This window comes from Nocardia jiangxiensis NBRC 101359, assembly GCF_000308615.1.
Lineage (GTDB): Bacteria > Actinomycetota > Actinomycetes > Mycobacteriales > Mycobacteriaceae > Nocardia > Nocardia jiangxiensis.
Genome location: NZ_BAGB01000054.1, coordinates 227,032 through 283,922 on the forward strand (window position 1 = coordinate 227,032; position 56,891 = coordinate 283,922).

55 protein-coding genes, 1 tRNA gene and 1 pseudogene (2 of these 57 only partly in view) are annotated in these 56,891 nt (G+C 67.2%); 26 read left to right on the forward strand and 31 right to left on the reverse strand.

All coding sequences use genetic code 11. The features are described 5' to 3' along the window. On the reverse strand, positions 1–300 hold the 5' portion of the coding sequence (locus ON40_RS25010; RefSeq protein ID WP_051193509.1) for a YbaB/EbfC family nucleoid-associated protein. 165 nt of this gene lie to the left of the window's left edge; 300 of the gene's 465 nt are visible here — the first part of the coding sequence; its start codon is at positions 298–300; its stop codon lies beyond the left edge, outside the window. A 106-nt stretch (positions 301–406) separates the two neighbouring features. Next, on the reverse strand, positions 407–4,354 hold the full coding sequence (locus tag ON40_RS54780) for a WXG100-like domain-containing protein (RefSeq protein WP_040826560.1): 3,948 nt from the start codon (positions 4,352–4,354) through the stop codon (positions 407–409). Between the two features lie 196 nt (positions 4,355–4,550). On the opposite strand from ON40_RS54780, the gene ON40_RS25020 reads away from it, so the two are divergent. Beyond that, on the forward strand, positions 4,551–5,960 hold the full coding sequence (locus ON40_RS25020) for a sensor histidine kinase (RefSeq protein WP_040826818.1): 1,410 nt from the start codon (positions 4,551–4,553) through the stop codon (positions 5,958–5,960). On the opposite strand, the gene ON40_RS25025 is transcribed toward ON40_RS25020, so the two are convergent. The 3 genes from ON40_RS25025 to ON40_RS25035 form a co-directional block, all read right to left on the reverse strand. Next, positions 5,874–6,596: a response regulator transcription factor gene (locus tag ON40_RS25025; protein ID WP_051193510.1), complete on the reverse strand. Its 723-nt coding sequence runs from the start codon at positions 6,594–6,596 to the stop codon at positions 5,874–5,876. The genes ON40_RS25020 and ON40_RS25025 overlap by 87 nt on opposite strands. 93 nt (positions 6,597–6,689) lie before the next feature. After that, the gene (locus ON40_RS25030; RefSeq protein WP_040826562.1) at positions 6,690–6,890 is read right to left on the reverse strand and encodes a hypothetical protein; all 201 of its coding nucleotides are present in this window, start codon (positions 6,888–6,890) and stop codon (positions 6,690–6,692) included. A 155-nt stretch (positions 6,891–7,045) separates the two neighbouring features. Then, the gene (locus tag ON40_RS25035) at positions 7,046–7,423 is read right to left on the reverse strand and encodes a winged helix-turn-helix transcriptional regulator (protein ID WP_040826564.1); all 378 of its coding nucleotides are present in this window, start codon (positions 7,421–7,423) and stop codon (positions 7,046–7,048) included. A gap of 95 nt (positions 7,424–7,518) precedes the next feature. On the opposite strand from ON40_RS25035, the gene ON40_RS25040 reads away from it, so the two are divergent. Then, positions 7,519–8,376, forward strand: coding sequence for an alpha/beta fold hydrolase (locus ON40_RS25040; protein WP_040826566.1), 858 nt, complete (start codon positions 7,519–7,521; stop codon positions 8,374–8,376). 83 nt (positions 8,377–8,459) lie between these two features. Here ON40_RS25040 and ON40_RS48325 read toward each other — a convergent pair whose 3' ends face one another. The 6 genes from ON40_RS48325 to ON40_RS25070 all read right to left on the reverse strand — a co-directional run bounded on the left by ON40_RS48325 (position 8,460) and on the right by ON40_RS25070 (position 16,112). After that, positions 8,460–11,786 (reverse strand): tetratricopeptide repeat protein, encoded by a 3,327-nt coding sequence (locus ON40_RS48325; protein ID WP_051193511.1) that lies wholly within the window; start codon positions 11,784–11,786, stop codon positions 8,460–8,462. A gap of 184 nt (positions 11,787–11,970) precedes the next feature. After that, positions 11,971–12,969: an LLM class flavin-dependent oxidoreductase gene (locus ON40_RS25050; protein WP_040826568.1), complete on the reverse strand. Its 999-nt coding sequence runs from the start codon at positions 12,967–12,969 to the stop codon at positions 11,971–11,973. Positions 12,970–13,086: 117 nt separating this feature from the next. Beyond that, positions 13,087–13,965: an SGNH/GDSL hydrolase family protein gene (locus ON40_RS25055; protein WP_040826570.1), complete on the reverse strand. Its 879-nt coding sequence runs from the start codon at positions 13,963–13,965 to the stop codon at positions 13,087–13,089. A gap of 91 nt (positions 13,966–14,056) precedes the next feature. Continuing rightward, on the reverse strand, positions 14,057–15,340 hold the full coding sequence (locus ON40_RS25060; RefSeq protein ID WP_245567973.1) for a glycosyltransferase 87 family protein: 1,284 nt from the start codon (positions 15,338–15,340) through the stop codon (positions 14,057–14,059). A gap of 71 nt (positions 15,341–15,411) precedes the next feature. Further along, positions 15,412–15,699: a hypothetical protein gene (locus ON40_RS25065; protein ID WP_157186408.1), complete on the reverse strand. Its 288-nt coding sequence runs from the start codon at positions 15,697–15,699 to the stop codon at positions 15,412–15,414. Positions 15,700–15,734: 35 nt separating this feature from the next. Further along, complete coding sequence (locus tag ON40_RS25070; RefSeq protein ID WP_040826574.1) at positions 15,735–16,112, reverse strand: DUF5313 family protein; 378 nt, start codon at positions 16,110–16,112, stop codon at positions 15,735–15,737. Between the two features lie 188 nt (positions 16,113–16,300). On the opposite strand from ON40_RS25070, the gene ON40_RS25075 reads away from it, so the two are divergent. Further along, a complete protein-coding gene (locus ON40_RS25075) occupies positions 16,301–16,756 on the forward strand; it encodes a MarR family winged helix-turn-helix transcriptional regulator (RefSeq protein WP_040826576.1) in 456 nt (151 codons plus the stop codon). Between the two features lie 154 nt (positions 16,757–16,910). After that, positions 16,911–17,297 (forward strand): 50S ribosomal protein L7/L12, encoded by a 387-nt coding sequence (gene rplL / locus ON40_RS25080; RefSeq protein ID WP_040826578.1) that lies wholly within the window; start codon positions 16,911–16,913, stop codon positions 17,295–17,297. Between the two features lie 110 nt (positions 17,298–17,407). Here rplL and ON40_RS25085 read toward each other — a convergent pair whose 3' ends face one another. Then, positions 17,408–17,731 (reverse strand): hypothetical protein, encoded by a 324-nt coding sequence (locus ON40_RS25085; RefSeq protein ID WP_157186409.1) that lies wholly within the window; start codon positions 17,729–17,731, stop codon positions 17,408–17,410. Positions 17,732–17,969: 238 nt separating this feature from the next. Beyond that, positions 17,970–18,710 carry a TetR/AcrR family transcriptional regulator gene (locus tag ON40_RS25090; RefSeq protein ID WP_040826583.1) on the reverse strand — a complete coding sequence of 247 codons (741 nt, stop codon included), beginning with the start codon at positions 18,708–18,710 and terminating at the stop codon, positions 17,970–17,972. A gap of 85 nt (positions 18,711–18,795) precedes the next feature. Here ON40_RS25090 and ON40_RS25095 point away from each other — a divergent pair, with 85 nt between their 5' ends. Continuing rightward, positions 18,796–19,689 carry an NmrA family NAD(P)-binding protein gene (locus ON40_RS25095; RefSeq protein WP_040826825.1) on the forward strand — a complete coding sequence of 298 codons (894 nt, stop codon included), beginning with the start codon at positions 18,796–18,798 and terminating at the stop codon, positions 19,687–19,689. 86 nt (positions 19,690–19,775) lie between these two features. Here ON40_RS25095 and ON40_RS25100 read toward each other — a convergent pair whose 3' ends face one another. Then, positions 19,776–20,270: a peptidylprolyl isomerase gene (locus ON40_RS25100; RefSeq protein WP_040826585.1), complete on the reverse strand. Its 495-nt coding sequence runs from the start codon at positions 20,268–20,270 to the stop codon at positions 19,776–19,778. 93 nt (positions 20,271–20,363) lie between these two features. Here ON40_RS25100 and dinB point away from each other — a divergent pair, with 93 nt between their 5' ends. After that, a complete protein-coding gene (dinB, locus tag ON40_RS25105; RefSeq protein WP_083895895.1) occupies positions 20,364–21,608 on the forward strand; it encodes a DNA polymerase IV in 1,245 nt (414 codons plus the stop codon). A 167-nt stretch (positions 21,609–21,775) separates the two neighbouring features. Here the strand turns inward: dinB and ON40_RS25110 are convergent, their stop codons facing one another. Together ON40_RS25110 and ON40_RS48330 are read right to left on the reverse strand one after the other, a co-directional pair. Next, a complete protein-coding gene (locus ON40_RS25110; RefSeq protein ID WP_040826586.1) occupies positions 21,776–22,837 on the reverse strand; it encodes an NAD(P)H-dependent amine dehydrogenase family protein in 1,062 nt (353 codons plus the stop codon). 65 nt (positions 22,838–22,902) lie between these two features. Further along, complete coding sequence (locus ON40_RS48330) at positions 22,903–23,949, reverse strand: LLM class flavin-dependent oxidoreductase (RefSeq protein WP_051193512.1); 1,047 nt, start codon at positions 23,947–23,949, stop codon at positions 22,903–22,905. Positions 23,950–24,153: 204 nt separating this feature from the next. Here ON40_RS48330 and ON40_RS25120 point away from each other — a divergent pair, with 204 nt between their 5' ends. From ON40_RS25120 to ON40_RS25130, 3 genes are all read left to right on the forward strand, one after another. Continuing rightward, complete coding sequence (locus ON40_RS25120) at positions 24,154–25,827, forward strand: CocE/NonD family hydrolase (RefSeq protein WP_040826588.1); 1,674 nt, start codon at positions 24,154–24,156, stop codon at positions 25,825–25,827. Then, entirely contained in the window at positions 25,824–26,282 is a 459-nt protein-coding gene (locus ON40_RS25125; protein ID WP_040826831.1) for a DUF3237 domain-containing protein, read from the forward strand. The genes ON40_RS25120 and ON40_RS25125 overlap by 4 nt, the downstream gene beginning before the upstream one ends. A 395-nt stretch (positions 26,283–26,677) precedes the next feature. Then, entirely contained in the window at positions 26,678–27,574 is an 897-nt protein-coding gene (locus ON40_RS25130) for a YdcF family protein (RefSeq protein WP_051193513.1), read from the forward strand. Between the two features lie 24 nt (positions 27,575–27,598). Here the strand turns inward: ON40_RS25130 and ON40_RS25135 are convergent, their stop codons facing one another. Together ON40_RS25135 and ON40_RS25140 are read right to left on the reverse strand one after the other, a co-directional pair. Then, positions 27,599–28,165 (reverse strand): sigma-70 family RNA polymerase sigma factor, encoded by a 567-nt coding sequence (locus ON40_RS25135; RefSeq protein WP_040826834.1) that lies wholly within the window; start codon positions 28,163–28,165, stop codon positions 27,599–27,601. Positions 28,166–28,703: 538 nt separating this feature from the next. After that, a complete protein-coding gene (locus ON40_RS25140) occupies positions 28,704–29,978 on the reverse strand; it encodes a cytochrome P450 family protein (protein WP_245567974.1) in 1,275 nt (424 codons plus the stop codon). 335 nt (positions 29,979–30,313) lie between these two features. Here ON40_RS25140 and ON40_RS25145 point away from each other — a divergent pair, with 335 nt between their 5' ends. From ON40_RS25145 to ON40_RS53290, 3 genes are all read left to right on the forward strand, one after another. Beyond that, positions 30,314–31,246 carry a hydroxyquinol 1,2-dioxygenase gene (locus tag ON40_RS25145; RefSeq protein WP_051193540.1) on the forward strand — a complete coding sequence of 311 codons (933 nt, stop codon included), beginning with the start codon at positions 30,314–30,316 and terminating at the stop codon, positions 31,244–31,246. A 360-nt stretch (positions 31,247–31,606) separates the two neighbouring features. After that, the gene (locus ON40_RS52080; protein ID WP_157186410.1) at positions 31,607–31,954 is read left to right on the forward strand and encodes a hypothetical protein; all 348 of its coding nucleotides are present in this window, start codon (positions 31,607–31,609) and stop codon (positions 31,952–31,954) included. Beyond that, entirely contained in the window at positions 31,954–32,169 is a 216-nt protein-coding gene (locus ON40_RS53290) for an O-methyltransferase (RefSeq protein ID WP_169541898.1), read from the forward strand. Before ON40_RS52080 ends, ON40_RS53290 begins: the two co-directional genes overlap by 1 nt. Here the strand turns inward: ON40_RS53290 and ON40_RS54785 are convergent. Beyond that, positions 32,076–32,441 carry a hypothetical protein gene (locus ON40_RS54785; RefSeq protein WP_063713078.1) on the reverse strand — a complete coding sequence of 122 codons (366 nt, stop codon included), beginning with the start codon at positions 32,439–32,441 and terminating at the stop codon, positions 32,076–32,078. The two genes, ON40_RS53290 and ON40_RS54785, sit on opposite strands and share 94 nt — an antisense overlap. Continuing rightward, a complete protein-coding gene (locus tag ON40_RS54790) occupies positions 32,438–32,668 on the reverse strand; it encodes a TetR family transcriptional regulator (RefSeq protein ID WP_245567975.1) in 231 nt (76 codons plus the stop codon). The genes ON40_RS54785 and ON40_RS54790 overlap by 4 nt, the downstream gene beginning before the upstream one ends. 254 nt (positions 32,669–32,922) lie before the next feature. Here ON40_RS54790 and ON40_RS25165 point away from each other — a divergent pair, with 254 nt between their 5' ends. From ON40_RS25165 to ON40_RS25180, 5 genes are all read left to right on the forward strand, one after another. Then, entirely contained in the window at positions 32,923–33,654 is a 732-nt protein-coding gene (locus ON40_RS25165; protein WP_040826591.1) for a dienelactone hydrolase family protein, read from the forward strand. A 233-nt stretch (positions 33,655–33,887) separates the two neighbouring features. Continuing rightward, on the forward strand, positions 33,888–34,193 hold the full coding sequence (locus tag ON40_RS25170; RefSeq protein ID WP_040826593.1) for a putative quinol monooxygenase: 306 nt from the start codon (positions 33,888–33,890) through the stop codon (positions 34,191–34,193). A gap of 261 nt (positions 34,194–34,454) precedes the next feature. After that, positions 34,455–35,273 (forward strand): mycofactocin-coupled SDR family oxidoreductase, encoded by an 819-nt coding sequence (locus ON40_RS25175; protein WP_040826595.1) that lies wholly within the window; start codon positions 34,455–34,457, stop codon positions 35,271–35,273. A 120-nt stretch (positions 35,274–35,393) separates the two neighbouring features. After that, the gene (locus tag ON40_RS52085) at positions 35,394–35,552 is read left to right on the forward strand and encodes a hypothetical protein (protein WP_157186411.1); all 159 of its coding nucleotides are present in this window, start codon (positions 35,394–35,396) and stop codon (positions 35,550–35,552) included. Positions 35,553–35,576: 24 nt separating this feature from the next. Further along, positions 35,577–36,572, forward strand: coding sequence for a hypothetical protein (locus ON40_RS25180; RefSeq protein WP_040826597.1), 996 nt, complete (start codon positions 35,577–35,579; stop codon positions 36,570–36,572). A 20-nt stretch (positions 36,573–36,592) separates the two neighbouring features. Here the strand turns inward: ON40_RS25180 and ON40_RS25185 are convergent, their stop codons facing one another. Both ON40_RS25185 and ON40_RS25190 read right to left on the reverse strand, forming a co-directional pair. After that, positions 36,593–37,741: an alpha/beta hydrolase family protein gene (locus ON40_RS25185; protein WP_040826599.1), complete on the reverse strand. Its 1,149-nt coding sequence runs from the start codon at positions 37,739–37,741 to the stop codon at positions 36,593–36,595. Between the two features lie 118 nt (positions 37,742–37,859). Continuing rightward, positions 37,860–38,654, reverse strand: a complete 795-nt coding sequence (locus ON40_RS25190) for an IclR family transcriptional regulator (protein WP_083895898.1) — start codon at positions 38,652–38,654, stop codon at positions 37,860–37,862. Between the two features lie 278 nt (positions 38,655–38,932). Between ON40_RS25190 and ON40_RS25195 the strand changes: the two genes are divergently transcribed. Next, positions 38,933–39,586 carry a TetR/AcrR family transcriptional regulator gene (locus ON40_RS25195; RefSeq protein WP_051193515.1) on the forward strand — a complete coding sequence of 218 codons (654 nt, stop codon included), beginning with the start codon at positions 38,933–38,935 and terminating at the stop codon, positions 39,584–39,586. 6 nt (positions 39,587–39,592) lie between these two features. On the opposite strand, the gene casG is transcribed toward ON40_RS25195, so the two are convergent. Next, on the reverse strand, positions 39,593–41,254 hold the full coding sequence (casG, locus tag ON40_RS25200) for a steroid-24-oyl-CoA synthetase (protein ID WP_040826601.1): 1,662 nt from the start codon (positions 41,252–41,254) through the stop codon (positions 39,593–39,595). Between the two features lie 222 nt (positions 41,255–41,476). Beyond that, complete coding sequence (locus tag ON40_RS25205; protein WP_040826604.1) at positions 41,477–42,478, reverse strand: sigma-70 family RNA polymerase sigma factor; 1,002 nt, start codon at positions 42,476–42,478, stop codon at positions 41,477–41,479. A 145-nt stretch (positions 42,479–42,623) separates the two neighbouring features. On the opposite strand from ON40_RS25205, the pseudogene ON40_RS54795 reads away from it, so the two are divergent. Continuing rightward, positions 42,624–43,169 (forward strand): annotated as a pseudogene (locus ON40_RS54795) (dihydrofolate reductase family protein); the annotation flags it as partial. Positions 43,170–43,276: 107 nt separating this feature from the next. Here ON40_RS54795 and ON40_RS54800 read toward each other — a convergent pair. After that, the gene (locus ON40_RS54800) at positions 43,277–43,738 is read right to left on the reverse strand and encodes an aldehyde dehydrogenase family protein (protein WP_245567976.1); all 462 of its coding nucleotides are present in this window, start codon (positions 43,736–43,738) and stop codon (positions 43,277–43,279) included. Between the two features lie 22 nt (positions 43,739–43,760). Between ON40_RS54800 and ON40_RS25220 the strand changes: the two genes are divergently transcribed. Continuing rightward, a complete protein-coding gene (locus tag ON40_RS25220; RefSeq protein ID WP_218008858.1) occupies positions 43,761–44,447 on the forward strand; it encodes an MmyB family transcriptional regulator in 687 nt (228 codons plus the stop codon). A gap of 394 nt (positions 44,448–44,841) precedes the next feature. Here ON40_RS25220 and ON40_RS25225 read toward each other — a convergent pair whose 3' ends face one another. Both ON40_RS25225 and ON40_RS25230 read right to left on the reverse strand, forming a co-directional pair. After that, the gene (locus tag ON40_RS25225; RefSeq protein ID WP_083895899.1) at positions 44,842–45,738 is read right to left on the reverse strand and encodes an aromatic prenyltransferase; all 897 of its coding nucleotides are present in this window, start codon (positions 45,736–45,738) and stop codon (positions 44,842–44,844) included. Positions 45,739–45,926: 188 nt separating this feature from the next. Then, entirely contained in the window at positions 45,927–46,742 is an 816-nt protein-coding gene (locus ON40_RS25230; RefSeq protein ID WP_040826610.1) for an SDR family oxidoreductase, read from the reverse strand. 74 nt (positions 46,743–46,816) lie between these two features. Between ON40_RS25230 and ON40_RS25235 the strand changes: the two genes are divergently transcribed. The 3 genes from ON40_RS25235 to ON40_RS25250 all read left to right on the forward strand — a co-directional run bounded on the left by ON40_RS25235 (position 46,817) and on the right by ON40_RS25250 (position 51,875). Continuing rightward, positions 46,817–47,413 (forward strand): TetR/AcrR family transcriptional regulator, encoded by a 597-nt coding sequence (locus ON40_RS25235; protein WP_040826612.1) that lies wholly within the window; start codon positions 46,817–46,819, stop codon positions 47,411–47,413. Positions 47,414–48,571: 1,158 nt separating this feature from the next. After that, a complete protein-coding gene (locus ON40_RS25245; RefSeq protein WP_245567977.1) occupies positions 48,572–49,876 on the forward strand; it encodes a cytochrome P450 family protein in 1,305 nt (434 codons plus the stop codon). A 283-nt stretch (positions 49,877–50,159) separates the two neighbouring features. Beyond that, a complete protein-coding gene (locus tag ON40_RS25250; RefSeq protein ID WP_040826618.1) occupies positions 50,160–51,875 on the forward strand; it encodes an acyl-CoA dehydrogenase family protein in 1,716 nt (571 codons plus the stop codon). A 159-nt stretch (positions 51,876–52,034) separates the two neighbouring features. On the opposite strand, the gene ON40_RS25255 is transcribed toward ON40_RS25250, so the two are convergent. Continuing rightward, positions 52,035–52,565, reverse strand: coding sequence for a hypothetical protein (locus tag ON40_RS25255; RefSeq protein WP_245567978.1), 531 nt, complete (start codon positions 52,563–52,565; stop codon positions 52,035–52,037). Between the two features lie 272 nt (positions 52,566–52,837). Here ON40_RS25255 and ON40_RS25265 point away from each other — a divergent pair, with 272 nt between their 5' ends. After that, on the forward strand, positions 52,838–53,629 hold the full coding sequence (locus ON40_RS25265; protein ID WP_040826622.1) for an SAM-dependent methyltransferase: 792 nt from the start codon (positions 52,838–52,840) through the stop codon (positions 53,627–53,629). 428 nt (positions 53,630–54,057) lie between these two features. Continuing rightward, positions 54,058–54,759 carry a DsbA family protein gene (locus ON40_RS25275; protein WP_051193516.1) on the forward strand — a complete coding sequence of 234 codons (702 nt, stop codon included), beginning with the start codon at positions 54,058–54,060 and terminating at the stop codon, positions 54,757–54,759. An 81-nt stretch (positions 54,760–54,840) separates the two neighbouring features. Here the strand turns inward: ON40_RS25275 and ON40_RS25280 are convergent, their stop codons facing one another. Then, positions 54,841–55,122 (reverse strand): hypothetical protein, encoded by a 282-nt coding sequence (locus tag ON40_RS25280; RefSeq protein WP_040826628.1) that lies wholly within the window; start codon positions 55,120–55,122, stop codon positions 54,841–54,843. A 13-nt stretch (positions 55,123–55,135) separates the two neighbouring features. After that, positions 55,136–56,542 carry a DUF222 domain-containing protein gene (locus ON40_RS25285; RefSeq protein WP_083895901.1) on the reverse strand — a complete coding sequence of 469 codons (1,407 nt, stop codon included), beginning with the start codon at positions 56,540–56,542 and terminating at the stop codon, positions 55,136–55,138. 124 nt (positions 56,543–56,666) lie between these two features. On the opposite strand from ON40_RS25285, the gene ON40_RS25290 reads away from it, so the two are divergent. Then, positions 56,667–56,742 (forward strand) — tRNA-Ala (locus ON40_RS25290). A 61-nt stretch (positions 56,743–56,803) separates the two neighbouring features. Here the strand turns inward: ON40_RS25290 and ON40_RS25295 are convergent. Further along, positions 56,804–56,891, reverse strand: the end of a protein-coding gene (locus tag ON40_RS25295) for a tyrosine-type recombinase/integrase (protein WP_040826632.1). 1,166 nt of this gene lie beyond the right edge of the window; only the last 88 of its 1,254 coding nucleotides appear in the window; its start codon lies beyond the right edge, outside the window; its stop codon occupies positions 56,804–56,806.

Here is a 56,891-nt window from a genome sequence, read left to right on the forward strand (position 1 = left end):
CTCGATCAGCGGTTGCATGAGTTCGCGGCTGCGGTTCTGCACACCCTGCATCGCCGCCTGGGCGGCCGCGGTCACGTACTCGGCGAGCTCCTCGTAGCTCAGATCCGAGACCTCGCTGCCGAACTTGGTTTCCACCACCATGCCGTCGGCATTGACCGTCACCTGAACGCGGTCCTCCCCGATCGACGCCGTAGCCGTCAACTCGGAACGTCGCTGCTGCAGGTCGGCGATATCGCGCATCTGGCCCTGCAGTCCCTCGAGCATCGTGGCCACGTTGGCCGCCAACCGCTCGTTGACCATGTCACCTCCACCGTAGGATCTGCCAACCAAGCTCATCGCACGACGGTGAATACGACATGTCCCACAAGGAAATCCGATACGACGCCAACACGATCTTCGATCGTCACTAGAGGGTGAAGGCCTTGTCCACATTCGACGGGCCGGACGATCCACTCCCGCCGGGGTCCGTTCCGAAGGGATTGTCCCCGAACGGATTGTCACCGAAGGGATTGTCGCCGAACGGATTGTCACCGAACGGATTGTCGCCGGAGCCGGACGCACCGGATCCCGTCGCGCCCGAACCGGTAGCGCCCGAACCTGTCGCCCCGGCACCGGTTGCACCCGAACCCGTCGCACCTGGGCCCGACGCGCCGGGACCGGTAGCGCCTCCCGGGCCCGTCGCACCGGAGGGACCACTCGCCCCGTCCAGCCAGTCGTCGGCGCTCGGCGCGGTCGGAGCCTCGTAGGGCCCCGGCAGCTCCCGCCATTCGGGCTCCCGCTTCGGACGAGTCTTGGCCTTCATATCCGTCGACTTGCCCAGGAAGGAGTCGTCCCGGGGCGGCGCGGCCGGAGGGGGCGGAGCCAGACGCGCCGGATTCCGCGGCGGAACCGGCGGCGGGGGCGGCGGAGCCAGACGCGCCGGGTTGCGCGGAGGGACCGGGGGTGCCGGACGATTCGGATTCCGCGGCGGAACCACCGGAGCCGTATCGTCCCCACCTCTCCTCGGCGGCGGGTAGAGCGATTCGTCACCGCCGCCGAAGCGACCGCGCATACTTCCCGAGGAGAAGAGCAAATCCTCCTCGCCCCTGCCGGTCCGAAAATTCGGCCCCCGGAAGAACCCGCCCTCATGGCCATCACGCCCGAAGCCGCCGGTCCGGAAGAGGGAACCACCGCCATCCTCATAGGACCCGAAGCGACCCGGCCGGTAGCCGAGGTCGCTGCCGTCGTCGTCGAACCCGAATCGACCCGGGTGGTAGCCGAGATCGTCCTCGTTTCCACCGAACCGGAAATTGCCACCCGGACGGGGGTACACCAGGCTGTCGTCGTCACTACTTCCGAAGCTCGGCATCCTGAGCGGCCCGGGACGCGACGGCCTCGGCGGAAGCGCACTGGTCATGTAGTTCCCGGACTCGTCATCCGAACCACCACCCCGGAACGACCGCGGTACGCCCTGCTCGTTGCCGCCGCCCAGTCGGCCGGGAGACGACCGGATGCTCAGGTTGTCGCCACCGCCACCGCGCACCACACCGCCGGTGCCGAAGGGGTGCGGGTTGTCCTCGACGTCGGAGCCGCCTGAGCGCGCCGGCGGCGGGCCGTAATACATCCGACCGTCGTCCCCGCGGTACAGCGCGAAATCCTCGTAGCCCCGGCCGTTGGGCCGGATCAACACCTCGTAGTCGGAGATCTGGTCGAGGTCGCCGCGCCTGCCCGTGTACCCCGAGAACTCGTCGCCACCACCACGGGAGCCCCGGTAATCCGACAGGTAGTCGTAGAAGTCCGACTCGTCGTCCGAACCGCGGCGCGACACCGGGCCGCCGCGCAGGTTCGAACCACCTTGCTGGGGACCGCTGCGCAACGGCGACGCGGGCTTGAATCCGCCGTCCACCGAGGACTCCCACGAGGTCGGCGGCTTCTTCGGCATCTGCTCCGACTCGTTGCTCGGGCCCGTCCGCGGCGGCACCGGAGTCTGCTGCTCGTTCGGCCGGAATATCTGATCGTCGCCGCCACGCAGCGACCCGGGCGCGGACCCGCCGAGGAACCCTCGGCGGAACCCGGTGTCGACCGGGCCGATCACCTCGTTGTCGCGGCCACCGCCCAACGAGGCGGGCGCGGATCCGCCGCCGGGGAACAGCGTCTCGTCGAAGTTCGGCCGGAAACCGTAACTCTCGTTGTCCGACCCGATCGACTCGTCGTCACGATTACCGCGGACCGACGGCGTGACCTCATGGCTTCCGCCGGTGCCGGGCTGAATCTGCGAATCGTCACCGGTGCGGAACAGGTCGCCTTCCGGACCCATCCGGAACATGCCGCCCTCTTCGCTGTCCGAGTTGATCGACTCGGAGCGGGGAGGACGCATCAGATCGTCGTCCGGCACCATGCGCAGGAACTCGTTGAGCGAGGACTGATTGGACCGGGTGTTGCCCGAGCCGTGCTCGCTCTCCTCGAGCGGCCGGATGGTGGGATTGGTCTGGCGGAGCTGCGGAGGTGCGGACAGCGACCGGCCGCCGTTGCCCCCGGTTCCGGTCGACCTGCCGCGCATGCCGGTGTTGTTCGCGGACCCGTCCCCGAGCAGGCCCGCGCGCCCGGTCGTCCGGCCGCCGAGCGGATTGGACGACTCGCCGAGTCCGAGCCCGGACCTCCCGCCACCGAGTTGCGAGTTCGGACCGGTCTTCCCGCCGACCGGACCGGGGGTCGACTCGGACTTGCCGGTACCCAGGCCGGAAGTCTGGTTCGACCTGCCGCCCATCAGCGACGACTCGCCCACCTGCGTCGACGCGGTCGGGCGGATCATGCCCGAGGTGTAGCGCCCGTCGCCGAGCGGCCCCTGACCACGGCCGTAGACCACGTTGCTGCGCTGCAGACCGGTGTTCCCGTGCCGGCCCGAGCTCCCGCCCAGTTGTGAACTGTTCGCGTTCGGCCGGATCATCGTCGACGTACCGTCCCGCGGTCCCCCGGTCCCCTGTGTCCCCGATGACGAAGCGAGTTGTGAATTGCCGGTGCGGCCCGACCTGACGGGCTGCATCTGAATGTCCTCCGGACCGCTGCCGGTTCTCGAATTACTCTGCGGTACGGGGCGATTGGTCGTTCTAGTGGCGACGATCTGGTTGGTGTTGCCGGTCGTCGTGCTGGTCTGCGGTCCGGTGTTCCGGGTGGTGTTGGTGTTGCCGGGCGTATTGGTGTTGCCGGTCGTGCGAGTGTTGCCGTTCGTGGTCGTATTGCCGGTGGTGTTGGTATCGTTCGTCGTCTCCGTCGGACGATCGAACCGCTTGACCTTGTTCGTCGCCTGGTTCTTCGCCCACACCGAGTACCGCAGATCGTCCGTGGTCGGTACGGTCCGCTTGACGAACGTGCCACGAGCCGCGCCGACGATCGCGCCGCGCGAGATGCCACCGACCCAGCCCATCGGCGAACCGAACGCGCCCGGTCCGTAGGCGGCGGCCGCGACCATATTTCCGAACAGCGTGCTGGTCGCACCCGAGACCGCGCCGATGCTCGCACCGCGCAACACCGACCCCGCCGGGTAGGCGATACCTTTGCCGAGCGGGATGTTCATCTTGGCCAGCGAACTGCCCAGATACTTGTCCATCCCGAAACCCAGGTAGCGCGCGGCTTCACGACCCGGGATCGAACCCGCGGCCGAGGCCGCCATCGAGACCCCGAATTCCTTCCAGTCGAAGCTGTGCCGCTTACCCGCGGCCAGCTGACCTGCCTGCACCGCGCCGTCCATCAGCGCCGAGGTCGCCGCGCCCTCGAGGATCTTGACCGAATACACGCCGAATCCCTTGGCGCTCGGCATGATCAGCTTGCCGCCGCTGAGCAGTTCCTTGAAGAAGTACCGCTCCTTGTACGCCGAGGCGCCCAGCCGCTGAGCCAGCCGCTCGATGAAGTTCTGGATGTAGTCCTCGACGATCTTCAGAATCGAACGAGTGGTCGCGATGGCGCCGGCCTCCACGGCCGGGGCGGTCGGCGGGAACATCCACGCCCAGGTGATCTCGGCCGCCAGCCAGGCCAGCGACAGGATGATGGTCAGCTTGGTCGCCTGCAACTGGGTGCCCATGTCGAAGGTTGAATCGGACACTTCCTGCAACATCTCGGCGAGCGTCTTGACCGAATGGTCGCCGTTGATCAGGTCGTCGAACTTCGCGCCCATGCTGTCCGCGCCCTCACCGGCGGGATAGGCCCTCTCGGTATCGGATTTGGCCGTTTCCACGTCCGGTTCCAGCGCGGACAGTGCCTGCGAGGCGGCCTTCCACGCGTCCGAGAGGGCCCACATGGCGTCCTCGTCGCCGTCGGGCCAGGCGGTACCGGCGATCCAGCCGAGCCAACGCAATTCGGGCGGCATCTCGAGCGTCATTGAGTCACCTCCCCCACGCTCCCCCTCCGCCGCCGAGTCCTACCTATCAGGACATCGGACCGCGGTGAATCCCCGGTGGCGCACAAGGAAACTCGACAAGTCGAACGGTCCTCGCCCGAACCACCCACGCGACTCGTCCGCAAACCGCCGGTGAACCGTGCTCGCCGGAACCACCGCGATATCGCATGATGGGCAGGTGAATCGGATTCTGCTCTGGCTGCGCCCCTCGCGATGGGGTGTGCGGATCCGTTCGGCCGTGACGGCCGCACTGGTGGTCGGCGTGGTGCTGCTGATCGCGGCCGGGGCGATGCTCGGACTGCTGCGCCGATCGCTGACCCACCAGCTGGATACCGCCGCCGACACCCGGACCACGCAGATCGCCGACGAACTGCGGCACAGCGACGGTCACCGAATCCCGGAGGGGCTGCTCGCCGTAGAGGGCCAGGTGGTGGCGGTCCAGGTGATCGCCCCGGATGGGCAGATCGCCTGGCGGTCGGCCGGGAAACTCAGTGCACCCCTGACCGACCCGCGTTCGGTCGGCACCCAGGCCGTCGGCCTGCCCCCGACCGGCGGTTACGACGACGACCTGCGCGTCGCGGCACGCACCGCGAACACCTCGCGCGGGGACTACACGATCCTGGTGGCGGCGAACACCGAATCGGTCGAACATGCGATGACCGAGGTCGCCGTACTCCTGGCGATGGGCGGACCACTGGTCGTCCTCGCCGCGGCGGCGGCGACATATCTACTGGTCGGACGCTCACTGCGCTCGGTCGAGGCGATCCGGTCACAGGTCGCGCGGATCGGGGCCACGGCCCTGTCGCAGCGGGTGCCGGTGCCGGTGGCCCGCGACGAGATCGCCCGCCTGGCCGACACGATGAACGAGATGCTCGCCCGGGTCGAGGCCGGGCATCGAGCCCAGCAACGCTTCGTCGGCGACGCCTCGCACGAGTTGCGCAGCCCGCTGGCGACCATCACCGCGGCCCTGGAACTGGCCCGGGATCGCCCACAGGCACTGGACCGCGACCTGATCGAGGGCGCACTGCTGCCGGAGACCGAGCGGATGCGGCAGCTGGTGGAGAATCTGCTGACCCTGGCCGCCGCCGACGAGCACGGCCTGGAACTACGCACCGGCGAGGTGGATCTGGACGATCTGGCCGCCGCCGAGGCGGCCACGTTGCGGCTGCGCGGCGATGTGTGGGTGCACACCGCGATCGTGCCGGTCCGGGTGATCGGCGACCGGCCGAGGCTGGCTCGGGTGCTGCGCAATATCGCCGACAACGCCGCCGCGCACGCCAGGGCCCGAGTTTCGATCGAGCTGGAGGGCGACGACACGTGTGCCCGCATCGTCGTCGACGACGACGGCCCCGGCATCGCGCCCGCCGACCGCGAGCGGGTGTTCGGGCGTTTCGTGCGCCTGGACGACGACCGGGCCCGCAGCAGCGGCGGATCCGGGCTCGGACTGGCCATCGTCTCGGAAATCGTGGCGGCACACGGCGGTTCGGTCACCGTCGGCGAATCACCCTGGGGTGGTGCCCGCTTCGTGCTCGAGCTGCCCGTGGCCGGTCCCGTCGGGGTCGAGCATCCGGTAGCCGACCCCGCGTAGGGTCTCGATACTGCTGCGGCCGAAGGGCGTATCGATCTTCTTGCGCAGATATCCCACGTAGACCTCGACCACGTTCTCCGGGCCGTCGTAGTGCACATCCCAGACGTTTTGCAGGATTTCGGCCTTGGTCAGCACATTTCCCTTGTGCCGCAACAGGAATTCCAGCAGCCCGAACTCTCGTGGGGTGAGGGTCAGCACGGCGTCGCCGCGGTGTACCGAGCGCCGGGACGGATCGAGCACCAGATCCCCCGCCCGCAACTGTGTGGGCTGCTGCGGAGCGCGCCGCCGCAGCAGCGCGCGCAACCGGGCGATCAGCACGACGAACGAGAACGGTTTGGTCAAGTAGTCGTCCGCGCCCAGATCCAGGGCGTCGACCTGGTCGTAGTCGCCGTCCTTGGCGGTGAGCATCAGCACCGGAGTCCGCACGTCCTGCGCGCGCACCCGCCGCAGCACCTCGTACCCGCTCATCCCGGGCAGCATGATATCCAGCACGACGACGTCGAAGTCGTGCTCGGTGGCCCACCAGAGGCCGTCGGTGCCGGTCGCGGCCAGTTGGACCAGAAAACCCTCCAACTCGAGACCGCGACGCAACGTCTGCGCCAAACGTGGTTCGTCCTCGACGACCAGCACCCGCATCGCCCCAGCATGCAACACCCGCGAATGCGACCCGGCGGCACACCCCCGATTCGGCGTGTCCCGAGCCGATCGGCGCGCGCTACCGGACCGTGGTCAGGCGCTGCCGGGGTGCCGCGCCTGGTCGTACCACCGGTGCGGGATCGACCAGTCCCACTCCGGCTCGGGTCGGGCGGACCGATGTTGTTCGCGCAGGTACTCGCCGTAGACCTCGGCCGCGCCGAGGGTGCCCCCAAGCATGATCAGTCCGGACATGATGTGTTGCCACACATCGGCTTTCGAGATGCGTCGTCGCATCGGTACCTCCTGTACGCCCGGCTCGCAACGGTGCGAAAGCGCCGCCGTGCCCGCGGGTGGGTTCACCCGGGACGGCCCGTCACGCCGTGTCGATCCTGACGTACGGACGCCTCCGGGCGGGGCGCTTCGATGGAAATTACCCCCGCGCGCGACGCTCACACCTCCGATGCGCGACGGGCCACGTCGATCTCGGCCATATGGTCCTGCGCCCAGGCACGCAGCGCGGACAGCGGCACCTCGAGCGATGCGCCCAGTTCGGTCAGCCGGTAGTGCACCCGGGGTGGCACGGTGGGCTCGACCCGCCGCGCGACCAGGCCGTCGCGGGTCAGATCGCGCAGGGTCACCGACAGCATCTTCTGTGAGACGCCGGGCATACGCCGTCGCAGCTCGGCGAATCGGACCTCTTCGGGCGCGGCCTCGGCGAGCAGTTTGACCACCATCGACACCCATTTGGTGCCCAGTCGATCCAGTAACCGCCGGGTCGGGCAGCCGGGGTCGAACAGATCGCCGCGCGAACCGGTCGGGGCAGTCACCTGGAGCTCACCACCTGTGTCGAAAGTGCCTTCTTGGCCGGACCTCCGATCCTACCTATGGTCACTTGGTAACCATTAGTGACCAGGAGGCCAGGGTGTCCGCAGCGCAGTCCGATATCGCCATACGACAGGTCGCGGCCAATGGCATCGAGATCTCCGTCGCCCTCGCCGGCGACGGGCCCGCGGTGCTGCTGCTGCACGGATTCCCGCACACCTGGCAGCTGTGGCGCGCGGTGATCGGCCCACTGGCACAACGACATCGGGTGATCGCACCGGATCTGCGCGGTCTCGGCGGCAGCACCCGCGCCACCGACGGCTACGACGCGCGGGCACTGGCCGACGACGCGGCCGCACTCCTGACCGCTCTCGGCGAGCCGCGCGCCACGGTGGTCGCGATCGACGCCGCGGTCCCCGCGGCCTTCCTGCTGGCTCTGCGCCGCCCGGGCCCGGTCGACCGGCTGGTGCTGATGGAATCGCTGCTGGGCACGCTGCCGGGCGCCGAAACCTTCCTGGCCGGTGGCCCGCCCTGGTGGTTCGGCTTCCACGCGGTCCCCGGCCTGGCCGAACGAGTGCTGGCCGGGAACGAACCCGCGTACCTCGACTGGTTCCTGCGCATCGGAACCCTGGGCCGCGGTGTCCCCGAAGCGATCCGGGACGCGTTCGTCGCGGCGTACACCGGAGTCGAATCGCTGCGGTGCGCGTTCTCCTACTATCGCGCGATGCCCGAGACCGCCGAGCAGATCCGCGCGGCCGTCACCGCGACCCGGCTGACGGTGCCGACCCTGGCGATCGGCGCACATCCGGTCGGCGATGCGCTGGCGAGCCAACTCCGGCCGGTCGCCGACGATCTGAGATCCCACCTGATCCCGGACAGCGGCCACATCATCCCGCTGGACCGACCCGACGCACTGCTCCCACTGCTGACCGAATTCATCGACTCCGACAACAGATGAAAATTGTTGCCGTCACTTTCGCCCGGCGGCGCGTCCGCGGAGCCGGAACCAGCTGGGCACACTGCTCCGGCCGCTCGCCGGATTCAGCGCCCCCAGCGGCGAGTGAGGTTGTCGTCCAGATACTTTCGGGTGGACACCGTGAGCGAATGGTCGGGGCCCAGCACGTGGGTCCGCGCCGCGAGAGTCTGTTCGAGGATCTGCACGGCCTGCTCGCGGTCGCCGTACAGGTGGTAGGCGACGCCGAGGTTGTACTGGGTGTTGAGTGTGTTCGGATGTTCCGCGCCCAGCACGCGTTGCCTGGAGACCAGGGTTTTCCCGATCACATCGATGCCCTCGGTGAAGCGCCGGGCATTGGTGTAGGCGGCGCCCAGGTAGTGGCGGCTGGTGAGCGTATCGGGATGCTCCGGGCCCAGCAGCCGTTCGCGGATCTCGGTATTGCGCGTGTGCAGCTCGAGCGCCTCCTCGTATCGGCGCACACCGCTGTAGGCGACGGCGAGATTGCCCCGGCAGCTCACGGTGTCGGGATGTTCGGGGCCCAGCACGCGTTCGCGGGCGGGCAGCGTCTGTTCGAACAGCATGATGGCCAGATCCTTCTGGCCCGTCGACTGATAGGCGTCGGCCAGATTGTTCCGGGAGATGAGCGTGTCGGGATGGTCGGGTCCGAGGGTGCGCTCCCGGGCGGCCAGGATGCTCTCGTGCATCGTCACCGCCTCCCGCAGGCGCCCGGCCTGCCCGAGGGCGAAGGCCAGATTATTGCGGACGGTGAGGGTCAGTTGATGATCGGGCCCCCAGGTCCGTTCCCGCCGGACCACGAGGGTTTCGTTCAGCGCCAGAGCATCGGTGTTGCGGCCGGACTCGGCATAGGCGTGGGCGAGCATCTGCCCGGCCGTCAGGGTGTTGGCGTGGTCGGTGCCGTACCGACGTTCGCGCAACGAGAAGAAGCGTTGCAGCAACGGGATGGATTCCTCGTGCCGGTCGGCCTTGCGATAGGCGGCGCCCAGGAACAGGCGGACGGTGTCGACATCGTCGTGGTCGGAACCCAGGCGAGCCTCCCGATCGGTCAGCACGCGCACCAGGACCGGAATCGCCGCCTCGTACCGATCCACCCCGGACAGGCTCGCCCCCAACAGCATTCGGATTTCGTCGGTTTCGATGTGACTCCCGCCGAGCCGGTCCGCCCGTTCGGCGAGCGCGCGTTCGAGCGGCGCGATCGAGTCGCCGTACCGGTCGACTGCTCGATAGCTGCGCGCAAGGGCCAGGCACACGTTGGCGATCTGCTCCTCCCGATCGGGCAGGCAGCGCTGGTACGTGGCGAGGAGTTGTTCGAGCAGCGGGATCGCCGCCGCGTGCCGTTCGGCCTTCACATGCGCGTGGACCAGCTCCCAGCGCAGCTTGGCCGCCTCGAGATCGTCCGGGCCGCTGCGGTTTTCCCGTTCCGCGAGCATATCCGTCAACAGCGCGACACCCTCCGCCGCACGATCGCCGACGCCGATGTACGACTGCGCGAGACGTTTTCGGCATTCGCGGGTCTGCTCGCCGTCCGCGCCGCGCGCACGCTCGTTCAGCAGCAGGGCACGTTCACCCAGCGGTATCGCCGCCGCGTACTGCCCGAGGTTGACCAGCGAGAAAGCGAGCAGGCTACAGGCGTCCGCGATTTCGCCGTGGTCGAGGTCGGGTGTGCGTTCGGCCGCGGCCAGGGTCTGTTCGAGCAGCGGCAGCGATTCCTCGTACCGTCGCGCCTCCTGGTACATCCGCCCGAGGTCCGCACGGTGTAGATACAGGTCCCGGCCGTCGGGCTCGAGCAGCTTCTCCCACGCGACCAGCAGGCCCTCCAGAAGCAGCAGGGCGGTGTCGTGGTCGCCGATGTGATGGTGCGCCCGAGCCAACTGCTCGCAGGCATTCAGCGCCAGCGGATCCGTGTCGCCGAGGAGTCGCAACCGATCGTCGGCGATGCCTTCGAACAGTGTCAGCGCCGGTTCACGCCGACCTGCCTGCAAGTAGGTCGTGGCGAGAAACTCACGGGCCGTGAGAGTTTCGGAGTCATCAGGGCCCGCGAGACGCTCCTGATCGGCTACCGCGCGCTCGAGCTGAACGACGGCCTCCGCGTGCCGGCCCGCGCCCCGGTAGGCACGGGCCAGACCTCGACGGGCGCCGATCGTCTCGGAATGTTCTTCGCCCAGTTCACTTTCCGCAACGCTCAGTGTGCTCTCGTAGAGCCGGACCGCCGAATCATGATTCCCGGCAAGGTGATACGCCACCGCGAGGTTGTTGCGCGCAGCGGCGGTCTCGGGATGCAGTTCACCCAGCATGGCCGAACGCTCGGTCAGCGTGCGCAGCAGCGCAGCGACATCGGTCGCCGCGGGATCGGCCGAATCGTCCGGACCGGCGAGCGCTCGAACGGTCTCGATCGCCGAGTCCAGCGCCCCGCTCTCACCCAGCCGTCCCCGGATCACCCGGGCCGCGCGGGGATGCATCAGTACCGTGCGGCGATCGATCGAATAGACCAGCAGCGCACCGCGCAGACAGTCGTCGATCGCCATCTCGACCACATCGCGACCGGCGTCGTCGCCGTCGACCAGGCCGTACAGCGCGGACAGCGGGGCCCGCCGGCCGGGCAGCACGGCCACCGCCTCGAGCAGTCGTCGCAGCAGCCCGGACTCGTCGTCCAGCAGGACGCTCTCGACCGCGATCGCCAGCGCGGCGTCGACGCCGCCGGACCCGAGCAGTTCGAGATATCCGGAGTAGTTCAGGCGCTGCGACGGATGGCGGCGACGCAGGCGAATCGCGCTGGCCGCCACCGCAAGACCCAACGGCAGATCGCCCAGCGCCTGGGCCACCGCATCGGCTCCGGCGTCGTCGTCCACTTGGGCCCGACGGAGCAGATACGCCACCGACTCCGCGCGAGCGAACGGCTCGACGAGCACCTGTTCACCCAATTCTGCTGCGGCACTGAATGTTCCGCTGACCAGCACGCGCACCGACGGTCCGGCCGGGAGATAGGGCCGCACCATCTCCGGATCGCTCACGGTATGGAAGATCAGCAGATTCGCGCCCGGCCGTTGCGACAGGGCCGCGACCAAGCGGCGCGCGGACCCCACCGCATCGCCCGGTTCGGCGACCCCGAGCCCCTCGGCGACGGCGAGCAGATCGGTGAGCAGTTCGGATTCGGTTGCGGCACAGACCCACCCGACCACGCCCTCGGCAGCGGCGAGCGCCGCCCGCGCACAGGCGGCGGCGACCTGCGTGCGCCCCACCCCGACCCGGTCGTCCGGCGCGACCAGCACCACGACCGGACTGCGCCCGAGCGCCTCGCGCACCCGCCCGACGACCTCGCGATCGACGAAACCCATCGGCTCGTCCGGTATCTCACCGATCGCCGGTACATGGACGATCGACTCCCCGATCGACATCGTCGGCCCCCGAAACTTCTACTCCGAGCAAAACAACGAAAACTCAGCGCCGGACCCGCCCCGACACCCCGGCCAAGTTAACACTGCTCCGCCTCCGAGTGAACACCACTCCGCACCACATTTCCGGGCGGCAAGAATCCGAATAGCCCTGGATTCACAACAAATCCGACAATTCCGATCAGGATCAGCCTGCGGTCGCGGCGATAGTGGCGCCGGTGAGTTCGACCGAGCGAATGCGGTCCGCGATATCGGTGGCGTGGTGGGCGAGGATGAGTTCGTCCGCACCGATGGAGTCGGCGAATTCGGTCAGGTAGGCGCGGACGTCCTCGGGCAGGCCGACGGCGGTGTACTTGGTCATCTCCGAGAGGTGACGGCCGTTGGGGGTGGCGAGGAAGGCGTCGATCTCCTCGTCGGTGAACGGGAGATCGCCCGCGCCGCGCCGGATCATCATCCGCGCGCGGGCCCGGTAGGCGACCGCGCGCTGTTGCGCCGCGTCCTCGTAGGTGTCGGCGGCGAAGACGTTCGCTCCGGCCATGACATACGGTTCGGCGAGCTGTTCCGAAGGCCGGAAGTGTTCGCGATAGACCTCGACGGCGCGGTGCAGTGCGTCGGGGGCGAAGTGGGAGGCGAAGGCGTACGGCAGCCCCAGTTGTGCGGCCAACTGCGCGCCGAACAGCGAGGAGCCCAGGATGTACAGCGGCACAACGCCTTCCGCACGGGGCACCGCCTGCACGCCCGGAATGCGCGAATCCCCGGTCAGATATCCCTGCAATTCGAGCACGTCCTGCGGAAAGGTATCGGCCGAGGAGTGATCGCGGCGCAGCGCGAACATGGTCTTCTGGTCACTGCCCGGCGCGCGGCCCAGCCCGAGGTCGATCCGACCCGGATACAGCGTCTCGAGGGTGCCGAACTGTTCGGCGATCACCAGCGGCGAGTGATTGGGCAGCATGATCCCGCCCGCGCCGAGCCGGATGCTCTCGGTCTGCCCCGCGACGTGCCCGATCAGCACACTCGTCGCACTCGACGCGATCGACCCCATGTTGTGATGCTCGGCATACCAGACCCGGCGATATCCGCTGCGCTCGGCGGCCTGGGCCAGGGCCACGCTGTTGTCGAAGCTGTCCCGCGCGGTCCCACCGGGTGCGATGGACGCGAGATCGAGGATGGACAGGGCGAGGGGCATACGTCGCCGCCTTTCGAAGATCGGTAGCCCGGTGGGATTCTTGAAGTGCAACGCTCCGGAGCCCGCCGCGCATTCCGCGCCCCGGCTCACCCGATGATCACCCGGTGCGGGTGAGCGCTATCGCCCCAACGCCGCGAGCACGGCACGGGCCTGGTGGTCGGCTCCGAGCTGGTCGGGGTGGAACGGGACCACCAGCCCGGCCGGGTCGGTGGAGAACGGGATCAGGCCCTCGACCCAGCGAGTGCCGGGCGGCTGACAGGCATCGTGGCCGGCACTGCCCCGATAGGTATCGACGAACCGCGCGCCGGACTCGGCGGCAGCGCGAGCCAGCATGGCGTCGAGTTCGATCAGCTTGCGGCCCACCCAGACCGCATCGGTGTCCGAGATCGGGATCCGCGGGAAGCAGCCGCCGGAGATGCCGATGCCCTCCAGATAGTCCACCAGCAGGATTCGCGCATGCGGCGACCGTTCGCGGATATCCCGCACGGCCGCAACGATTGTCGGCTCGTATGCGGTGATCTGCGCCGAGATCCGGTCCACGCCGCCGGGCACCCACTTCGCCTGGCAGGGCGACACCGCCGGATTCAGGGTCAGGCAATCCTGTACCGCGGGAGCCAATCCCGTGTCGTTGCCGCCGATTTCGAGCGTCACCAGATCGGTCGAGGGGGTGAGGCGATCGAACTGCGGTGCGTTGACGCCGCCGGTGACCTCCTGCGGCCGCGTCAGGTCGTGCACGGTCGCACCACCGCAGGTCGCATCGCGGAAATTCGGAATCGCCAGTGCGGCCGCCACCTGCTTGGCGTAATCGCGCGCACTCTGCGCGCAACCCAGCGGGACGAATTCGGTACTCGGGGTGGTCACGGTGGCATCGGCCGCCCACGAATCCCCCAGTGCGACATACTCGCCGAACCCGGGCGCGGCCGAAGCGGGCCCGGCGCCCGGCCATCCGGCCACCACCGCCACACCGGCGATCAGCAGTGCTGAGATCTTGCGCATCGCGTCTCCTCACCCGACCCCGAGCAGATTTGATGGACGAACGTCCAGTAGCCCGAAGATAGCACCGCGCAATCACTTTCGGACGGAAAGGTCATGGAGTGTCGACGGATGCCACCTCCCGTGACGCCCGGCCACCGGACCGCAGATACCCGGCCGCGGCCGCGATCAGCACGAGAGTGAGCCAGATGTAGGCGTTGTGATACAGCGTCGAATGCTGGTGATAATCGAAGACGCTGCTCGCTCGCACATCCAGCAGCGGCAACACCCCACCCGACGCGATCACCGCCGTCACCACCGCGATCGGCGCCGTCACCACACCCGGCCGCCGGATCGCCAGATCGGCCAGGACGATCAGCGCCGGGAAGAGAAACACCCAGTGATGCACCCAGCTGTACGGGGAGACCGTCGTCATGGTCAGCCCGCACAGTGCGACGGCGGCCAGTTCGTCCCCTGCTCGCGACAGCCGCCGGGCCAGCATCAGGCAGATCCCCGCGACCGCCAGCGCCGCGATCAGCCACAGCACCTGATGAATTCCCGCGACGCCGATGGTGCGGGCGAGCAATCCGCGCAACGACTCGTTGGAGTTGTTCTGCGGCACGCCGACCCGCGCGGGATCGGCGAACGCACCACTCCAGAACGTCAGCGAATCGCGCGGCATGATCAGCGCACCCACCAGCACCGTCGCGGCGAATCCGCCGACGGCCATCCCCGCCGCCCGATACCGCTTGGTGGCCAGCAGATACAGCACGAAGAACGCGGGCGTCAGCTTGATGCCCGCCGCGACGCCGGTCAGCACGCCTTTGCATCGCGCCGAATCCGGCAGCGCCATATCCACCACCACGAGCATCAGCAGCAGAATGTTGACCTGACCGAATGCCATGGTCTGCCGAATCGGCTCACACCACAGGGCCAGACCGGCGATCGGCACGCCCAGCAGCACCGTCCGCAGATCCCGCCGATACCCCAGCATGGACAACCCCGCCCACGCCGAGACGACGACCATCGCGACATTGCCCAGCCCCGCGACGCAGTATCGCGCCACACCGGCGAGTCCGGCCAACGGCACGAACAGCAGGGCCGCGAACGGCGTGTAGACGAACTCCATCACCCCGCGGGCATGCCCGAGCAGCGGCGTGTCGTAGAGCGAGACCCCTTGGGACACACGATGTCCCGCGATCTGATACACCCCGAGATCGGTGAGGTGCAGCATGAACCGCGGTTCGCGCAGCACCAGATCGAGGTAGTACCCGCCCGCGATCACACCCACCACCGCGACGATGCAGCAGACCGGAAGGGGAATCGCGCGACGCGGCGGCGCAGGGCCGACCGCGGACGGAACTGTCGGTTTCTCGATCGTCGGCAACGACACATCCACTCCAGCATTCGACGCCCGTGCGCCCAACACCGTAGCCCCCGGCCGGCGACCTCACCCGGCCGCCGCGCCCCTCACTCGAGGTGCGGCTCCCATTCGCCGGGCTGACCGTCCACCGACGGGTCGTAGAGCACGACGAACCGCAACTGCCGCGGGGCCGAGAGCGGGAACGGCCCGACGCTCAACTCCTCGCAGGTGTACCGGTCGCTGCTCATCGTGCGTACCCAGGTCGGCGGCCCGCCCTGCTGATCGAGCCACTTCTGAAAGACCGATCGTGCCGGTTTGGCGGCCATGATGACCGACATCAACGGTAATGCGTCGAGTTCACCGGCAGTGGAGACGAACCGAAGACTCTCACTCATGCAGGGATCTTCTCACCTACCGGCCGGAACGAGGCTCAACCGCGACCGTGGCTGCGTTCGTAGGCGTCACGTTCGAGCGCTGCCCGGCTGCGCGCGGCCACATCGGCGAGCGCCGGATCCAGACCGTGCTTGGCCAGCCGGTAGCGGCGGTAGACGTAGGTCAGCGCGATCGCGAAGAACATCAGCGGCAGGAAGATCAGCGCCATCATCGCCCCGCCCATCCACAGCGGGCCCGGTACCAGCAGGAACAGACTCAACACCACCAGCAGCGGAATCATCAGCCGCAGCAGGTAGCGCCGGGCCGCGCCCGGACCGGTGAGATCGTTCAGCACCCACCCGGACATCGACTCGGGCAGGGTGCCGCCGCAGATGTAGCGCAACCGCTGTAGCGGGTTCGGCGTCCGGTCGCTCATCGCCCTCTCCTTCGCGTACCAAAAGTTCGTGCACTAACTATTAACACAAAAATACTACCGACACATCCTCACGGAAGGAATCATCAGCGCATTTGAACTGTGATTATGGTTGCACCACCGGTTCCGCACACCTACGATTCGTGTACTAATGGTTAGTGCAGTTGCCCCACTCGACGAGAGGCGGAGTTGTGACATCCCGCATCGATGATCCGCTGCGCCTGGACCGTCAGGTCTGCTTCGCGCTGGCACTGGCGAACCGCGCGGTGCTGAGCATCTACCGCCCCTTACTCGAGCCGATGGGCCTGACCCACCCGCAGTATCTGGTCATGCTCGCCCTGTGGGGTGAGGCGCCGCTCTCGGTCAAGGAGATCGGCGAACTGGTCCAACTCGATTCGCCGACGCTGTCACCGCTGCTCAAACGTCTCGAATCCGCCGGATACATCAGCCGCCGCCGCGATACCCACAACGAGCGCGCCCTGGTCATCGATCTGACCGCGGCAGGTCGTGCGCTGCGCGCCCGCGCGGAGCAGATTCCGCCCGCCGTCGTGGAACGTCTCGGCGTGACGCTCGAAGACCTCGAGGAGTTGCACTCGGTCCTGGGACGGGTCAACGCCGCTGCCCGGCGTGCCGCGGCGGCCGAATAGCCCCTCGCCGCGACCGGTCCCCCACCCGGACAGGGGAATTGATCATCACGGATGCGGCACGACTCGGTGCCGAACGTCCCCAAACCCCCGGCCGAGCGGGCGCGCGCGCCTACCATGGAGATGCCGCCATGGTCAGCGTCGCAAGGGGAACATCATGGCCGAGATGAGCATCGCCGAATTACTCGCAGTCTTCAGAAGTATGACGCTGCTGGAACTTTCGGAATTCACCCGTGCGTTCGAGGAGGAGTTCGGTGTCTCCGCCGCCGCGCAGATACTCGCCCCGGCAGGGCCCGACGCGCCCGCGTCCGCGGAGGTCGCCGAGGAACCCGACGAGTTCGACGTGATCTTGGAATCCTTCGGGGACAAGAAGATTCAGGTGATCAAGGCCGTCCGGGAGATCATCACCGGGTTGGGCCTGAAGGAGGCCAAGGATCTCGTGGAGTCCGCGCCGACGCCGATCGCCGAACGGCTGGACCGGGGTTCGGCCGAAACGGCCAAGAGCAAGCTGGAAGCCGCGGGCGCTCGGGTCGCACTGCGCTGAATCCTCATGCGCCGCATCGTGGTAGCGGTATCTCCGACAGCAGGCCCGGTTATGGTCTCGCTGCTGTGGATGCGTTCGCGATCGAGCAGTACGCTGCGGGACAGCCGCATTCAGCCGATCGTGAACGTCGCACTACGTCCGCGCGCGTCCAGACGGCCGTCTCCCCAACTCGCCCCGGCATAGGCGTCGATCTCGATCGCATACTCCCCCGCGATCAACTCCGCGGGCAGTCGCACCGACGCGAATGCCTGCCGGTCGACGATGTCCAGATACCGGCGCGCGTCCCCCGGCTCCACCAGGAAGACCCGTGCGTACCCGAATGTCTTGTGCGAGGCGGATTCCGAGGCAGGCGACCACCGCACGTCCAGCACATCCGGATCAGCGGCGTCGACGACGACCCGCAGCGTCTCCCGCCTCCCGACCCGGTCTCTCACGACGTCCTCCTCGCGCGCCTGCGGCCGTGCGCACCGCTGCATCCTCGCGATCCAGGCTGGCACGCACCGACCGGCACGGCAACGCGGATCAGGGAACTCCCTGCCACAGATGCGACATCATCACCGGATAGCGGACCGGCCGGAAATCGGTGAACGTCAGATCCCCCGGTCGATCATCAGACCGCGACGCTAGTCGCTCGATCTCGATCCGCATATGCCCCGCGATGCACGACTCCCGTCATTCGTCGGAACTCAGGCGGTCCAGCCATTCGGTCAGCAGGTGCTGCTCGGCAGCGCTCAGCGAGGTGTGTTCGGGGAGTGTGGCGCGCAGGGCGCGAGCCGTCCCGGACAGTGACGAATCCTGAACTGCCGGTTGCTGATTCGTCACGGCGGTGACCATCGACTCGCGCAGCACACGCAGCAGCGCCGGATCGCGTCGATCCGGGGACAGGGACAGCCAGGTGAGCACCGCCCCGAGCGCCGAGGAATGGATGACCATGACCGCGAGTTCCTCGTTGACGCGCAGCCATCCACCCACGGCCAGACGACCGACGCGACCCCGCAGAATTTCCATTCCGGCCCGGAGGGCAGGCGAGTCGCTGCGCTGCGGCTCGCTGTACATCAGCGTGTAGAGGGCCGGATTGGCCAGGCCGAATTCGACCGCCAGATCCCACCCGTCCCGCAGATCCGCGATCGGGTCGGCGGGGTCAGGATCCACGTGTTTGGCCGCGAGGAAGGTGGCGAAGCCGTGTTCGGCCACCGCGTCGAGCAGTCCGTCCTTGTCGCCGAAGAGGCGATAGATGGCCGGGGGCTGCATGCCCGCGGCCACCGCGACCGCCCGGGTGGTGACCGCGTCTCGGCCCTCACGCTCGAGCAGATCGATCGCGGCCTCGATGACCCGCTGCCGGGACTGCTCCTGACCGGCGGTTCCGGTACGAGGTTCGGCCGGGATGTGCCCGGCGGCTGGACGTGAGGGCATGTATCAACGATAGCGTCTTGCCGATTCCATCGTTAATATCAGTGATACTCTGATTCTGATATCACCGGAAGCACAGGAGCGCATGATGATCATCGTGACCGGAGCCACCGGACAACTCGGCCGCCGAATCGTCGAGCGGCTGCTCACGCGAGTGCCCGCCGAGCGGATCGGGGTCACCGCCCGCGATCCGGGCCGGGCACGAGCGTTCGCCGAACGCGGAATCCGGGTCCGCCCAGCCGATTTCGCCGATCCAGCGAGCCTCGCGCATGCCTTCGAGGGCGCAACCCGGGTGCTCGTCGTCTCGGTCGACAAACTGGGCGAGGACGCGGTGCGGCAGCATCGCGCCGCGATCGAGGGCGCGGTCGCCGCGGGCGCGCAGCGCATCCTGTACACCAGCCACGCGGGCGCGAATCCGCACTCCCATTTCGAGCCCTGCCGCAACCACGCGGCCACCGAGGAGATCCTGCGCACCTGCGGCGTGCCGTACACCGCCCTGCGCAACGGCTTCTACATATCCAGCGCGCTGCGATTCTTCGAGCACGCAACGGAATCCGGCCGAATCACAGTCCCCGCGGACGGCCCGGTCGCCTGGACCGCACACGACGACCTGGCCGAAGCCGCCGCCGCCATTCTCGCCGGGGAAGGCTCCTTCGACGGCCCCACCCCACCCCTGACCGCCGCGCACACCCTGACCTTCGAGGATCTGGCCGCCCGCGCCGGCACTCTCCTGGGCCGCGATATCGAACGGATCACCATGTCCGACAACGAATTCCGCGGCCAGCTGACGAACGTCGGCGTCCCGGCCGAACTACCGGACCTGTTCCTCGGCATGTTCACCGCCGCCCGCGCAGGCGAATTCGCGACTGTCGATCCGACCTTGCAGAACCTGATCGGTCGCGATCCCCTCGGCATCGACGCGATGCTGCGCGACCAGCTACGCCTGAGCAGCCGCATCGATATCGGCTGCGGCGCACCGTGAATCGGTGAGAGCGGCGACTCCGGCCGCACGGCCGGTTGCGGCTCGACGTGAACGCCACGCCGAGCCGCTCGCCGCATGCGGGTCGGTCAGGCGAGGACGCCGCTGTCGTCGATGACGATCTTCTTGGCCGTGCTGCCCGAGCGGCTGCCCAGGGCCTCGACCGCCTTGACGACGTCCGAGCCCTCGACGACCTCGCCGAAGACGACGTGCTTGCCGTCCAGCCACGGCGTGACGACCGTGGTGATGAAGAACTGGGAACCGTTGCTGCCCGGTCCGGCGTTCGCCATGCTCAGCAGGAACGGCTTGTCGTGCTTGATCTGGAAGTTCTCGTCGGCGAACTTCTCGCCGTAGATGCTCTTGCCACCGGTGCCGTTGCCGTTGGTGAAGTCACCGCCCTGCAGCATGAACTCGGGGATCACGCGGTGGAAGGGCGCACCCTTGTAGCCGAATCCGTTCTGGCCCGTGGCCAGCTCACGGAAGTTGCGCGCGGTCTTGGGCACGACATCGTCGAACAGCCGGAACACGATCCGGCCGAGCTTCTCGCCATCGGCCGAAATCTCGAAATACACGTTTTCGCTCATGGCCAATATTCTTAACATCGGCCCCCGCAGCCCCGAATCACTGCGGTACCCGCCGAGCAGTCCGGCATTGTTGTCACACCCCTATGCGAACATATGTTCGTGTCACGGTCAGGTGGTTCGGACGGTTCGGCGGCCTCGTCGCGGGGTGCTGCTGCGCGGGCGTCGATCCTGCATGCGGACCTGGATTCGTTCTATGCCTCGGTCGAGCAGCGGGATGATCCGCGGCTGCGCGGCAAGCCCGTGATCGTGGGTGGCGGGGTGGTGCTGGCGGCCAGTTACGAGGCGAAGGCGCACGGGATTCGCACGCCGATGAACGGGCGGCAGGCGTTGCGGCTGTGTCCACATGCGATCGTGGTGCCGCCGCGGATGTCCGCGTACGCGCGGGCGAGCCGGGCGGTGTTCGAGATCTTCCGGGACACCACGCCCGAGGTGGAGGGCATCTCGATCGATGAGGCGTTCCTGGACGTCGGCGGGTTGCTGCGGATCGCCGGGAGTCCGGTCGAGATCGCCCGCACCCTGCGCGAGCGGGTGCGCACGGAGGTCGGTCTGCCGATCTCGGTGGGCGTGGCGGGCACCAAATTCCTCGCCAAGGTCGCCAGCGCGGTCTCCAAACCGGATGGGCTGCTGGAGGTGCCGCCCGGTGGCGAGCTGGACTTCCTGCATCCGCTGCCGGTCGAAAGACTCTGGGGCGTAGGCGAAGTCACCGCCCGCACGCTGCACGAGCACGGGATCACCCGGATCGGCCAGCTCGCCGAACTCGGCGAGAAGGGCCTGTCCGGGCTGCTCGGTCCCGCGGCGGGCCGCCACCTGTACGCGCTGTCGTGGGCCCGCGATCCCCGTCGCGTCGACACCGGCCGCCGACGCCGCTCCATCGGCGCACAACGAGCCCTGGGCCGACGCACCCGCACCCCCGAGGAGATCGAGGCCTACCTGTCCGGCCTCGCCGACCGTCTCGGCCACCGCCTGCGCGCCGCCGATCGAGTGTGCCGAACAGTGGTGCTGCGCTTACGGTTCGACGATTTCACCCGAGCCACCCGCTCCCATTCCCTGCCCGCGGCCACCGACCACGGCCGCGTCATCGATCAGGCCGCGCACACCCTGCTCACCGCGGCCATGCCGATGATCCGCGAACGCGGCCTCACCCTGATCGGCCTGTCCCTGACCAACCTCGACGACGCCCACACCATGCAACTCACCCTCCCCTTCGAACCCCGCCCCGACTCCACCCTGGACACTACCCTCGACCAGCTCCGCGACCGCTTCGGCGCGGGCACGGTCACCCGCGCCGCCCTGCTACACCGGGGCGAAGGACTCTCGGTCCCGCTACTGCCCGATTGACCAGCCGTCGCGAGGAACCCGCCGAGACCACATCGATCGAGGTCACCGTCGGTCTCGGTGCGCGCGGCGACATTCAGGACCTCATCGCCTCGGTCAGTGAGCTGACCGGGGTGCTCGACGTGGACAGCGGCGACGAGACATATCGAATTCCCCTGCCGCGGAACCGATCACGCGGGCACGACGCCGTGTGCCCGGATCAGCGGCAGATCGTTGTAGGTGGCGATGCCCGAATCGGCGGCCACGACCGCGGGCACCGCGTTGATCACCGGCATGGCGGTCATGATGTGGCCCAATTCCATGAAATCGGCCAGCGTCTCGCCCTGGAAATCGGGCGGCGGCAGAAAGGTGACGACGTTCTTCACCGTCGGGCGTCCGTCCACCTGGAGTACCCAGCCCATGTCGTCGATGGTCCAATTCGGTTCCAGCGTCTGACCTTTGCGCCACCGGACGTTCACATCGATCAGCGTCCGACCGCCGACGATGCCCTTCCAGCTGGCGAACACACCGGCGACGCACCCGGCCGGGATGGTCCAGGAGTCCATCACGAGATCGGTTGTGGTTCGGGCATATTCGGGGTCGCAGCGCACTTCGTCGAGTTCCACGCCGAGCGCGTCGGCGATCATCCGCACCGCCTCGCCGAAGACGCCGGTGCCCTGCGCGGTCATCGCGGGCAGATCCGGATTGTCGATCGGCTGGCCGAATCCGACCGGACGCTCGGTGGCGGGCGAATCGTAGAAGGTGGTGTCGGCGGCCTCGCTGACGGTCACCTTGTCCACGCGATCGCAGATGCCCGCCGAGACGATCGCCAGCAGATTCACGAAACCGGGGCTGATGCCGGAACCGAACATCGTCGCACCGCCGCTGCGGCACGCCTCGATGATCCGGTCCCGGCCCCCGCCCTGATTGTGGCCGGTGATGAACGACGCGGTCGCGACGACGTTCACCCCGGCGGACAGGATGCGGACCAGTTCGTCCACGTCGATCCACATCGGGTTGTAGATCACGCAGTCCGGTTTCAGCGCCAGCAGGGCGTCGACGTCGTTGGTCGCGGTAACGCCGAGCGGGTCGATCCCGCACAGCTCACCGACGTCGCGTCCGGCCTTGTCCGGCGACCACGCGTAGCAGCCGACCAGTTCCAGCGTCGGATTCGCGGCGATCGCCCGGACCGAAGCCTTACCGACATTGCCGGTCGTCCACTGGACGACCCGATACCGCGCATTCTCAACCACGAGCCCAGTCTAGAGACCCGTTACCTAATTCAGCATCGGTATTCTCAAATATGAGAACTGTAATCTCACCCCGCGGGGATCTCCGACGGACGGCACGCGTCCATGACGGCGGTGATGGATTCCTCGCCCGGCCGAGCAGCCACCACCCGGACGATCGCGGTGTCCAAACCCCTTGCCAGACGGCCGAATCCGGCCGCTGCCCCCGAGGCCGGCCCGAAATACCCCACCTGCCGGGCGAGCTCCACCGGGAACGCCTCGATCAGCTCGTCCAGCGAGGACCCGCGATCGCGACGTTCCTCCAACTCGGTCAGCGCCTCGTCGAAGCCCATCCGGCCGAAGTGACCGCGATAGCCGAGAGATTTGTTCGCCCCGGGCGCGGCCAGCGCGTATCCGATCAGGGCCCGCACCAGACCCCGGCGGGCCAGATCCTCGTCCTCGTCCACGCAGATGCGGATGTACTCGATCATGGACACCTCGCCCGGATCGCGACCGGCCGCCCGGGCACCTTGCGCGACGATCTCCCGATTGGCGGCGACCTGGTCGGCGGTGCACCAGTTCAACGCCGCGGCGTCGGCGGCCTCCCCGGCCAGGGCGAGCATCTTGGGCCCCAGAGCGCCCAGCGCCACAGGCACTTTCGGCGGCGTCGAGCCGAGCGCGACACCGTGCAACTGCACCGCCCGGCCCTCGTGCTCGACCGTCTCACCGGCCAGCAGCGCGCGCAACGTCACGAGCCATTCACGCATCGTGCCCAGTGGCCGCAGATCATCGGCCAGCCCCAGCGACCGCCGGAATTCCGGCGAGTGCAGCGCGCCGGAGCCGATCCCGAGCACGAATCTGCCGCCGCTGATCTCGCCGACCGTCGCCGCGCACGACGCCAGCGCGGGCACCGACCAGTAACCGATCGGCACGACCGAGATGCCGGTGCCGATGCCGCCGGGCACCAGATCCGCGGTCGCGGCCGACCACTGCGCGCAGATATGTGTCGCCTCGCGACCGATCGAGGCGTTGGTCCAGACACTCCGATACCCCTGTCGGGCAGCATGTCTGCCCAGCTCACGATACTGATCCCAGGACAATCCCAGGCCTCGATCAAGACCGACACCAATCTCCATGACACACCTTCCGTCGTTTCTCGCACCACCCGCATCCAGATTCGGACGATAACCTTCATGGCGTGTTCGGGGCGCGACGACAGGGCCGGAAGTTCTGGTCCCAGCCCTCGGGCCTTCGAGAAGGTGGCAAATGAGCGGTCGGTCACGCGGTGCGAGCAGGGCGCGTAGGCGGCAACCCCTCACCTGCCGTGAAGGAGACACAGTATGACCACGCTGCGGCAACGGCTCATCCGCGCGGTGGACGCGCTTGCACGAGGAGGCGTCGAACTCGGCGCACACGAGATCGACACCATCCGGGATCTGCGGGTGCCGATGCCCGATGGCGTCGAACTGCTCGGCGATCTGTATCGGCCCACCGATGCGGACACGTCGCTGCCGACGATCGTGATCCGCGGGCCGTACGGGCGACGCGGCGTCATGGGCGGCGCGGCGCGCGCGCTGGCCTACGACGGATTCACCGTCTTCTTCCAGAGTTGCCGTGGCACTTGGGGTTCCCAGGGCCGGTTCACCCCGCAGCACGACGAGCAGCGCGACGGTACGGCCACGCACCGCTGGGTGCGCAAGCAGCCGTGGTTCACCGGACATCTCGCGACGTTCGGCGAGAGCTACATGGGTTACACGCAGTGGGCCGTCGCGGGCCGGATGCAGCGCGAGGATCCGGACAACGCCCCCGAGGCCCTGGTCCTGCAGATCACCATGCCGGATTTCGGTGAAATCACCTGGGACAACGGCGCTTTCTCCCTGCGCAATGCCCTGGGCTGGAGCCGCATGATGGATCTGATGGACCGCGGCGGACTGGCACTGCTGGGCATCGTCCTGCCGGATCGCAAGCTGGACAAGGCATTCGACGTACTGCCGCTGAGCCGAGGCGACAGCGCAGCCGTGGGACATCCGATCCACTGGTATCAGGACTGGGTCCGGCACGAGCGGCTCACCGACGAGTACTGGACGTCCCAGTCACACACCGCCTCGGTGCCCGATGTGACCGCGCCGGTGCTGATGGTGACGGGGTGGTACGACATCTTCCTGCCGTGGCAGCTGCGCAACTACCGGCAGTTGGTCGAGGCGGGTAATCCGCCGCGCCTGACGGTCGGTCCGTGGGGACACATGTCGCGCGGCAAAGCCGGTCCGGCACACCGGGATACGATCGAATTCCTGCGCGAGATGTTCACCGGCGAGGAGTCCGGGCGCGCTCCGGTGCGGATGTTCGAGACCGGCGCGCAGACCTGGCACGAGTTCGAGGTGTGGCCGCCCGAAGGCGTCGCCGCGCAGAACTGGCTGCTGCACGCGGGCGGCGGACTGTCCACCGAGGCCGCAGCGGGCGGCGCGACCCGCTACACCTACGATCCGCAACACCCGACTCCGGCGGTGGGCGGCCCGAGCCTCGCACCGGACAACCGGCCCGCGGACAACGCCGAACACGAGCGTCGCGCGGATGTCGTGACCTTCCGCTCCGAACCGCTCACGACCGCGCTGGAACTCGCCGGGGAGCCGGTCGCGAACATCCGGATCCGTTCGAGCGCAAGGAGTTACGACGTATTCGTGCGCATCACCGATGTGCACCCCGACGGGCGGGCGATCACCGTCTGCGACGGCATCCGCCGGATCGGCTCGGTCGGCACCGCCGCCACCGATCCCGCACCGGACGCCGACGGATTCCGCGATGTTCCGGTGCATCTGTGGCATACGTTCCACAGCTTCGCGGCCGGACATCGCGTCGGGATCCAGGTGAGTTCCGGCGCGCACCCGCGCTACGCCCGCAATCCCGGGACCGGGGAACCCGCCTTCGACGCCACCACGACAGTCGTTGCGCACCAGGAGATCTCCCATTCCGGCCCGACCGCGTCGGGAATCTCGCTGCCGGTGTGGACGCGATGACGGTCCCACCGGTTCCCGCCCTCGAGTGGGCGTTCGAGGTCGAGGCCGAGCTGGGTCCGCTCGAGGATCACGGGCAGACGCGGGCCGGGCATCGGCGAGTCGTTCCGGTCGTCGGCGGGACGATCCGCGGCGCGTTCGAGGGCACGATCCTGCCCGGCGGCGCGGACTGGCAACTCGTGCGCCCCGACGGCGCGATCGAGATCGACGGCCGCTACTCCGCACGGGCCGCCGACGGCGACCTGTTGTACCTGCACGCCGTCGGCGTCCGCAGTGGCCCGCCGGAGGTCCTGGACGCACTGTTGCGCGGTGAGCCGGTCGATCCCGCTGATTACTATTTCCGGGCCGCGATCACCATCGAATCCGCCACCCGCCCCGAATTCGAGCGATCGCTGTTCGTCGCCTCCTATGTGCGCGAGGCGCACCGCGTGCGCTACGTCGCCTACCGCGTGACCTGATCCCCCTCGGCGAGTTCGCAGCGGGCTCCCAGCCCGCACATGTCCCACGTCCAGGTCGGCCGATGAGAGTGGACTCATCGGCACCCGGACCGACCGGGTGTACCGCTCGGTGTGGAGGTGTGCGGATGAGTCGAGTCCTCACGGCGTCCCGCGCCGGGTTACCACGGAGCACCTCCGGTGAGCACTCCCGATCGGGCGAGCACCCCCACCCCGACAGCTTGCCGACCACACGCGAAACTACCGGCAGCGCAAAGAGATCAGCCGACCGCCGCACTGCGTCGACGACATCGGATCCAACGACTTCGACTGCCCGCGAGAACGATCGGGCCGTTGAAATCCCGGTCTCCACGCGGGGATTCGTCTTTCTCGTCGGTGTAGCGGCGCTGGTTCCCTGTGTGCTGTCCTCGCTCGGCGAGGTGGATCACGGAGTGGCCGATCTGCTGGGGTTCGGGCTGTTCCTGGTGTTGTCGCGAGTGTTCCTGCTGGTCGCGGGGATCGGGCTGCTGGCGAACGGGGTCGTGGTGGTACGCCGGGAAGGGATGCGGGTGGCGACCGCGCTGGTCGGGGTGGTCGGACTGGGTCTGCTGGTGCTGTCGATGGCGGTGCGGGACATGGTCGATCCCGATGCGGGGTGGTTGTCCACCGTGGCCGGGGTGATCGTGGTGCTGGGCGCATTTCTCGTCGTGCAACTGGTGGGGTACACCGGTTACGCGGTGCTGTATGCGCGGCGGTCGCGGGCGGTCGGCGGAGAGGTTCTCGTCGTCCTCGGCTGCGGGTTGGACGGCGCCCGCGTGACGCCCCTGCTGGCCTCGCGGTTGGACCGTGCGGTTCGGGCCTACCGGTCAGCGGTCGCGGCGGGCGCGGATCCGATCGTGATCACCTCCGGTGGGCGCGGCCCTGACGAGAGCGTTTGCGAGGCCGATGCGATGGCCGATTACCTTGTGGAGCAGGGGCTTGCGGAGAGCCGGATCGTCCGCGAGCGCGAATCACGGACGACCGAGCAGAATCTGCGCTACTCGGCAGCGGCGGCGCGCGAACGCGGCCTCCTGCGCGAGGGGCGCCGAATGGTCGTCGTCACCAGCGATTTCCACGTGTTGCGGGCCGCGATGCTGAGTCGTCGTCTCGGTCTGCGCGCCCGGGTGATCGGCGGCCGGACCGCACGCTACTTCGTCCTCACGGCCTTCCTGCGGGAGTTCGCCGCCTTCGTGGCCCTGCATCTGCGCACCAATATCGCCCTCGGCGTGCTACTGATCCTGCCCGCGGTACTCGGCTCGATCGCCGTGCTGCCCTAGCGAACCCGGCAGCTCACCAGCCGCTCAGCTGGCCATATCCTCGGCCCGCACGAGCGCCCTGAGCTTGGTCAGCGCCCGATGCTGTGCCACCCGCACCGCCCCCGGGGTACTGCCCACCGTCGTCGCGGTCTCCTCCGCGGACAGACCGACCACCAGACGCAGCACCAGAATCTCGCGAGTGCGCTCCGGAAGCGTCGCCAGCAGAGCGTGCACTCGCCGCGTGTCCTCGGATTCGATGGCACGCTGTTCCGGTCCGTAATCGGTGCAGACGACCTCGGGGACGTCATCGGTCGCATACGACTTGTCCCGGGCGATGTTTCGGCGCGCATCGGCCACCTTGTGCGCGGCGATCCCGTAGACGAAGGCCATGAACGGCCGCCCCAGATCCTGGTAACGCGGCAGAGCCGTCATCACGGCCAGGCAGACCTCCTGCGCGACGTCGTCCGCGGACACCTGCCGCTGCTCCGCGTAGCCGATCCGCGCCCGGCAATAACGCACCACCGGCGGCCGGACGATCTCCAGCACCCGGACGAGAGCCGACCGATCCCCCTGCGTCGCGGCGCCGACGAGGGCGTCCAACTCGTCGCCGATCGGGAACGGTTGTGGCTGCGCCGCGCTGTCGAACCGTCGAACCTGTTCGTGCGCAACGCCGAATACCTCCGACACCTCCCCGGCCGACCCCGGCACCAACCGCACCTCGCCCTCGACTCGCCGAACCTGTTCCGGCACAACGCCGGCTACCTCCGACGCCTCCGCGGCCCCCGACTCGACAGACACCGGCAGCGTCGACGAACCCGCCGCGGAGACGGTCACCGAATCGATGACGTCGCGCAGTTCACACAATGCGTAAGCCACAACCAGAACCCCACTGTTCGAGCGCCTCGAACCGGGAGGCGCGCCCCGGCCCGAAGCCGGAAACCAGCCCTGGCGAAGCTGAAAGATCTAACGGTGGAACGTGTTTCACACTGTGCTGGCACGACCGCCGCAGTCGAGTATGCCCATCGTTTACTGGTGCGAGAGGGTGCGACGCGCACCTGATGGTCTTCGTCCCTCGGATAGAGGACTTTCGGCCTCTCCGGCCCGAGGTGCGGCAAACCTCAACTGGGACTTGGTGACATGGTCGGCGTCGTCACCCCAGATTCAGTCGGGGTGACGGCGGGAAGGTGACCGGCAGTGCCGCCATCGCGCGGTGGAAAGGTCCCGGGCGCCAGCTGATCTCGCTCGGATCGACCGCCAGGGTGATCTCGGGCAGAGTGTCGAGCAGCTGATCGATGGCGTCCTGCACCACCAGATAGGCGACGGTGCGGGCCGGGCACGCATGCGGGCCCGCACCCCAGGCCAGATGCGACCGGTTACCGGTGCGGTCACCGCCGGCGATCAGCGGATCGTTGTTACAGGCCGCCAGGCTGACCACCACCGGCTGATGGGCGGGCAGCCAGGTGTTCTCGATCAGAATCGGCTGGCGCGGATAGGTTATGGAGAAGTTGGCCATCGGCGGATCCTTGAACAACACCTCGTCCAGCGCGTCGCGGGTGGACAGGCTGCCGCCGAGCATGTCACCACCGAAACGACTGTCGGTGATCATCAGCAGCAGAGTGTTGGAGATCAGATTCTGCTGCGGTTCGATACCCCCGCCGTAGAAGACGATCAGGTTGTAGAGCATCTCCTCGTCGGTGAGCCGGGCCGCGTGGTGCGCGATCCGGGAGGTGAAATCGTCGCCGGGTACCGCGCGCCGCAGCTGGACCAACTCCATCAGCGCCCGGCTCAGATGTTCCAAACCCCAGGCGGCGTTCACGGTGTCGAACAGTGCCGCCATCCCGCTGGCCACGCGCGCACCCAGCTCCGCCGAACACCCGACCATCTGATTGAGCACCTCGAAGACGAGCGGAAATGCGTACTGGGACACCAGATCCGCCGACCCGGATTCACAGAATTCGTTGATCAGCGGGATGGCGATCCGCTCTACCGTCGCATGCAATCTGTGCAGGTCGACCCCATTGAAGCCCGCCGTGAACGCCTGCCGGTAACGCTGGTGCACATCGCCGGTGTTGCGTATGACATTCGGATACCACTGCATGATCGGGCGCACCGGGCAATCTTCGGGAACGGTCACCTGCCATGCCCGTGGGTCGGCCGGGAAGTGGTCGGGATCGTTGAGGATTCGCAGCGCGGTGTGATAGCCGATGACCAGCGTCGCAGGTACACCCGGTGACAGCTCGATCGGCACCAGCGACCCGTGCCGATCGCGCATCTCCTGATAGGCGCGGTGCGGGTCGGCGACGAATTCCGGTGTGTCCAGCAAGATTCGGGGGCCTTCGGGGTCGACCGGGGAGCCGGTGTGCGCGACCGGGCAACCGGTCGCGGCGGCGGGGACTCCGAACAGATCCGAATGTGATGTGGTCAAAGGGGTAACTCCAGAGAATGAACCGTGAAACGCGGCAGAGGTTCCGCTGTCGGCCGATGGCTAACAGTGTTGCCTCATGTCCGTACTGGGAGGCAGGGCTTCAGCAGCCTACCGGCTAGCTTCTTCGCTGAACGGACTTTTCGGCACGGATGCGAAGAAACGGGCGGCTCGCAGGAAGGACGTGGCCGTTTATCCGTGAATGTCCGGCAATTTATCCATGAATGTCCGGCAATGGTCTGGTGGTCGAGCGTTACCATCGGCTCCGAGCGCGCTGTGCGACGCGCCGCAGGATGGGTGCCGACGTCCCGAATCATCAGTGCAGAAAGGTGCTCGCCATGGTGTCCTGGGATGGGTCACAGGGGAATGACGCGGCGGAGGAGCCGACCATCTCCGCGGAGCAGGAGCGGCGGGAGCGGGAGTTGATCGAGCGGGTGGTGGACTCGTTCGAAGGAACGCCGGATCCGCGGTTGCGAGTGGTGATGCAGGCGTTGACGCGGCATCTGCACGCGTTCATCCGGGAGGTGCGGTTGAGCGAGCAGGAGTGGCAGGCCGGTATCGAATTCCTCACTCGCGCCGGGCATATCACCGATGATCGGCGGCAGGAGTTCATTCTGCTGTCCGATGTGCTGGGTACGTCCATGCAGACCATCGCGGTGGCCAATCCGGCGCAGGGGGCGGCGACCGAGGCGACCGTGTTCGGACCGTTCTTCGTCGAGGGTTCACCGCACATCGCGCTGGGCGGCCGCATCGCGCACGCGGCGGCGGGCGAGCCGTGCTGGGTGAGCGGGACGGTCAGCGGAACCGACGGCACACCGGTCGCCGGGGCGCGGATCGAGGTGTGGCAGGCCGACGCCGAGGGCTTCTACGACGTGCAGTACCCGGGCGAACATCTGGACGGGCGCGGCCACATGTTCACCGATTCCGAAGGCGCGTACCGCTTCTGGGGCCTGACTCCCACCCCGTACCCCATCCCGCACGACGGTCCGGTCGGGGATCTGCTCGAGGCGACCGGACGCTCGCCCGTCCGCGCGGCCCATCTGCACTTCATGGTCACCGCGCCCGGCCACCGCACCCTCGTGACCCACATCTTCGACGCCGACGATCCGCAACTCGCGTTGGGCGACTGCGTATTCGGCGTCAAGGATTCACTGATCGAGCGATTCGACCGCCAGCCCGCCGGAACTCCCACCCCCGATGGCCGCGATCTCGGCGACAACACCTGGAGCCGAGTCCACTTCGACATCGTCCTGGCGGCGGAGCATCTCTGAATCGCAGAGAATCCAGAACCTGCACTCCCGCAGTGGATTCCAGGAATGACAAGGCCCCGCTCGCGCGGCAGCACCCGTAACCGAAATTGCCCGTACAGGGCAACGGTATACGCCCGGAACCGAACCCACTCGATACGGTCGTACCAGTAAGCGACGATCCCGTCGGCGGCGGCGACCTGGAGTGCATCCGAGAGGTAGCGGATCGCCAGTACCGCACCAGGATTCGCACAACGTCGCACCCGGGACGTACCGCGACGCACATCCCATGCCGAGAACCCCCGCGAACAGCAGAACCACGAGCACCAGGATCACGACGAACGTCGCGCTCCGCGTGCAGCCAACTCCCACAATGAGGATCCAGTGTCACTGCGGCAGAAGGCGACTGACGAACCCTGCCTCCACGAGCCTGGAGTAGGCGGCCTCGACATCGGCCGGCACATCCCGCTCGACCGCCCATCCTTTGGCCGGATAGACCCAAGTTCGGTGGGTGTCTCCAACGAGCATGTTGATGACACGATCGACATCGCCGATGCTTTCGATGTACTCATCCAGCGGCAGCGGCAACGAACCACACACGATTTCCACACCGGGCCAACGCTTTCGAGCGATCGCACAGCTGCGGCGCTGGCAGGTTCGGCGGATCAGGTCGACATCCGCACCGGCGCGCCCTGGAAACCTTGCGCGACCTCGACGGACCTGTCGATCTGATGCTCAACGACGGCTTCCCGGACGCGGTCCTGGACGTGTTGCGCCTCGTCGCACCGCACCTGCGCACGGGCGCGGTGGTGATCACCGACAACGTCGGGGTGATGCGCGGCGGCTACGCCGACTACGTGTCGTGGGTGCGGGATCCGGCCAATGGCTTCGTGTCGGTTCGGGTGCCGTACAAGGGTGGCACCGAGGTCTCGATCCGCGTGGCCTGACCGCGCGTCCATCGAGATCCGCGCAGGTACCGAGTCACCATGTCCACCAACTCGTTCTCCACCGGCTCGATCGTGGTGGTGCGTGGATCGGCCATGAACTTGTGCGTGTTGATCTCCACCGTCAACACGATCAGCTCCGCGGCAGTGTCGAGGTCGCGCACGCCGACATCCGGGTGCCGGGCGAGCAGCTCACGCACCTGACCGACGCGCAGCTTCCCGTGCCGGGCGATCGTATCGCGCAGATCCTGCGACATCGGCGCCTGCTCGATCATGATCCGTAGCAGCTGCGGGTCGTCGCGGTGGTTGTCGATGGCGTCGCGGACCAGTGCTCGCCGATGGAGATCTCGGCGTGTTCGACGATGCGGTTCGTGGTGCCCGCGTCGTAGCCGTGCTCGACGAAAATGTGCGCAGCGGCGTCGAGGATGCGTTCGCGGGTGAGCTCGGCGCGCACCTGGGGGGGCTTGCGACGTGGGTCGAGGCGGCGACCGGCCGATGGCATTCGGATCCTCCCGCAGGACGCGACGAGCGAACAGTCGAAAAGCTGAGCAGATGTTCACGACAGCGGCCGGGGCCTCCGCGAAAACCTGTTGGCGAAGCCCGGCGGCCACTGCTACCTTTCCGGGGACCGTGCGAGAGAACGAGGAGGTGGTACCCGTGAACGCAGTATCGACATGGGTGCTCCCCTCCGAGGTCACGGTCGGGCGATAGGTCGTCCGGGAGCGCCGCTCGTGAGCACTCCCGAAAGGCACGACCATGCAATTCACTTCCGAACAGCGCCTCGACGACGGGGTCCTGGAACGCGAATTCACCCTCGGCGAGATCCCCGGCATCCTGTGGACGCCCGGATCCGCATCCGCACCGACACCGTTGATCCTGCTGGGCCACCCCGGCGGACTGCACAAGATGTACCCCCGGCTGGTGGCTCGGGCACAGCGCGCCGCCGCGCAGGGCTTCGCCGCGGCCACCATCGAGTTGCCCGAGAGCGGGGAACGGCCTCGCTCAGCTGCCGCCGAGCAGGCCCGCGCTGACCTGCGCGGGGCGCTGGCGACCGGTGAGCCGGTCGACGACGAGATCGTCGAGCGGCTCATCCTCCCGCTGGTGGACCAGGCGGTCCCGGAATGGCGGGCCACCCTGGACGCCCTGCTCGAGCTGCCCGAGATCGGCGGCCCGGTCGGGTTCGCGGGAGGGGTGATCTCGATCGCCCTCCGGCTGGCGGTGGTCGAGCCGCGCATCTCGGCCGCGGTCCTGTTCGCCGGAAGTTTCGTGCCCCGCACCATGTTCGAGGAGGCCCGGCAGGTCAGCATTCCGCTGCTGGTCCTGCTGCAGTGGGACGACGAAGGCAACGACCGGCAACTGGCCCTGGACCTGTTCGACGCCTTCGGCTCCGCGGAGAAGACGCTGCACGCCAATATGGGCGGGCACACCGGCGTCCCGCAGTTCGAAGGGGACGCCGGGGACCGGTTCTTCGCGCGGCATCTGAAGTGAAGCCGACCGTCGAGCTGATCGCAAACGATTAGAGCTGTCGGCGATCAAGCCGCGCATCGGGGACAGGTTCCGGCCCTCCCGGTGCGCGGTGGCCGGGCCGCACCATTCCCGCTGAACGAGGGTTGGTCGACTACCCAAAATGCCTGTCGGACATCGTCATACAGCGCGGTGGCCGAACTCCGGGGCCGAAGGTTCGGGATTGGGCCGCTGTGACCGGCTGGTAGCCTCGCCTCATGCCTGTGATCGTTGCCACCATTACTCCGAAGCCCGACAAAGTCGACGAGGTCGCGGAGGTCCTCACCCGCCTCATCCCGGAAGTCCACAACGAGGACGGCTGTGAGGTGTACGCCCTGCACAAGGGCAAGGACCGTTTCGTGTTCGTCGAGAAGTGGCGGGACATGGCAGCCCTGGGCGTCCACGGCGGCGCACCGAGCATCAAAGCCTTGAACGAAGGACTCAAAGGTCTGGTGACCGGGCCGCCGGACATCCAGATCCTCGAAGCCCTCCCCGCGGGCGACCCGGCGAAGGGCGCCCTCTAGCCACTTTCTTCGCCGAGCACGCAGTCGAGGATCCGACTCCCGGGGAATGCACCACCACCGTCCCGTCGAGCAAGATCAGAGCCCGACGCTCGAGCTCGCGCAGCCCCCGACGACCTGCCGGACGATTACCGTTGCGCTTACGATATAGCCGTCCACATTCCGGTCCGGATCGTCCCGATCCGCAATCTCGCGGGCGGCGCGTTCCGGGCCGGGCCACGCGGGTCCGATCCAGGTCGCGACCCGAGAACTGCAGGAGGGCATGTGAGCGGCCGACTGAACGGCAAGGTGGCTTTCATCACCGGAGCCGCACGAGGACAGGGACGAGCGCACGCGGTGCGGCTGGCGAGCGAGGGAGCCGACATCATCGCCGTCGACCTGGCCGGCCCCCTCCCACAGGTGCAGTACGAGTCCGCCACCCCGGACGACCTCGCCGAAACCGCCCGCCTGGTCGAACAGACCGGCCGGGGCATCGTCACCGCACAGACCGACACCCGGGATCTGGACGGCCTGCGCAAGGCCGTGCAGGAGGGCGTGGAGACCTTCGGGCGACTCGATGCCATCGTGGCCAATGCGGGGATCTGCGTCCCCGAGACCTGGGACGAGATCACCCCGGAGTCCTTCCGGGACGTCATGGACATCAACGTCACCGGCACGTGGAATACCGTCGTCGCGGGTGCGCAGCAGATCATCGACGGCGGCCGCGGCGGGTCGATCGTGCTGATCAGCTCCGCGGCCGGACTCAAGCCGCAGCCGTTCATGGTTCACTACACGGCCAGCAAGCATGCGGTGACCGGGATGGCCCGCGCCCTGGCCGCCGAATTCGGCAAACACTCCGTCCGGGTCAACAGCGTGCATCCCGGCGCGGTAGACACGCCGATGGGCGGCGGCGACATGGTGAACGGACTGCGCCGCGTCTTCGCGACGAATCCGCAACTGACGCAGATGAATGCGCCGTTCCTGCCGGAGGGACATGCCGAGCCGGAGGACATCGCCGCGACGGTGTCCTGGCTGATCAGCGACGACGCGCGGTTCGTCACCGGCGCACAGATCGCGGTCGATCTCGGATCCACCCAGTACTGACCGAACACCCGGCAGCCTGATCCCTTCGGAATCTCGAACCAGATACTGTCGCATTAACAGTAGTGTTCGCAGTACGATATCCGGGAGCGACCGCAGCTACGCCGGAGAGGACCGACGCCGATGACCGCGGACAACACCCCGACCGAGACCCCGCCGATGTCGCGTGCACAGCAGATGCGCGCCATGGTCACCGTGATCGGATCCGGTGGCCTGAAGCCGATGGCCCGCTACGCCCTGACCCAGTTGTGGGCCTCGGTGCGCAAGGCCCTGCATCGCTAGCCCGCGACCATCGAAAGAGGACTCATGGCCGATATCGACATGTCCAAGGTCACCGTGATCCCGTACGTCTCGATGGCGGACGCCTCGGTGCACGACCACTCCACGCGCGACAAGCAGTTCCCCGGACTGCACAACGATCTGCTGTTCCTGTGGGCGATGGCCGATACCGCGGACGGGAAGCGCTACGAACTGGTTCGAACGTTGTCCGCCAGTGCCACATACGATTTCACGGTGCACGAATGCTCCACCGAGCTGTGGTCCGATCCGCGCAACGTCTGGTTCCCGGGTGAGAACGATCTGTACTGGGGCCCGATCCTGTGGATCGAGCGCGAGGGCGAGCAGACCCTCTTCCCGGCGAATCTGGATATGCGCGCGAAACATCCGATCCGGGTGTCCCTGGGCCCCGAGCGGTATGTGTGGAAGGAACACCGCGACGGCGTCGACATCGTGCTGACGCCGTTACCGATGAACGTCACCACCATCTACGTGCCCGGCCCGCCCGACGACGTCGGCTACACCAGCTCGGGCTGCTCGGTGTCCGGCAGTATCCAGGGCTCACCGATCGTCGGCGGCTACGGCGGACTCGACCGCATGTACTGCCTGCCCGGGATGAGCGCCCAGGTCTCCAAGATCGCTGAGCTGGAACACTATTGGTTCGTCTGGGGAGCGGTGTTCGCCGACGGGCACTGGGAGACCGGCAACGCCATGCTGGGCGCGGGCGACTACGCCACCGCCACCTTCCACCGCCAGGGTGCGGACCCGATCGTCGCCACCAACCGCGAGGTCGGCTCCAAGGTGGTCTGGGAGACGAAAGGCGATGTGCGCCAACCTGTGCACGCGAGACTGGAATTCGGCGGACGCACCTTCACCTTCGACGCCACGCACAATGCCGCGGCGGCCGCGGTCTCCATGGGCATCGCCTGGATGCACGGAAACGTCCGGGAGCAGGGCGCCCCCGAACCCGTCCAGTGCTGGTCGACGATGGAGGTCATCAAGATCCGCGCCACCCCGCGGGACTGAGATCCTCGCCCGGCTACGGCTCAGTGGCGGAGAGCGCGGGCGACGAAACTCTCCGCATCCTGCAGTGACGCCCCGACGGTGCCGCGGTGATCCGCGCCCTGATATTCGCGGTAATCGAGGGTATTGCCGTTGTCCCGCAACGTCTTCACCAGCAGATCGGTCGATGCCTTCGATACCACCGCGTCGCCCGCGCTCTGCGCGAGCATCGTGGGGACCGACAGGTGCAGCTTGCCCGGATCCTGCTGGGCGAGATACGTGGTCAGCGGCCCGAGGTCGGCGTCGGTCCGGAATATCCGGTCCGCGGGCACCGGCGTGACCTTCCGCAGCGCATCGATGCAGTCCACCTTCCCCGCCGACAGCAGCGGCTGCGCGTCCGGGGTGACCCAGCGGGACGGATCGAGGGCCGGGTCCGCGGCCTGGGCGCCGAGCAGGATCAGCGGCAGGAACGGTTCGGCGACCTCGGCCCCGGGGGTGCCCGCGGCGAAGTACCGCACGACCTGATCGAAGCCGCTGCCCGGCGCGACGGCCACCGCACCGGCGAGATGCAGCTCCGGCGCGTGCTTCGGCCCCTGCGCGGCGGTGAACAGCGCGGCCTGCCCGCCCTGACTGTGGCCGATCGCGAACCATGTCGAGCCGACCGAGGAATCTGCGTGCCGGACGGCCCGGACGATATCGGTGACCGCATTGGCCTCGGTGACGCCGTTGATGTACGGATGGATTCCGGGCGTGCCCAGTCCCTCGTAGTCGGTGCTCGCCACGACGTACCCCTTGGCCACCCAGTCGTTCAGGGAGGTGTCCATCTCCGCGACGTAGTCGTGCGTCGGACCGCCCGGGAAGTCCGCCGAGGGTGCGCACCCGTCCGCGACGCCGGTCGTCCCGTGTGCCCAGCTGATCACCGGATACCCGCCCGACGGCGGCGGCGTGCGGGGAATCGCCACGGTCCCCGAGACCACGACCGGCTTGCCCGCGGCGTCCTGCGAGACATACGTGACGAGTTCGGTGCGCGCGGCGCTCGGCAGTGCCACACTGCCGTCGACGGTCCGGGAGGTCAGCAACTCTCCCGGGCGCAGCTCGGCTGCACCGGCGGCGTCATCGGATTTCGATGTGCTGCAGGCTGTTCCCGCGATAAGGACGGCGAGAGCCAGAACTCCGGCATGGATCGATTTCATGAAATGGTCTCCCGCGGTTCGGATTCGGTCACGAAGACATCGGCCTCACGGCTCGCGCGGGAGGTCGATGTGGACCCAGAGTGCCTACGCGCCAAGGCGTTCGGTGTGCAGGTCCCGCTCACCGAGATTCCGAATACAGCGCATCGGTCACCGCACGAGCCGCGGTGAGCACGAGCGGGGCGATCCGTTCGAGTCGGACGCTGCGCACATCGCCACACAGCGACACCGCGGCCACCGGACCGTCGGGACCACGGACCGCGACGCCGACGCAGCCGATCCCGGAGACCGCCTCACCCCGCTCGTAGGCGATACCGTGCCGCTGCCTGATCCGGTTCAGATCCTGGTGCAGCAGTGGCAGTTCGGTGATCGTCCGGTCGGTGCTACCGACCAGATGCCTGCCGCACAGCCGATCCACCTGCTCCGGATCGATCCACGCGAGCATCGCCTTGCCGCCGGCGGTGGTGTGCGCGGGCACCCGGCCGCCGACCCGCGAGGGCAGCGTCGTGGCCAGGCGACCGCCCATCTTGTCCAGGTAGACGCTCTCGTCGCGCTCCAGAACCGCAAGGTGCACAACCAATCCCGTCTGCATGTGCAGTTCGTGCAGCAGCGGCGCCGCGGCCGCGCGGATCAGGCCGTGCCGGTTGTCGCTGCCGCCGAGCCGCCGGGCGCGCCGGCCCAGGCAGTACCCCAGATCGAGGTGATCGACCCAGCCGAGCCGAACCAGCTGATCGAGTATCCGGTGCACCGTGGAGCGCGGCAGATGAGTCCGCCGCGCGACCTCCTGGAGAGTCAGCCGCGAGTCGGGCCCATCGATGGCATCCAGGATCAGGGTCATCCGCTCCACCATCGATGGCGGCAGATCCTGCTTCCCGGTGACCGCCGACGGTGCGTCACACGAATCGACGAGCGTCATCGACACCTCCAAATGCCCTGGTCGAAGACCTGCATCTTGACAAAACTGAAATTAATTCTTGAAATACTAGCAGCGGGCACCCCGGCCCGGAAGTGAATCGGACATCGGGTTCGCGGTGGTGGACGCCGACACCCGGTTCGTTGCTAGCCTGGACGAACCGGCGGTCCCGCGATGTCCTCCGGGCCATCGACGACCGCCGAGCCGGGCCTCGGGCCAATGGCGCCGAACCGGTCCGCTACGACCGGATTCGTCGCCGTGGCAGGACCGAAGGGATGAGAGTGCCGAGAATCGCCGAAGCGCGCGACGCCGCCGAGCCGAGTTCGCAGGAGCAGCGCGCACGCCACGTCCGCATGCTCACCGCCGCCGCCGAACTGGCCTCGGAGAAGGAACTGGCCCGCGTGCAGATGCACGAGGTGGCCAAACGCGCCGGTGTCGCGATCGGCACGCTGTATCGGTATTTCCCTTCCAAGACACACCTGTTCGCGGCAGTCATGGTCGATCAGCTCGAACGACTGGCCAGCAGGTCCGCCCGCAAACCCGCGTACGACGCACCGCAGGACGCGATGCGCGCCGTACTGGTCCGGGCCACCCGCGGGCTGCTGCGCCGGCCCGCGCTGTCCACCGCGATGGTCATGTCGACCTCCACCGCCAATCACGACCTCGTGCCCGACGCGGCCCGGGTGGACCGGATGTTCCGGCAGATGCTGCTGGACGCGGCGGGTATCGCGCAGCCGACCGAGGTGGAGGTGACCTCGGTGCGACTGCTGATCCAGCTGTGGTTCGGCGTGGTGCAGTCCTGCCTCAACGGGCAGATCTCGCTGACCCAGGCGGAATCGGATATCCGCCGGGCGTGTGAGCTGCTGCTGGTCGACCTGCGCGATCCGCGCCGGAACGGATCGGGCGATGCGAACGGCGTCGCTCCGGCCCCGTAGTACCGCTCAGACCTCGATGCCGCGGCGGATCAGTTTGCCGGTTGCGTTGCGCGGCAACGGTTCCCCGGTGAAACGCCAGCGGCTGGGCACCTTGAAATACGACAGCCGCTCGGCCGCGTAACCGCGCAGATCCTCCGAGGTCACCACACTGCCGGGTTGAACGACCACGACCGCGGAGACCTCCTCGCCGAGATCCTCGTGCGGGGTGCCGATCACCACGCATTCCAGGACGTCGGGATGTTCGTCCAGGCATTGTTCGATCTCGGTGGGATAGACGTTCTCACCGCCGCGCAGGATCAGATCCGAACGTCGGCCGACCAGACGCAGCAGACCGTTCTCGACGATGCCGAAATCGCCTGTCCGAAGCCATCGTTCGGGCGTGATCGCCGCATCGGTGGCCGCCTGATCCTCCCAGTAGCCGAGCATCACGTAGGGACTCCGCACGCAGACCTCGCCCTCGACACCCTCGGGCGCCCGATTCCCGTCCGGGTCACGGATTTCCAGATTCACGCCGATGATCGGACGGCCCAGGGTCCCCGGAAACTGCTCGAGCTCAGCGGGAGTCGCGACCGCGACCGCCGTACTGCATTCGGTCAGGCCGTAACTGTCCACCAGCGCCGCACGAGCGAACGGAACCCGTTCTCGCAGACGCTCTTTGAAGGCGATCGAGGACGGCGCGGAGGCCAGGGCGAAGGCGGTGAGCGAGGACAGATCGTAGGCGTCGAACTCGCCGTATTCGACCAGGCGTGCGGCCATCGAGGGCACCGCACCCCAGCTCGTGACCCGCTCACGTTCGACCAGACGCAGCACCGCCGCCACGTCGAACGCGCCCTGATGCATCACGACCGCGCTGCCGGTGACCAGACGCGGCACCACCAGATTATGCAGGCTCGCGATGTGGAACAACGGCGAGGTGAGCAGATAGCGCGATGAACTCGGCGCATCCGGGTCGTAGGGCTGTCCGGTGAACGCGCCGAGTGCGGCGTCGTTGAACCGGTGGTAGTCGGCGACGGCCAGGATGTTCCGCTGCGAGTGCAGCGCACCCTTGGGCCGTCCGCTGGTACCGCTGGTGTACACGATGGCCGCCGGGTCGTCCTCGTCGACCTCGGTGTGCGGCAACGGAACTCCCGCGTTGCGCGCGAAGATCGCGGGCAGGTCCTCGGCCATCGTGAGCACCCGGACGCCGGTATCGGCCGCGGCGAGCACAGCGGCCCGCTTGGCGTCGGCGATCACCACCGTGGGACGGCTGTGCTCGATGCCGAAGGTGACCTCCCGCGGCACCCACCAGCCGTTCATGCATACGGTGATCGCGCCGAGCATCTGCGTGGCCCAGAACGCGATCACCCATTCGGGCGTATTGGCCGCGTAGATCGCGACCCGGTCGCCCTTCCCGACGCCGAAGTCGTCGCGCAGGGCAACCGCCAGCGCCGCGACCGCCGCCGCGTGCTCGGTGAAGGAGATCCTGCGGTCCGCGGTCACGAGATAGTCCCGCTCACCCCACCGCAACGACTCGGTCAGCAACTCCCCCACCGCACGACGCCGATGTCGCATCACCGGCATCCGCGCACCGAGCACCGTCTCCTCGACGAGTTCGAACGGTCCCCCGGGCCCCATCAGCGCGGCTATCGCCAGATTCGGGTCCCGCGCTGAATCCGTTCGCCCACTCATCGTGCCGACCTTTCGTCCCTGCCACTCGTACCAGGCACACAATGGCACCTACCAGCGCCACCGGCCCGTCTCGGTACCGCTCAGCGAGACCCGCACCATCCGGTTGCGTCGGGCCCGCCTCCAGCCGCTCCTGCACTCATCCCATGCCGATTCCGTTGCAGCACAGCGGTAGGGGAGCTGACGGGACGGTCAGCAGCAGGTACGCGGCCGGTACCATCGAGGTCAGTTCGCGGGCCGGGGGCAGGGTAGTGAGCGCGGGAGTCCGAACCACGGTAGGACGGTGTTGTCGAACCGGGTCATGGCGCTGATCCGGTCGCCGGAGAGGGTGAGTTCGTAGAGTCCGGTGCCGTGGCCGATGCCGCTCGGGTCGCGCAGGTACGCGCCGAAGGCCGGTTGACCGTTGGCCCGGGTGGGCACCAGGTCGAATCTTCTTCCCGCGCCGAATATCTCGGCGCAGAAGCAGGCGACGAGATCTCGACCCTGGTACTCGAACGGTATCGGCGGCATGGCGATGAAGGCGTCGTCGGTGAGCAGATCGATCAGCGCGTCCAGGTTCGCGGACTCCCAGGCGTGCACGAACTTCGCCACGATCGCGTCCTCGGCGCTCGAATGGGGTGCGGGCGGTCGATCACCCGTCGGCCGGGGCAGCGACGCGCGGGCCCGCTTGAGCGCACTGGTCACCGAATCGACTGTGGTGTCCAGCATTTCGGCCACCTCGACGGCATGGAAGCCCAGCACGTCACGCAGCAGCAAGACGGCGACCTGGCGGGGCGGCAGCGCCTGCACGGCGGTGATGAACGCCAGGGATATCGCCTCCCGGCGTTCGTAGCGCGCCTCGGGTCCCGCCTCGCCCGTGTCCGCGAGCAGCGCGTCGGGATAGGGCTGCAGCCAGACGATCTCGCCGAGGCGGGTCGGCTCGGGCGGCACGACGCCGGGCACATCCCACTCCCGTGCCCGGCGTCGGCTCGTCGCGCGGCGCGCGTTGAGGCACCGGTTGGTGGCGATCCGGTAGAGCCAGGTGCGGATCGAGGACCGTCCGGCGAATCCGCCCATCCCCTGCCAGGCGGCCAGCATCGTGTCCTGCAGGGCGTCCTCCGCGTCCTGGAACGATCCCAGCATCCGATAGCAGTGCACCTGCAATTCCGCGCGATAGGGCTCGGTCACCGCGCGAAACGCCGCCGCGTCCCCCGCCCGCGCCAGCGATACCTGGTCACCAGTCACCATCGGTGGTGTCACCCTCCTCGGTCGTATGCCGTTTCGAATATCGACACCGCATCGCGCCCGAACTGGTCGCTCGCCGACCGACCGGTTATCCGATGCCGCGGGTTCTACCTCAGTGATAGCCCGCCCGCCGACAAGGAGCATCGAAATGGGAAAGATCGTCGTGTTCGAGAACATCACCCTCGACGGGGTCGTCCAGGATCCGACCGGTGCGGAGGGCTTCTCCGCAACGGACTGGCGCACGGACCTCACCGTGCGCGACCGCGAAGCGTGGAACCGGCTGATCCTCGACGACGCCCGCACCGCCCAGGCACTACTGCTGGGCCGCCGCGCCTACGAGTTCTTCGCCGCCCGCTACCCCTCCCGGACCGGTCCCCTCGCCGACGCGATGAACAACCTGCCCAAGTACATCGTCACCAGCACGCTCACCGACCCCAGCTGGAACAATTCGACAATCCTGAAAGGCGAAGTCCTGGAATCCATTACACGACTGATCGACACGATCGACGGCGAGATCCGCGTCTACGCGAGCTCGCTGCTGGTACATACCCTGATCGAGCGGAACCTCGTCGACGAACTCCGCCTGGCGGTTTTCCCGCTGATGATGGGCGCGGGTAACCGCCTGTTGGATCGAACAGATGAACCCGGTCCGCTGACCCCGGCGCGCCTGCACCTCGCCGAGGCCCGCACGATCGGTGACAACCTCATCCACCTCACCTACCGCCGCTCGGTGACAGTGAACGGCGCCCCCGCCGAGGCGCGAGCAGACTCGAAACCTCAACAGGGGCCGATGAGTTCGCGTCAGCGCGCGACGCGGACCAGTTTCCGGTTCACGAATTCGGCGATGCCGAGCTCGGAGAGTTCCCGGCCGAAACCGGAGTTCTCGACGCCGCCGAAGGGCAGGCTCGGGGAGTCGGCGAAGCAGGAGTTGATGTAGACCATTCCGGCCTCCAGACGCGCGGCCACCTGCCGGGCGTGGTCGACGTCGGCGTCGAACACGTAACTGCCCAGGCCGAATCTGGTGGCGTTGGCCAGCCGGATCGCCTCGTCCTCGGTGTCCACGACGTAGAACGACAGGACCGGGCCGAACGCCTCCTGTTGGTAGAGCGGGTTGTCCTCGGCGATACCGGTGACGATCGTGGGTTCCAGGTAGAATCCGGGACGGTCGATCCGATTGCCGCCGTGGACGATTCGCACACCCGCGGCCTCAGCATCCGCGATCTGCCCGAGCAGGCCGTCCAGGGCGCGATTCGAACAGGGCAACGCGCGCAACGTCTCTCGTGAGGTGCTGGACGCGATCGCCCGCGCGCTGTTGCTGTCCGAGGCCGAGCACGCCCATCTGCTGCGCCTGGCACAGCTCGGGCGAAGGCAACGTCAGCCCGAGCCGCCGCGTCCCCAGGTGCGCCCCGCGGTCCGGGAGCTGTTGACGGCGATGGAGGGCGTCCCGGCGTACGTCTGGGGCCCGCGCGCCGACGTACTGGCCTGGAATCAGACCGCATCCGCCGTCTTCGGCGACTGGGCCGCGCGCGAACCGCGTGACCGCAACTGGGCACGGATCACCTTCCTCGATCCGGCATCGCGAAAGTTGTTCTCGGACTGGGAATCCAAGGCGTACGACGTGGTCGGGCAGTTACGTCTGGGCGCGGGCCGGCACGCGGGCGACCCGCTACTCGCCGCACTGATCGGTGAGCTGTCCCTGAAGAGTGCGGACTTCCGCAGGCTGTGGGCCGCACACGACGTCAAGAAGAAGACGCACGGCGCGATGACGCTGGCACATCCGTTGGTGGGCGAACTGACCCTGCACTACGAGACGTTCGCACTCGTCGGCGATGAGGAGCAGTCGCTGTCGACCTATCACGCCGAAGCCGGGTCGGCATCCCAGGAGGCGCTGCGGCTGCTGGCGAGCTGGGGTGCGGATGCGTCGCGACCTGCCGATCTCCCCGCAGGCGAGCGGCCTGACAATCTGCGCTGATCAGACTGTGCGACAACCATATTCGCTCATATGCCATCGACCCGATCGACAACCCGGCGTTGATATTCGACAGTGCCGGGCGCAAGATCGACCGCATGCCCCGACTGCGGCAGCACATACACCGCAGCCGAGACGACGGCGAGAAATATTGCGCTTCAACAGCTCTCAATGATTCGGAGGAGGCGCGCACGCCCACGCAGCGCACAGCCGATCCACGCTGCCGTTCACCAGCATCACCGGTGCGGTGATCCGTTTCGTCCTCGCCGGTGCGACGGTTACGAAATCCACTCCGTCGAACACGGTCTCGCACGGTAGTCCTCATCGGGTTGCCGCCCAGAACATTCGGCCCGAGGTTGGCCGAAATATGGTGTAGATCAAGCAGATCGGCAAGGTTTCAGTGCGTCGGCGGGATCGCGACGTCGCCGGGCAACCGCAGATCACTGCTGCGCGGGTTGTAATCGGCCTGCACCTTGTAGTACCGGCCGTCGGGTTTGTAGGCGGCGTAGAAGGTGAAGGCGTGCGCACCGTCGCCGACCAGCGGTGCGCTCCGGACGAAACGCTCCAGCACCGGATCCAGATGCACCGGAAAGGTTTCCCGGGAGAACCTGCGCGGGAAGCAGATTCGCCGCACACCCGGATCGGACCAGGAGAACGTGCGGTAGATCGTGTAGGCGTGCGCACCGAGCGCGGCCAGCTCGGCATCGCTCGCCGGAGCGAAGTCGAGTTCGCGCAGGATCGCGGCGATGTCCTCGGGCGGCAGCTGGCCGGGAGTCAGCAACTGCGAGTACAGATTCATGGTCCGGCCGACGAAATCCACTGCCACCAGCAGGAATTTCCCGCCACCCCACCGGGTGAGATGCTCGGCATTGGCCCGCACCGCCTCGGGTATCCCCGGTAGGGCCGAAATCTGCTGCAAATCCAGCATTTCGCCGAGCGCGAGCCAGACCTTCTGCACGCCGGACCCCACCGCGACGTCGACGCCGAACTGCACCGGCACCGCCTCGGCCACCGCGGCCAGCACCTGTTCGAGTGGATGCCCGGTGAACTCGAGCAGGCCCGCCTCCCGCAGCGCCACCGTCGGATCGGCCGTGAAATTCATGAACCGCACGTTGACTTCACGCTCGCCGACCGGCTCGGTCGTGGTACGCACCGCCATCAGCGCGTCGGGCGCGATATCGGCCAGCACATCGAGTACCGGCTCCACCCGCGATACGTCATATGACGCATCGGCCAGTCGGGCGTACTCCCGCAGATCGTCTCGCAGACGTTGAGTCACAGCAGATGTCGGCATCGGACCAGTTCACCTCGCGGACAGAGTGTGTATGTCGAGTCTCCGCACAGGATATCGCCGCCTTGCCGATCATCGGCAAGTATCGAGCATTCCGGCATGCCACGCCGCACTCGATCGGTCGCCGCCGATGACCAGGCGCCTCGCTGTCACTGTTGCGGATTCCCGCACGCGGACAACAGATTCGGCAATCACGCCCCGCCGTACCGGACAGCGGCCACGGCCCCGCCGTCGACCAGGAGGTCGGTTCCGGTGATGAAGGAGGCATCGGGGCCGAGCAGGAATGCCGCGGCCGCCGCGATATCGCCCGCGGTGCCCTGCCGCCCGGTTCCCGACGCCTCGACCATCGCACGCATCCCGACGCCGGACTCCCCCGCCAGCTCGCGACGTCCCATCACGGTGCTGATGACGCCCGGACTGACGCTGTTGACCCGGGCACCACGCTGCCCCCAGGCCAGGCTCGCCGCCTGCACCCGGACCTGATTCGCGCGTTTGGCAACGCTGTAGGCCGCGCCCGGATTCGGCAGGCCGGCCAGGAAGGGCAGGTCGAGCAGGTCGTCCGCGGCGGTCGTCGCCAGCGCGGCCTCGGCCTCGGCGGGCAGTTGCCCGATCGCGAACGCCCCGGCCATGCTCGCGATCACCACACCGGCCCCACCCGGTGCGACGACCTTCGCGAACTCCTCGAGCACGAGGGCCACACCGACCATGTCCACCGCCAGGATGGCCGCGGTCGACGCCTGCGCCGGAGAGAGCCCGGCGGTGTGCGCCAGCGCCGTCACCGAGCCCAGTGCGGCGGCCTGTTCTGCCAGCGAGGACACCGAATCACGCTGGGATACATCGACTTTCCGAGCGTGCACCCGATATCCGTCACCGTCCAGCGCGGCGGCGACCCGGTCGAGAACCTCCGCGTCGAAATCGGCCAGCAGCACCTGCCGCCCCGACCCGAGGCGACGCGCGACGGCCTCACCCATACCGCCGGCCCCGATCACCACCAGAACCTCGCTCATCGCACTCCCTACTTAAATACAATACGAATCGTCTCGCTTTCAGCGGAGAGTACACGCCTCGTACGCTGACGGCCATGACCCAGTCCCGCCGCGGCCCCAAACGCAACGAGGCGTCCCGTCGGGCAATCCTCGAAGCGACCCGCGACATCCTGCGCACCGACAGCTACGACCGACTCTCGCTGGACGGCATCGCCCGACGGGCCGGGGTCGGCAAACAGACGATCTACCGCTGGTGGTCCTCGAAGGCCGCCGTCGTGGTCGACGCGGTCCTGGACGGTTTCATCCCCACCCCGCCCCTGCCCGAACCGAGCGGATCCGATATCGCCGAGGCGCTGCGCGAATGGCTTCTGGCATTCCGCGAGCAGATCGCCTCCCCCGTAGGCCGCACCCTCTCCCGGGCCCTCACCGGCGCGGCTGCCGTGGACGACACCGCCGCCACACGCCTGTACACCCATTTCACCGGACCGCTGCGGGAACATCTGCGCGAACGACTCGCCTCCGACGCCGAACTACGCCCCGACGCGGACCACCTCGCCGCCGCCGACGCACTGATCGGCACCCTGATCTTCCTCACCCTCTCCCGGCAGCCCGTCGAATCCGATCACCTCGACGGACTGCTCGACGTCGTCCTCAACGGCCTGCGCGGACCATCGGACGATTCCGCCGAGTAGATCCCCACGGCGCGTGGGGAATTCACCTCCGCGCCGGACGCTTCCCGGTACCCCTATCACGAATTGTTCACGAGCTTCTCGTCACACTTTTCACATCGATTTCACTTGGGAAATCCGGCGGTTCCCCATTTCTCCCACACGAGCCACAGCGCGGATCGATAGCAGATACGCATCGATCCGACCGCGGATCGCGGGCGAACGGTTGCTGCACGACGGCGAACGAGGCGGTTGCGCACGGCGGAAACCGCTTCCACCACACCAGCGCTCGCGCGAACGTCCACTCCGCGAACTCCGGCAACCCGCCCGGGCACATGCGGTGACCTGCGCCCGAGCGACCGCAGCCGAATCGAATTCGCCCGATGGCGAACGCCTGTCACCGTTCGCCGTGAGTCGTAAGAAAATTTGTGGCACAATACAATTCGTGACTCAGTCGGTCGAAAGCTACTCTGCGGCAAAGGCAATGCCCCCTGCCCGCACGATCGACATTTCCGCTCGCCATCGCCTGTGCGTTGTCGCGCGACCGGTCGAAACAGACCGCTCGCCCGGTCGGCGAGGACAGAACGAGCAACCGCGGCTTCGAGAGTTCGCCCCGGTGTCCATGCGATTGCCCGAGAGCTGGGAACAGTGCGCATTCGGCGCGCGCAGCCCGGCGGCCGGGTAGGAGCGCGGGGTGTACGTGAAGGTGTGTGATGCATCGAGCTTCTGACATGTGATCGCCCGGCTCCCGCCACCGGTCCCCCGCATCGTCCACGCAAATATGCGGTGAACTCCGGCGCGTCGAGACACGGCGGCGCGTACCTCGGTATGCCCAGCGGTGGCGAGCTACCGCTCGATAGGAAATCAGCAGGAGGTCATCATTGCCTGGAGTCCCCCACGAAGTCCCCGCAGGTTCGTGCTGCGAGCAAAGTTGCCGAAGGCTATGATGGGATCGTTTGATCGCACCCAGATATATTGCGGTCGAACAACTTTCGCGTGTCGAAGGTTGGTCGAACAGGAGTTGCAGGACATGTCGCGCAGATCGGCCCGTACCGGCAGAACCGCTACGCCTCGACCACAGAGCGAACCGACCGGTCCGGAATGGTTCCGATCGCACCGCCCCACTGTAGATCCCTTCGCCATCGTCGTCCATTATTAGGTCATCCGAGGAGCATTTTCACCGTGAATTCCCCACAGCCCACCAAATTTCAGCGGCCGGATGCGTCCTCGGCGGTAGATATTGGCGCTGTCGAGGAACGCGTGCCGATGCACACCCAGGAATTCGCGCAGAATCCGCACGGCTACTTCCAGTTCATGCGCGACTATTATGGCGATCTACCACTGATCCCGGTGTGGATAGCCGAGGGAATACCGGCGACGCTGGTGATCAAATACGAGACGGCGAGACGAATCCTACACGATCCCGCCCATTTCTCCGCCGACCCACGTACCTGGCAGACCAAACTCCCCACCGATCGGCGGCTGGATTTCCTGCCGATGGTGGAATGGCGGTCCAACGCACTGCGCAGCAATGGTGACAGCCCGGAGCACAAACGCTACCGCGAGGCGACGCAATACGCGCTCTCGAAAGTCAACCAGTTCGCGTTGCTGGACCAGTTGGAGTACGAGGCACACAATCTGATCAATGCGTTCTGCGCCGAGGGCGCCACGCAGGATCAACCGCTCGATCTGATCCAGCACTACGTCGCTCCGCTGACCTTCACCATGCTGAATTACATGGTCGGCTCGCCGCCGGAGATCATGGCGCGCATCGCCAAGGCGAGCGCCGATCTGTTCGAGGGACAGGACACCGTCGAGACCAACGCCCAATTCGCCTCGGCGTTGTTGGATCTGATCACACTCCGGCGCACCGAGCCCGGCGACGACATCACCACCCGGCTGATCGCGCACGAGAGCGAACTGACCGACGAGGAGATCGCCCAGCAGTTGGTGACCTGCCTGTCGGCCGGTACCCAGGGCCCCGCTGATCTCGCGGCCAGCACGATCAAGCTGCTGCTGACCACGCCGGTACACGAGCGGCCGCTGACCAAGACCGCGCTGAACCAGACCCTGGCCACCGACCCTCCGATGGCGAACTACCAGATCACCTATCCGCGACAGCCGATCGCGATCGACGGCGTGTGGCTGCCCGCCGACGAACCGGTGATCGTCAGCCTCATGGCCTGCTGCACCGATCCGATGATCAACAACGGCGATTACCACAGCGACGGCTGGCACGCCGGTTTCGGCTTCGGTCCGCACGAATGCCCCAACGACGCGAAGAGCATCTCTCTCCAGATCGTTCACGGACTCATCGACTGGCTTTTCGATATTCTGCCGGAAATACAGCTCGCCGTTCCGGCCGAATCACTGGTGTGGCGTCCGGGACCGTTTGCCCACGGACTCCTGACACTGCCCGTCACATTCCCCAGAACTCCACAGATGATGCCCACGAGGCGTCCCCCGACTTCTCAGTACTCGGGCTGAGAAGAATGACGCCTCTTGAAACTACATGGAGAATATATGAGATGACCATGAATGTTTGATCGAAAGAACGCCGGGGCCACACCAGGATATGACCCCGGATGCTGGACATTCCGCGCGGGGGGTTTTGCTGTGCCATAACTCCATGGCCTGGGCGCGGAATATAATCCGTTACCAGAGTGGGTGTGCTATGACAACAACAGATCTTCCCCGTCCCGCCGGTTCTGTCAATGAAACCCCTCCTCCCGTTCACGATCCACGTCTCACCGCCGAATCCGCACCCACAGTGGCCGCACTGCGCCGGGTGATCTTCGGCGAGCAGTGGCCCCTCCAGCGTCGATTCAGGGATGTCATCGCCGGACTGGGCGACGGCCCACGGACTGGACTCATTCACTCGGACGAAGCCCTCATCGGGCCAGAACTGTTGCGACTCGCACTGTTCCGGCTGGGCCACCCCGCCCGGGAGATCGCCGCCGACCACCAACTCCGCGGCGCGCTGTGCGGTAACGCTCTCGTGGCCGCGCCGCACATGGCGCCCATCCTGACCGGACACTTCTCGTTGTCCGCCAGCGCAATCAACCGGCTGGGCAACGGATCTCGCTATCAGCAGGAGTGCCTGACCGAACTGGACTCCGCGCAGGCGATCGGTCTGCTGTGCCTGACCGAACTCGGCGGAACCAACGGCAACGACCACAAGACCATCGCGGAGTGGGACGCCGAAACCGGTGGTTTCCGGATTTCCTCGCCCAGCGCCGAAGCCTGGAAGTTCATGCCGAACGCGGCCTCGCCGGTACCCAAGACCGCGGTCGTCACCGCGCGGCTGCTCGTCGACGGTGAAGACCAGGGCGTGCTGCCGTTCCTGTTCCGGTTACGCACATCCGAGGGTCTGGCGAAGGGGGTCGATGCGGTCACCCTGCCGGACAAATCCTCGACAGCGATGGACCACGGCATCTTCCGATTCACCGGATTATGGGTGCCGCGTGATGCGCTGCTCGGCGGCGACTGGGCCGTGATGACTCCGGACGGACGGTTCGAATGCGATGTGCCACTGCGTCATCGGTTCCACCGCGCGATCGGCGTCCTGGGCGACGGCCGGCTGGACCTGGCCAACTGCATCATCGCGGCGGCGCGGGCGGGGCTGGCCGGACTGGTCAACTATTCGCTGCAACGTCGGCCCGGCGAGGGGATGCTGATGGCCGACCGTGACAATGTGCAACTCGACCAGGTCTCCGCACTCGCCGCGGTCTACGCCACGAGCGTGCTGGGTCGCCGCATCCGCGACCTGCGCAGCGGACCCGATGCGGATGATCATCCGCACGCGGTGTGGTCGATGATCGCCAAACCTCTGCTCACCTACACCGGGCTCGAGGTCCTGACGATGTGCGAACAGCGGGCCGGCGCCCAGGGGGCATTGCGTTCCAACCTCCTGGCCGACTGGATCGGCGGCACCAAGGGCGCCATCACCGCAGAGGGTGAGAACAGAATCCTGCAGGTCAAGGTCGGACGTCCCGATATCGAGTTCCTGCGACTCCCGGGCACGCCCGACCGACTGCCGTGGTACCTGGAAATGCTGATCCACCGCGAACATCGGATCGCGACGAGTCTGCGCAACGGCTCACCCGACCCGGCCAGCTGTGCACTCGGTCCCGAATCGGCCGCGGTCGAGATGGCCGACGCGACAAGTCAACGACTCGCCGCCACAGCGCTGTATCTGGAATGGGTCAACGGGTCGGACCCGACCGCCTGCAGACTGGCCGAGTCCGCGGCGGCGGCGTACGCATTGGAATGCATTCACTCGAACGCCGCATGGTTCATCGGTCACGAGCACATGCCGAAGGTGGCCAACGAGCTCCGCGGGTACCGCACGGTTCTGCTCGATCACCTGACAACCATGGTCGACGGGTTCGCGCTGCCCGACCTGTCGTTCGCGCCCATCTTCTCGGAGAACTACATCGAGGCGTACCGAGAATTCACCGGTTGGAAGGATGCCGCCGCAGCCTGAGCGCCCATCACCGCCGCCAACGTCGTCGGCGATTGATCCCCGACCCTCGTCAGGGTCGCGCCCATGCATGCGTTCTGACAGCGAAAGGTGCTCCGAGCCAAGCGGATTCGGCAGTCGTCGGTCGAATCACAACGGCCAGGGCACCTTTCGTCATGCATCTCACCATTTCACCATCGGGAGTGGATGTCTCGGATGCCGTACCGCATGGGATCCGATGTTCCGCAGCAGAAATGCATGGAAACCCCGGTACGGCAGTTCGGCCACAATATCGCGTACGTCCCGAATGCCCACTCCGGAACGAACCAAACCACCACTGACATCTATTCGGTCGGCTATTCGGAATGTTTCATTCAACTCGTCGGTCGAACGACGTAAGCGGTGGTGGTCCAGTACCAGTGTGCGCACCGTCTCGATGTCATCGATCCCGTAGTCGGCGGCCAACTGCTCGGCGAGGTCCGCGGACGGGCCCAGATAATCGACCGTCCCGGCCGTCCAGATCCCCAGATCGTGGATCGCCCAGGCCAGTGCCGCGGTCTCGGGCGGATCGGCCCGCAGCAGCAGACGGTGATAGTTGACGCAGCGCAGCACATGGTTGCGGTACATCTGCCCGTGCGAGCCCAGCACATCCGAGTACCGCCGCAGCACACCGTCGATCAGGCGGTGCGAGGTGATCACACCCGAACCGTGCACCGAGGATTCCTCCCACGAAATGGCAACGCACCAAGTGATTCGATGCCCAGACTACCGGCATCGACCTCGCCATTCGAGAGCAATTCCGACAAATCCGACCCATCGCATTCGCGCCGCGATTCGATCCGCGTTCCGGACGGCGAACCCGAGATGCGCCGGTTCACCGATCCCGTCGAAATATCCGGGATATCGCGTTTGCTGATCCCACGCACTCCACAGATATTCGACATATTCACTGTGTTTCAACAGCTTTCGCGCTACAGTGCGTAATTGTGGACTCCTCGGAGCTCGACCCCCAACTCGCGCACACCGCGCGAGTCTATGACTACTGGCTCGGTGGACACGACAACTACGAGGCCGATCGTCGTGCCGGTGAACGTTCCGAACAGGTCCATCCGTATGTGCGGGTGACTGCCCGACAGAATCGCAGTTTCATGTTGCGCGCCGCGGAATTCTGCGCGGGACAGGGCATTCGGCAGTTCCTGGATATCGGCACCGGCATTCCCACCGAACCCAACCTGCATCAGGCCGTCCAGAAGGTCGACCCCACGTCGCGAGTGGTCTACGTCGACAACGACCCCATGGTCCTCGCCCACGCCCGCGCCCTGATGACCAGCACTCCCCAGGGCTGCACCACCTACGTACACGCCGACGTCCGGAATCCGGACTCGATCCTGACCGCCCCCGAACTACTCGAAACCCTCGACCCCACCCTGCCGACCGCACTGTCACTGATCGCCGTGATGCATTTCGTGGAAGACGAACACTCCCCCTACGAAATCGTCGAACACCTCCTCGCCGCACTCGCCCCCGGCTCATATCTGCTGATGACCCACGCCACACCCGATTTCGGCCCGGAGATGGCAGAAGTGGAACGCGTCTACCACGAATCCGGAATGCCCGGCCAGATCCGTACCCGAGACCAATTCGCCCGATTCTTCACCGGCCTGGAATGGGTAGCCCCCGCCCTCACCACCCCACACAAATGGCGTCCGGCGATCACACCACCCAACAGAATGGACAACAAGGTCCAGTTCTACGCGGGAGTCGCCCGCAAAATGTGAACCGCCGCAAGCAGTTCGAGGTTTACCCCGCAAGATGCGAACCGGCCGATCGCCGAGCCGCCACAACAGGTTCGAGATCTACCCCGGCCGGTGGGCGCAGGCGACGCAACGTCCCGTCGAACCCGGTGACATACAGCGCCCACCGCTCACCGTCCGGACCGATCCGCACCGAACTCGGCCCGGTCCAACCGCCCGACAGTCCCGAGGCACCGGCGACCAGGCAGGCCCAACCGCTCCGGTCGCGGCCGAATAGCGAGTGATCCCGTTCGACGGCCCTCCTTCGGTGCCCACCCACGCGGTCAACAGATCGCCATCGGGTTCCGGGGATCGATGCAGAAGCGGACGTGTCGGGTTCCGGCGGGTGCGGCTGCTTTGGCAGAGTGGGGGCCGTGAACTCCTCCCCCGGATCGACGTATCAGCCGCGACCGATGTCCAGCCGCACTGCCTACCTCCTCGGCGGTGTCGCACTCGTGGTCATCGTGCTGATCGTGGTGTACGTGATGCATTCGAGCAGCAGCAAGAGTCTGAAGGTCCAGGAAGACGGGTACGGTCCGGTGCACGACTCGGCGGTGAGCGCACTGCTGGATTCGGACGGCGCGATCGTGCTCGGTAAAACCAATGCCGCCAAGACGATCGATCTGTACGAGGATCCGCTGTGCCCGGATTGCGGATCGCTCGAGCACTATTACGGGCAGCAGATCGCCAAGAATGTCGATGCGGGCAAGCTCATCGTGCGGTACCGGTTCGTGAACTTCCTGGATTCGAAGTCGGGCACGAAGGATTACTCGACCCGCGCGATCGCGGCCAGTGATTGCGTCGCCTCGGCCGGTGACGGCCCGACCTTCTCGAAATTCCATCAGGCGCTGTTCACCACCAAACAGCCCAGCGAGGAAGGCGGCAGCCTCAGCAACGCCGAGCTGGCCGCGATCGCCAAGGATGCCGGCGCCTCGCAGGACGTGCAGCAGTGCATTGCCAAGGGCGACCGCGTCGACGAGGCACGCGACCACGCGCAGGCCGCGATGACGGCCCTCAAAGACGCTGCGGGGCAGGTACAGACCCCGACGGTGCTGGACGGCGGCAAGAACGTCGACACCGAGGACTCGACCTGGGTGACCAAGCTCGCGGGATAGCCGCGCTCGGCCTCGAACCGCCCGGACGGCAACCCCAGCCGTCCGGGCGGTGTCCATCAACCCCCGTGGATATGCGCCGGATCAGGGGTCCTCATCGATCAGCGCCTCGTAGACGCGATTGCGCGCATCGGCGATGGCGTTGACGGTGTCGCGCAGTTGTCCGGCCATCGCGGCATAGCCGGATCCGGCAGGGGTCCGGTCGAGTTCGGATTCCAGGCGACTGCGAAGTTTGTCGAGCGCTGCGATTCGTTCGCGTTCCACGGCGACGTCGATGACGGTCGGCGCCGGCGGGCGGTCCGGGTGCGACATGTGCTGTGTCCTGTGGATCGCTACCGGACGGACGTCCGGCTGCAGAGCGAGCATCAGTGAATCCCCCTCAGCGACTTGGGTTTTCGACAACAAGGTGGCCGGGCGGCTCGTTCTCGGGCGTCATCGAGACCAGCTCCGGATGGACGAACGCGCCGTGCTCGATCGGGTAGGTCAGGTCGACGGTGGACGGGTGCGGTGGTGCGGAAACACTTGCAGGGGAGGGCCATATGGCATGGAACGCCTCGATATCGGTGTGTGGGAACAGATATCGCTCACCCTCGCGGAGGGTGGTGCGCTCATCGCCGGTGGGACTCCTCCAGCGTAGCCGATCGGCATCGACGCGGTCGATCCGCCACGACGTCTCCCCTCGCCCGGCCGCAGCTTTCAAGCGAAGATGACGTGTACACAACACGGCGAGGTTCGCCAGAACCGTCCCCCGACGCACCGTATCGAACGGAACACTGTGGTCCAGTAGCGATTCCGAAGAGGGCATGGTGCACCCGGGAAAACGGCACATGCCGTCGAGCGCGCGAACATCCCGATCCTGCCATTGCGCCGGGTCGGGCCGCGCCGCCTCCTCCGAACTGGTCGGATCCTCGATTCGTTCCGGAATCAGTTGGAACCGAGCGTATTCCGCGATCCGATGCACGACCGCCGCATCGATCGGACCGTAGCCCGCCAGATGAGCCGGCGCATCGCTCTCACCCAGGAACGTCTCGGCGGGCACACCGATCTGAATCAACGGCCGCCTCGACGGCTCGGATTCCTTTGCAGTGCAGCGTTTTCCGCGGTTGCACGTACAACGCAGATGTCGTGCCCCGTCGGCCAGCGCCACCAGCGCATCGGCTCGCCGCTGCGTCATCGTGCGCGGATCGGACCGGCACACCTGCAGACTCATCTCCCGCAAACGCATCGCGACCGTCTGCGCGCCCACCGCGGGCACCAAACCGTCGAACACCGCCATACCGTCCTGCACGGCCTTGATGCGCACATCCCGATCGCCCTCGCGCCGCTCGCGACGACGACTCTCACCCGCAGGATCGAGCCTGGCCACCCAGCGCCGCACCGTCTGCCGCAGCCGCGCAGGCGGCAGCCGCTCCGCCACATCGATCAGCGTCGGTTCGACATCGGCGAGCAACTCCTCCGGCAGATCCCGCACGTTCTCCACCAGGACCTGTGTCCGCGCCAGGTCGATCCGCCCGGAAGCGAACGCCTCGCGAATCCGCGGCAGCCGATCGAGCCCGATCCCGATATCGATCAGCCCCGCCGCCACCGTCTCGGAGATCTGCACCGCCATCGACGCCTCGGCCGCGGCGAACTCCGCCCCCCGCTCCGTCGCCCCCCGTCGCCGATACAACTCCCGCACGGCAAGCACCTCGGCAGCCTGCGCGAACGCCGCCGCCCCATGCGCCCGCCGCACCGCGTCGAGCAGCCCCTCATCGGTCATCCCCTGAAGCTCTCCGCTATCGAACATGTGTTCGATCCTACCTTTCGAACACCCGTTCCACCACCCCGTTGTCCAGGCGATTTGGCGGCAAATACCCACGTGGTGTAACTTCGTTCAAGCCGAAGGGGAACACCCCGGAGGCAAGTTCCACGGGGCTATGGCGCAGCTGGTAGCGCACCACACTGGCAGTGTGGGGGTCAGGGGTTCGAGTCCCCTTAGCTCCACCAGGGAAAACAGTCGTTTTCCATCGTTTCGAGTCGGCCGATTGACGACACATTTGACGACAACTCACAGCGCAGTGTCGTCGGCCGACGAATCGAACAGCGTCCCCATTGAGTCCAAGGCGTCCCGCTTCACCGACTCGATCACCTCCATG

What these genes read in the sequence shown, in the direction of transcription:
- ON40_RS54785 (WP_063713078.1), bottom strand. Translation starts at nt 32,441, where the DNA reads ATGATCGAGCAGGCGCCGATGTCGCAGGATCTGCGCGATACGATCGCC.
- ON40_RS25225 (WP_083895899.1), bottom strand. Translation starts at nt 45,738, where the DNA reads ATGCCGACATCTGCTGTGACTCAACGTCTGCGAGACGATCTGCGGGAG.
- ON40_RS25065 (WP_157186408.1), bottom strand. Translation starts at nt 15,699, where the DNA reads ATGAGTGAGAGTCTTCGGTTCGTCTCCACTGCCGGTGAACTCGACGCA.
- ON40_RS25285 (WP_083895901.1), bottom strand. Translation starts at nt 56,542, where the DNA reads ATGTTCGATAGCGGAGAGCTTCAGGGGATGACCGATGAGGGGCTGCTC.
- ON40_RS25100 (WP_040826585.1), bottom strand. Translation starts at nt 20,270, where the DNA reads ATGAGCGAAAACGTGTATTTCGAGATTTCGGCCGATGGCGAGAAGCTC.
- ON40_RS25120 (WP_040826588.1), top strand. Translation starts at nt 24,154, where the DNA reads ATGACCACGCTGCGGCAACGGCTCATCCGCGCGGTGGACGCGCTTGCA.
- ON40_RS25235 (WP_040826612.1), top strand. Translation starts at nt 46,817, where the DNA reads ATGACCCAGTCCCGCCGCGGCCCCAAACGCAACGAGGCGTCCCGTCGG.
- ON40_RS25050 (WP_040826568.1), bottom strand. Translation starts at nt 12,969, where the DNA reads ATGCCCCTCGCCCTGTCCATCCTCGATCTCGCGTCCATCGCACCCGGT.
- ON40_RS25165 (WP_040826591.1), top strand. Translation starts at nt 32,923, where the DNA reads ATGCAATTCACTTCCGAACAGCGCCTCGACGACGGGGTCCTGGAACGC.
- ON40_RS25125 (WP_040826831.1), top strand. Translation starts at nt 25,824, where the DNA reads ATGACGGTCCCACCGGTTCCCGCCCTCGAGTGGGCGTTCGAGGTCGAG.
- ON40_RS48330 (WP_051193512.1), bottom strand. Translation starts at nt 23,949, where the DNA reads ATGGAGATTGGTGTCGGTCTTGATCGAGGCCTGGGATTGTCCTGGGAT.
- ON40_RS25170 (WP_040826593.1), top strand. Translation starts at nt 33,888, where the DNA reads ATGCCTGTGATCGTTGCCACCATTACTCCGAAGCCCGACAAAGTCGAC.
- ON40_RS25030 (WP_040826562.1), bottom strand. Translation starts at nt 6,890, where the DNA reads ATGCGACGACGCATCTCGAAAGCCGATGTGTGGCAACACATCATGTCC.
- ON40_RS25190 (WP_083895898.1), bottom strand. Translation starts at nt 38,654, where the DNA reads ATGACGCTCGTCGATTCGTGTGACGCACCGTCGGCGGTCACCGGGAAG.
- ON40_RS25070 (WP_040826574.1), bottom strand. Translation starts at nt 16,112, where the DNA reads ATGAGCGACCGGACGCCGAACCCGCTACAGCGGTTGCGCTACATCTGC.
- ON40_RS25185 (WP_040826599.1), bottom strand. Translation starts at nt 37,741, where the DNA reads ATGAAATCGATCCATGCCGGAGTTCTGGCTCTCGCCGTCCTTATCGCG.
- rplL (WP_040826578.1), top strand. Translation starts at nt 16,911, where the DNA reads ATGGCCGAGATGAGCATCGCCGAATTACTCGCAGTCTTCAGAAGTATG.
- ON40_RS54790 (WP_245567975.1), bottom strand. Translation starts at nt 32,668, where the DNA reads ATGCCATCGGCCGGTCGCCGCCTCGACCCACGTCGCAAGCCCCCCCAG.
- ON40_RS52085 (WP_157186411.1), top strand. Translation starts at nt 35,394, where the DNA reads ATGACCGCGGACAACACCCCGACCGAGACCCCGCCGATGTCGCGTGCA.
- ON40_RS25180 (WP_040826597.1), top strand. Translation starts at nt 35,577, where the DNA reads ATGGCCGATATCGACATGTCCAAGGTCACCGTGATCCCGTACGTCTCG.
- ON40_RS25230 (WP_040826610.1), bottom strand. Translation starts at nt 46,742, where the DNA reads ATGAGCGAGGTTCTGGTGGTGATCGGGGCCGGCGGTATGGGTGAGGCC.
- ON40_RS25205 (WP_040826604.1), bottom strand. Translation starts at nt 42,478, where the DNA reads ATGGTGACTGGTGACCAGGTATCGCTGGCGCGGGCGGGGGACGCGGCG.
- ON40_RS54780 (WP_040826560.1), bottom strand. Translation starts at nt 4,354, where the DNA reads ATGACGCTCGAGATGCCGCCCGAATTGCGTTGGCTCGGCTGGATCGCC.
- dinB (WP_083895895.1), top strand. Translation starts at nt 20,364, where the DNA reads ATGTTCGTGTCACGGTCAGGTGGTTCGGACGGTTCGGCGGCCTCGTCG.
- ON40_RS25280 (WP_040826628.1), bottom strand. Translation starts at nt 55,122, where the DNA reads ATGCTCGCTCTGCAGCCGGACGTCCGTCCGGTAGCGATCCACAGGACA.
- ON40_RS48325 (WP_051193511.1), bottom strand. Translation starts at nt 11,786, where the DNA reads ATGTCGATCGGGGAGTCGATCGTCCATGTACCGGCGATCGGTGAGATA.
- casG (WP_040826601.1), bottom strand. Translation starts at nt 41,254, where the DNA reads ATGAGTGGGCGAACGGATTCAGCGCGGGACCCGAATCTGGCGATAGCC.
- ON40_RS53290 (WP_169541898.1), top strand. Translation starts at nt 31,954, where the DNA reads ATGCTCAACGACGGCTTCCCGGACGCGGTCCTGGACGTGTTGCGCCTC.
- ON40_RS25145 (WP_051193540.1), top strand. Translation starts at nt 30,314, where the DNA reads ATGGTGTCCTGGGATGGGTCACAGGGGAATGACGCGGCGGAGGAGCCG.
- ON40_RS25275 (WP_051193516.1), top strand. Translation starts at nt 54,058, where the DNA reads ATGTCCAGCCGCACTGCCTACCTCCTCGGCGGTGTCGCACTCGTGGTC.
- ON40_RS25025 (WP_051193510.1), bottom strand. Translation starts at nt 6,596, where the DNA reads ATGCGGGTGCTGGTCGTCGAGGACGAACCACGTTTGGCGCAGACGTTG.
- ON40_RS25095 (WP_040826825.1), top strand. Translation starts at nt 18,796, where the DNA reads ATGATCATCGTGACCGGAGCCACCGGACAACTCGGCCGCCGAATCGTC.
- ON40_RS25090 (WP_040826583.1), bottom strand. Translation starts at nt 18,710, where the DNA reads ATGCCCTCACGTCCAGCCGCCGGGCACATCCCGGCCGAACCTCGTACC.
- ON40_RS25055 (WP_040826570.1), bottom strand. Translation starts at nt 13,965, where the DNA reads ATGCGCAAGATCTCAGCACTGCTGATCGCCGGTGTGGCGGTGGTGGCC.